The sequence below is a fragment of the Streptomyces sp. NPDC021100 genome, assembly GCF_044333095.1.
Taxonomy (GTDB): domain Bacteria; phylum Actinomycetota; class Actinomycetes; order Streptomycetales; family Streptomycetaceae; genus Streptomyces.
Genome location: NZ_JBIRQH010000012.1, coordinates 1 through 55139, shown reverse-complemented (window position 1 = coordinate 55139; position 55139 = coordinate 1). Strand labels below are relative to the sequence as shown.

50 protein-coding genes and 3 pseudogenes (1 of these 53 running past the window's edge) are annotated in these 55139 nt (G+C 74.2%); 26 read left to right on the top strand and 27 right to left on the bottom strand.

From position 1 onward, the window contains the following. Nucleotides 1–1442, bottom strand: the 5' end (the start) of a protein-coding gene (gene lysX, locus ACH4PU_RS21715) for a bifunctional lysylphosphatidylglycerol synthetase/lysine--tRNA ligase LysX (RefSeq protein WP_398274333.1). The gene continues 1924 nt to the left of window position 1, outside the view; only the first 1442 of its 3366 coding nucleotides appear in the window; the start codon lies at nucleotides 1440–1442; its stop codon lies beyond the left edge, outside the window. Nucleotides 1443–1652: 210 nt separating this feature from the next. Between lysX and ACH4PU_RS21710 the strand changes: the two genes are divergently transcribed. Next, on the top strand, nucleotides 1653–1847 hold the full coding sequence (locus ACH4PU_RS21710) for a hypothetical protein (RefSeq protein WP_004940230.1): 195 nt from the start codon (nucleotides 1653–1655) through the stop codon (nucleotides 1845–1847). A gap of 92 nt (nucleotides 1848–1939) precedes the next feature. Here ACH4PU_RS21710 and ACH4PU_RS21705 read toward each other — a convergent pair whose 3' ends face one another. Beyond that, nucleotides 1940–3190, bottom strand: coding sequence for a phosphodiester glycosidase family protein (locus tag ACH4PU_RS21705; RefSeq protein ID WP_398274330.1), 1251 nt, complete (start codon nucleotides 3188–3190; stop codon nucleotides 1940–1942). Between the two features lie 232 nt (nucleotides 3191–3422). Between ACH4PU_RS21705 and ACH4PU_RS21700 the strand changes: the two genes are divergently transcribed. Beyond that, nucleotides 3423–4307 (top strand): phosphatidylinositol-specific phospholipase C/glycerophosphodiester phosphodiesterase family protein, encoded by an 885-nt coding sequence (locus tag ACH4PU_RS21700; RefSeq protein ID WP_398274327.1) that lies wholly within the window; start codon nucleotides 3423–3425, stop codon nucleotides 4305–4307. Here the strand turns inward: ACH4PU_RS21700 and ACH4PU_RS21695 are convergent. Beyond that, nucleotides 4255–4749, bottom strand: coding sequence for a hypothetical protein (locus tag ACH4PU_RS21695; RefSeq protein WP_398274324.1), 495 nt, complete (start codon nucleotides 4747–4749; stop codon nucleotides 4255–4257). The genes ACH4PU_RS21700 and ACH4PU_RS21695 overlap by 53 nt on opposite strands. Nucleotides 4750–4904: 155 nt before the next feature. Here ACH4PU_RS21695 and ACH4PU_RS21690 point away from each other — a divergent pair, with 155 nt between their 5' ends. Together ACH4PU_RS21690 and ACH4PU_RS21685 are read left to right on the top strand one after the other, a co-directional pair. Further along, on the top strand, nucleotides 4905–5351 hold the full coding sequence (locus ACH4PU_RS21690; protein ID WP_398274321.1) for a hypothetical protein: 447 nt from the start codon (nucleotides 4905–4907) through the stop codon (nucleotides 5349–5351). Nucleotides 5352–5560: 209 nt separating this feature from the next. Then, a complete protein-coding gene (locus ACH4PU_RS21685) occupies nucleotides 5561–6076 on the top strand; it encodes an NUDIX hydrolase (protein WP_398274318.1) in 516 nt (171 codons plus the stop codon). Between the two features lie 24 nt (nucleotides 6077–6100). On the opposite strand, the gene ACH4PU_RS21680 is transcribed toward ACH4PU_RS21685, so the two are convergent. Further along, a complete protein-coding gene (locus tag ACH4PU_RS21680) occupies nucleotides 6101–9034 on the bottom strand; it encodes a DEAD/DEAH box helicase (protein WP_398274315.1) in 2934 nt (977 codons plus the stop codon). Between the two features lie 259 nt (nucleotides 9035–9293). On the opposite strand from ACH4PU_RS21680, the gene ACH4PU_RS21675 reads away from it, so the two are divergent. Further along, entirely contained in the window at nucleotides 9294–9476 is a 183-nt protein-coding gene (locus ACH4PU_RS21675; protein ID WP_398274312.1) for a hypothetical protein, read from the top strand. A gap of 424 nt (nucleotides 9477–9900) precedes the next feature. On the opposite strand, the gene ACH4PU_RS21670 is transcribed toward ACH4PU_RS21675, so the two are convergent. Then, entirely contained in the window at nucleotides 9901–10593 is a 693-nt protein-coding gene (locus ACH4PU_RS21670) for a type III effector protein (protein ID WP_398274309.1), read from the bottom strand. Between the two features lie 123 nt (nucleotides 10594–10716). On the opposite strand from ACH4PU_RS21670, the gene ACH4PU_RS21665 reads away from it, so the two are divergent. From ACH4PU_RS21665 to ACH4PU_RS21655, 3 genes are all read left to right on the top strand, one after another. After that, a complete protein-coding gene (locus ACH4PU_RS21665) occupies nucleotides 10717–11151 on the top strand; it encodes an Hsp20/alpha crystallin family protein (protein WP_398274306.1) in 435 nt (144 codons plus the stop codon). A 101-nt stretch (nucleotides 11152–11252) separates the two neighbouring features. Beyond that, nucleotides 11253–11642 (top strand): DUF2267 domain-containing protein, encoded by a 390-nt coding sequence (locus tag ACH4PU_RS21660; protein ID WP_398274705.1) that lies wholly within the window; start codon nucleotides 11253–11255, stop codon nucleotides 11640–11642. Nucleotides 11643–11764: 122 nt separating this feature from the next. Continuing rightward, on the top strand, nucleotides 11765–12160 hold the full coding sequence (locus tag ACH4PU_RS21655) for a DUF2267 domain-containing protein (protein WP_398274303.1): 396 nt from the start codon (nucleotides 11765–11767) through the stop codon (nucleotides 12158–12160). 46 nt (nucleotides 12161–12206) lie between these two features. Here the strand turns inward: ACH4PU_RS21655 and ACH4PU_RS21650 are convergent, their stop codons facing one another. The 4 genes from ACH4PU_RS21650 to ACH4PU_RS21635 all read right to left on the bottom strand — a co-directional run bounded on the left by ACH4PU_RS21650 (nucleotide 12207) and on the right by ACH4PU_RS21635 (nucleotide 15993). Further along, a complete protein-coding gene (locus ACH4PU_RS21650; RefSeq protein ID WP_398274300.1) occupies nucleotides 12207–13235 on the bottom strand; it encodes a TolB family protein in 1029 nt (342 codons plus the stop codon). Further along, nucleotides 13232–14539: an MFS transporter gene (locus ACH4PU_RS21645; protein ID WP_398274297.1), complete on the bottom strand. Its 1308-nt coding sequence runs from the start codon at nucleotides 14537–14539 to the stop codon at nucleotides 13232–13234. Before ACH4PU_RS21645 ends, ACH4PU_RS21650 begins: the two co-directional genes overlap by 4 nt. A gap of 2 nt (nucleotides 14540–14541) precedes the next feature. Then, the gene (locus ACH4PU_RS21640) at nucleotides 14542–15423 is read right to left on the bottom strand and encodes an alkaline phosphatase family protein (RefSeq protein WP_398274294.1); all 882 of its coding nucleotides are present in this window, start codon (nucleotides 15421–15423) and stop codon (nucleotides 14542–14544) included. Nucleotides 15424–15690: 267 nt separating this feature from the next. Further along, complete coding sequence (locus ACH4PU_RS21635; protein WP_185942933.1) at nucleotides 15691–15993, bottom strand: hypothetical protein; 303 nt, start codon at nucleotides 15991–15993, stop codon at nucleotides 15691–15693. A gap of 243 nt (nucleotides 15994–16236) precedes the next feature. Between ACH4PU_RS21635 and ACH4PU_RS21630 the strand changes: the two genes are divergently transcribed. The 3 genes from ACH4PU_RS21630 (at nucleotide 16237) to ACH4PU_RS21620 (ending at nucleotide 19207) form a co-directional block, all read left to right on the top strand. After that, nucleotides 16237–17070: an alpha/beta fold hydrolase gene (locus ACH4PU_RS21630; RefSeq protein ID WP_398274702.1), complete on the top strand. Its 834-nt coding sequence runs from the start codon at nucleotides 16237–16239 to the stop codon at nucleotides 17068–17070. Between the two features lie 108 nt (nucleotides 17071–17178). Further along, on the top strand, nucleotides 17179–17652 hold the full coding sequence (locus tag ACH4PU_RS21625; RefSeq protein WP_398274291.1) for a roadblock/LC7 domain-containing protein: 474 nt from the start codon (nucleotides 17179–17181) through the stop codon (nucleotides 17650–17652). Nucleotides 17653–17896: 244 nt separating this feature from the next. Then, complete coding sequence (locus ACH4PU_RS21620) at nucleotides 17897–19207, top strand: DUF6397 family protein (RefSeq protein ID WP_398274287.1); 1311 nt, start codon at nucleotides 17897–17899, stop codon at nucleotides 19205–19207. Here ACH4PU_RS21620 and ACH4PU_RS21615 read toward each other — a convergent pair. Together ACH4PU_RS21615 and ACH4PU_RS21610 are read right to left on the bottom strand one after the other, a co-directional pair. Next, entirely contained in the window at nucleotides 19191–19553 is a 363-nt protein-coding gene (locus tag ACH4PU_RS21615) for a hypothetical protein (protein WP_398274284.1), read from the bottom strand. The two genes, ACH4PU_RS21620 and ACH4PU_RS21615, sit on opposite strands and share 17 nt — an antisense overlap. A gap of 193 nt (nucleotides 19554–19746) precedes the next feature. Beyond that, nucleotides 19747–22260 (bottom strand): DEAD/DEAH box helicase, encoded by a 2514-nt coding sequence (locus ACH4PU_RS21610; protein WP_398274281.1) that lies wholly within the window; start codon nucleotides 22258–22260, stop codon nucleotides 19747–19749. A 133-nt stretch (nucleotides 22261–22393) separates the two neighbouring features. Here ACH4PU_RS21610 and ACH4PU_RS21605 point away from each other — a divergent pair, with 133 nt between their 5' ends. The 3 genes from ACH4PU_RS21605 (at nucleotide 22394) to ACH4PU_RS21595 (ending at nucleotide 26313) form a co-directional block, all read left to right on the top strand. Continuing rightward, entirely contained in the window at nucleotides 22394–23179 is a 786-nt protein-coding gene (locus ACH4PU_RS21605; protein ID WP_398274278.1) for a metal-dependent hydrolase, read from the top strand. A gap of 87 nt (nucleotides 23180–23266) precedes the next feature. After that, nucleotides 23267–24571 (top strand): hypothetical protein, encoded by a 1305-nt coding sequence (locus ACH4PU_RS21600; protein WP_398274275.1) that lies wholly within the window; start codon nucleotides 23267–23269, stop codon nucleotides 24569–24571. A gap of 161 nt (nucleotides 24572–24732) precedes the next feature. Beyond that, complete coding sequence (locus ACH4PU_RS21595; RefSeq protein WP_398274272.1) at nucleotides 24733–26313, top strand: FAD-dependent monooxygenase; 1581 nt, start codon at nucleotides 24733–24735, stop codon at nucleotides 26311–26313. Between the two features lie 24 nt (nucleotides 26314–26337). Here ACH4PU_RS21595 and ACH4PU_RS21590 read toward each other — a convergent pair whose 3' ends face one another. Continuing rightward, the gene (locus ACH4PU_RS21590) at nucleotides 26338–28116 is read right to left on the bottom strand and encodes an ABC transporter ATP-binding protein (RefSeq protein WP_398274269.1); all 1779 of its coding nucleotides are present in this window, start codon (nucleotides 28114–28116) and stop codon (nucleotides 26338–26340) included. Continuing rightward, nucleotides 28113–29930, bottom strand: coding sequence for an ABC transporter transmembrane domain-containing protein (locus ACH4PU_RS21585; protein WP_398274266.1), 1818 nt, complete (start codon nucleotides 29928–29930; stop codon nucleotides 28113–28115). The genes ACH4PU_RS21590 and ACH4PU_RS21585 overlap by 4 nt, the downstream gene beginning before the upstream one ends. Before the next feature lie 174 nt (nucleotides 29931–30104). On the opposite strand from ACH4PU_RS21585, the gene ACH4PU_RS21580 reads away from it, so the two are divergent. Further along, nucleotides 30105–31730 carry a peptide-N4-asparagine amidase gene (locus tag ACH4PU_RS21580; RefSeq protein WP_398274263.1) on the top strand — a complete coding sequence of 542 codons (1626 nt, stop codon included), beginning with the start codon at nucleotides 30105–30107 and terminating at the stop codon, nucleotides 31728–31730. A gap of 6 nt (nucleotides 31731–31736) precedes the next feature. Here ACH4PU_RS21580 and ACH4PU_RS21575 read toward each other — a convergent pair whose 3' ends face one another. After that, nucleotides 31737–32186 (bottom strand): MarR family transcriptional regulator, encoded by a 450-nt coding sequence (locus ACH4PU_RS21575; protein WP_398274260.1) that lies wholly within the window; start codon nucleotides 32184–32186, stop codon nucleotides 31737–31739. Between the two features lie 271 nt (nucleotides 32187–32457). On the opposite strand from ACH4PU_RS21575, the gene ACH4PU_RS21570 reads away from it, so the two are divergent. Then, nucleotides 32458–34263, top strand: a complete 1806-nt coding sequence (locus ACH4PU_RS21570; RefSeq protein ID WP_398274257.1) for an ABC transporter ATP-binding protein — start codon at nucleotides 32458–32460, stop codon at nucleotides 34261–34263. Nucleotides 34264–34423: 160 nt separating this feature from the next. Here the strand turns inward: ACH4PU_RS21570 and ACH4PU_RS21565 are convergent, their stop codons facing one another. From ACH4PU_RS21565 to ACH4PU_RS21540, 6 genes and pseudogenes are all read right to left on the bottom strand, one after another. Further along, on the bottom strand, nucleotides 34424–35665 hold the full coding sequence (locus tag ACH4PU_RS21565) for an SGNH/GDSL hydrolase family protein (RefSeq protein WP_398274254.1): 1242 nt from the start codon (nucleotides 35663–35665) through the stop codon (nucleotides 34424–34426). A gap of 116 nt (nucleotides 35666–35781) precedes the next feature. Then, a complete protein-coding gene (locus ACH4PU_RS21560; protein WP_398274250.1) occupies nucleotides 35782–36468 on the bottom strand; it encodes a lactate utilization protein C in 687 nt (228 codons plus the stop codon). After that, complete coding sequence (locus tag ACH4PU_RS21555; RefSeq protein ID WP_398274246.1) at nucleotides 36465–37961, bottom strand: lactate utilization protein B; 1497 nt, start codon at nucleotides 37959–37961, stop codon at nucleotides 36465–36467. The genes ACH4PU_RS21560 and ACH4PU_RS21555 overlap by 4 nt, the downstream gene beginning before the upstream one ends. A gap of 182 nt (nucleotides 37962–38143) precedes the next feature. Next, nucleotides 38144–38845: pseudogene (locus ACH4PU_RS21550) on the bottom strand ((Fe-S)-binding protein); the annotation flags it as partial. A gap of 213 nt (nucleotides 38846–39058) precedes the next feature. Further along, on the bottom strand, nucleotides 39059–40168 hold the full coding sequence (locus ACH4PU_RS21545; RefSeq protein WP_398274242.1) for an NAD(P)-binding domain-containing protein: 1110 nt from the start codon (nucleotides 40166–40168) through the stop codon (nucleotides 39059–39061). A gap of 45 nt (nucleotides 40169–40213) precedes the next feature. Beyond that, nucleotides 40214–40804: a TetR/AcrR family transcriptional regulator gene (locus ACH4PU_RS21540; protein WP_398274239.1), complete on the bottom strand. Its 591-nt coding sequence runs from the start codon at nucleotides 40802–40804 to the stop codon at nucleotides 40214–40216. 48 nt (nucleotides 40805–40852) lie between these two features. Between ACH4PU_RS21540 and ACH4PU_RS21535 the strand changes: the two genes are divergently transcribed. Together ACH4PU_RS21535 and ACH4PU_RS21530 are read left to right on the top strand one after the other, a co-directional pair. Next, a complete protein-coding gene (locus ACH4PU_RS21535) occupies nucleotides 40853–41404 on the top strand; it encodes a GNAT family N-acetyltransferase (protein WP_398274699.1) in 552 nt (183 codons plus the stop codon). A gap of 68 nt (nucleotides 41405–41472) precedes the next feature. Next, the gene (locus ACH4PU_RS21530) at nucleotides 41473–41895 is read left to right on the top strand and encodes a YjbQ family protein (RefSeq protein WP_398274236.1); all 423 of its coding nucleotides are present in this window, start codon (nucleotides 41473–41475) and stop codon (nucleotides 41893–41895) included. Between the two features lie 114 nt (nucleotides 41896–42009). On the opposite strand, the gene ACH4PU_RS21525 is transcribed toward ACH4PU_RS21530, so the two are convergent. From ACH4PU_RS21525 to ACH4PU_RS21515, 3 genes are all read right to left on the bottom strand, one after another. Further along, nucleotides 42010–42936: a D-alanyl-D-alanine carboxypeptidase family protein gene (locus ACH4PU_RS21525; protein WP_398274231.1), complete on the bottom strand. Its 927-nt coding sequence runs from the start codon at nucleotides 42934–42936 to the stop codon at nucleotides 42010–42012. A 190-nt stretch (nucleotides 42937–43126) separates the two neighbouring features. Continuing rightward, the gene (locus tag ACH4PU_RS21520; protein ID WP_398274228.1) at nucleotides 43127–43660 is read right to left on the bottom strand and encodes an Lrp/AsnC family transcriptional regulator; all 534 of its coding nucleotides are present in this window, start codon (nucleotides 43658–43660) and stop codon (nucleotides 43127–43129) included. Between the two features lie 304 nt (nucleotides 43661–43964). Beyond that, nucleotides 43965–45467: an FUSC family protein gene (locus tag ACH4PU_RS21515; protein WP_398274696.1), complete on the bottom strand. Its 1503-nt coding sequence runs from the start codon at nucleotides 45465–45467 to the stop codon at nucleotides 43965–43967. A 286-nt stretch (nucleotides 45468–45753) separates the two neighbouring features. Here ACH4PU_RS21515 and ACH4PU_RS21510 point away from each other — a divergent pair, with 286 nt between their 5' ends. Further along, entirely contained in the window at nucleotides 45754–46806 is a 1053-nt protein-coding gene (locus ACH4PU_RS21510; RefSeq protein ID WP_398274224.1) for a lactonase family protein, read from the top strand. Nucleotides 46807–46930: 124 nt separating this feature from the next. On the opposite strand, the gene ACH4PU_RS21505 is transcribed toward ACH4PU_RS21510, so the two are convergent. The 3 genes and pseudogenes from ACH4PU_RS21505 to ACH4PU_RS21495 form a co-directional block, all read right to left on the bottom strand. Then, nucleotides 46931–47857, bottom strand: coding sequence for a sirohydrochlorin chelatase (locus ACH4PU_RS21505; RefSeq protein WP_398274221.1), 927 nt, complete (start codon nucleotides 47855–47857; stop codon nucleotides 46931–46933). A 91-nt stretch (nucleotides 47858–47948) separates the two neighbouring features. After that, nucleotides 47949–49103, bottom strand: coding sequence for an N-acetylglucosamine kinase (locus tag ACH4PU_RS21500; RefSeq protein WP_398274217.1), 1155 nt, complete (start codon nucleotides 49101–49103; stop codon nucleotides 47949–47951). 64 nt (nucleotides 49104–49167) lie between these two features. Continuing rightward, nucleotides 49168–49650 (bottom strand): annotated as a pseudogene (locus ACH4PU_RS21495) (uracil-DNA glycosylase); the annotation flags it as partial. A 268-nt stretch (nucleotides 49651–49918) separates the two neighbouring features. On the opposite strand from ACH4PU_RS21495, the gene ACH4PU_RS21490 reads away from it, so the two are divergent. The 6 genes and pseudogenes from ACH4PU_RS21490 to ACH4PU_RS21465 all read left to right on the top strand — a co-directional run bounded on the left by ACH4PU_RS21490 (nucleotide 49919) and on the right by ACH4PU_RS21465 (nucleotide 53508). Then, nucleotides 49919–50596 carry a uracil-DNA glycosylase gene (locus tag ACH4PU_RS21490; RefSeq protein ID WP_398274214.1) on the top strand — a complete coding sequence of 226 codons (678 nt, stop codon included), beginning with the start codon at nucleotides 49919–49921 and terminating at the stop codon, nucleotides 50594–50596. Nucleotides 50597–50853: 257 nt separating this feature from the next. Then, nucleotides 50854–51129 carry a hypothetical protein gene (locus ACH4PU_RS21485; RefSeq protein WP_398274211.1) on the top strand — a complete coding sequence of 92 codons (276 nt, stop codon included), beginning with the start codon at nucleotides 50854–50856 and terminating at the stop codon, nucleotides 51127–51129. A 43-nt stretch (nucleotides 51130–51172) separates the two neighbouring features. Next, nucleotides 51173–51355, top strand: a pseudogene (locus tag ACH4PU_RS21480) (transposase); the annotation flags it as partial. A 438-nt stretch (nucleotides 51356–51793) separates the two neighbouring features. Then, nucleotides 51794–52210: a winged helix-turn-helix transcriptional regulator gene (locus ACH4PU_RS21475; protein ID WP_398274209.1), complete on the top strand. Its 417-nt coding sequence runs from the start codon at nucleotides 51794–51796 to the stop codon at nucleotides 52208–52210. A gap of 360 nt (nucleotides 52211–52570) precedes the next feature. After that, on the top strand, nucleotides 52571–52981 hold the full coding sequence (locus ACH4PU_RS21470; RefSeq protein WP_398274206.1) for a luciferase family protein: 411 nt from the start codon (nucleotides 52571–52573) through the stop codon (nucleotides 52979–52981). A gap of 74 nt (nucleotides 52982–53055) precedes the next feature. Continuing rightward, complete coding sequence (locus ACH4PU_RS21465) at nucleotides 53056–53508, top strand: cupin domain-containing protein (RefSeq protein ID WP_398274203.1); 453 nt, start codon at nucleotides 53056–53058, stop codon at nucleotides 53506–53508. 535 nt (nucleotides 53509–54043) lie between these two features. Here ACH4PU_RS21465 and ACH4PU_RS21460 read toward each other — a convergent pair. Next, entirely contained in the window at nucleotides 54044–54826 is a 783-nt protein-coding gene (locus ACH4PU_RS21460; RefSeq protein ID WP_398274200.1) for a DnaB-like helicase C-terminal domain-containing protein, read from the bottom strand. Between ACH4PU_RS21460 and ACH4PU_RS21455 the strand changes: the two genes are divergently transcribed. Further along, nucleotides 54728–55033, top strand: coding sequence for a hypothetical protein (locus tag ACH4PU_RS21455; RefSeq protein WP_398274738.1), 306 nt, complete (start codon nucleotides 54728–54730; stop codon nucleotides 55031–55033). The two genes, ACH4PU_RS21460 and ACH4PU_RS21455, sit on opposite strands and share 99 nt — an antisense overlap. Nucleotides 55034–55139: the final 106 nt, after the last annotated feature.

Here is a 55139-nt window from a genome sequence, read left to right as displayed (position 1 = left end):
ACGCCGTTGGGCGCCGCCCGGTCGCGCCGCATCACGTCGAGGGAGACCCCGTCCCGCCCCCAGGGCACGAAGGACAGCAGGGCGATCATCCGCCCCTCGCTGTCGAACGCCTCGACCAGCAGGCAGTCCCCGTCCGCCGGGTCGCCCAGCCGCCCCAGGGCCATCGAGAAGCCGCGCTCGGTCTCGGTGTCCCGCCAGGCGTCCGCGCGCCGGATGACCTCGCGCATCTCCTCGTCGGAGAGCGTGGCGTGCCGCCGTACGCGGACGGACGCGCCGGTGCGCTCCACCCGGTTGACGGCCTGCCGGGTCACCCGCATCTCCCGGCCCTCCAGGTCGAACGAGGCCACTTGGAGGATCGCCTCGTCGCCGAGCTGGAGGGCGCCCAGGCCGGAGCGGGCGTACGCCTGGGCGCCCTCCTCCCCGGCGCCCATCACCGCCGGCTGCCACCCGTACCGTCCGGCCAGCTCCAGCCAGGCGTCGATGGCCGGAGTCCACGCCTCCGGATCGCCCAGCGGGTCGCCGGAGGCCAGGCAGACGCCCGCCTCCACCCGGTAGGTGACGGCGGCCTTGCCGCTGGGGGAGAAGACGACGGCCTTGTCCCGGCGCGTCGCGAAGTAGCCCAGCGAGTCCCGGCCGCCGTACCGGGCGAGCAGGGCGCGGATGCGCGGCTCCTCGTCGCCGTGCAGCGCGGCCTCGAGGCGCTGCGAGCGGAACAGCGTCATCGTCGCGTTGAGCAGCGCCAGCGCGCCGAACAGGCCGAGCAGGAAGTACACCGGGTGCGGCGGGTGCCCGGCGAAGTGCCGGTTGCTGACCAGCCCGCCGCACACCTTGTTGGCCACGAACAGCAGCCGGTTCCCGCCGCCGCGCTCCAGCGACCCGGGGAACAGCTCCACCAGCCCCCAGCCCACCAGCGTGCCCACCGCGAGCCCGGCCACCAGCACCAGCAAGGCCCGGACGAACGCGCCCCGGCGCACCTGCGCGTAGAACTCGCGGCGCGCCAGGACGAGCAGGGCCATCGCGGCCAGCGACAGGACCAGCGACGGGACCGTGTCCCAGTAGCCGACGGCGAGCAGCAGCGCGTCCGCCAGCACCAGCAGCGTCAGATAGGCGAGGACGAACCAGAGCGCGGGCCGCTTGCGGGCGGCCGTCGCGGTGGCGAGCAGCAGCAGGAACACCGCGTACGCCAGGTTGGGCGCCGTGGGCACGGTGAGGGTGTCCAGGGCGTTCGTCAGCGGGTGCGCCGCGCGCCGCAGCGGGGGGATCAGCGAGGTGAGCGCGCAGAACACGCCGAGCAGGCCGAAGAAGAGGGCGAAGCCGCCCGGCACCCGGCGCAGCGGGTGGCCGGGAGCCGGTCCGGCTTCCTCCGCGCCCCGCCCGCCGGCGTCGCGCGCCGGTTCCTGCTCCACCGCGGTGCGCCCGCGCTCCCGGACTGTGCGGCTCATTCCGTCAGCCTAGGCAGGCCCGGGGCCGCACGCCCGTCGAACACCCCTGGAACGTAGACACGGGACGTCACCCGTCCCGTGGCGTGGCTCGGACCACCCACTGACCCGATCGGGAGTTTGTCACCCGAAGGGAGGACATGTGCCATGCCAGGGCACATGGCGCGATACGCGAGACTTGCGGACGACCGAAGCTCCGCCGAGGAGGCAACCATGGCCGTTTCCATCTCCGTGATCCTGCTTCTCGTGATTCTGGCCGTGGTGTTCCTGCGCAACGGGGGCCTGCGGGCGTCCCACGCGCTGGTGTGCGTCCTGCTCGGGTTCATGCTGGCGAGCACCAGCATCGCCCCGACGATCTCGCACGGCATCACCGCGACCGCCGACCTGGTCGCCAGCGTGCGGCCCTGACTCCGGGTGGCGGGGCAGCGTCGCATCGGCGCTGCACCGCGGTACCGAGGCGCCGTCCGGTGTGGACGGCGCCTCGGTGCTGCTCCGGGGGCTTATCCGACGAAGACACCGATCCCGTTCGGCACCGCCCGCTCCGCCCCGCCCGACGGGTGGTTGCGCACCGCCGCGCGCCCCCCGGAGCCCCGGGTGACCAGGGTGCTCGACCCGCCGCCGTCCAGGTTGAACGCGTCGACCGCGCCCAGCTTCCGCAGGGCGGCCGCCAGCTCGGCCAGGGTCAGCCCGGCGCGGTACTCGGCCCGGCCGTCCAGCGCCAGCAGATAGAGGCGCCGGCCGTGGTCGGCCACCCCCGCCGCCGTGCGCACCGCGGCCGTCGTGGCGTCCAGCCCGCCGGGCGCGCGGCCGTCCCGCAGGATCGGGAAGCCGCCCAGCGCGAAGCGCACCGCCCCGGACTCCCGTGAGCGCAGCCGCTTCGACACCTCCACCCGGTCGCCGACCTCCAGCCGGTTCAGGTCCCGGGCCCCGCCGTCCCGGCCCAGCAACACCACGGAACCCCGGGGGACCGCGCCCTTGCCGGGCCGGTGGGAGACCGCCGCCACCCGGCCGTTCCGGACCGTGACCTCCGTCGTCGTCCGGCTGCACGGCGCGCCGCGGTCGGTGTCGGTGCCGCAGGTGGCGCGCAGCCGGGACGCCGGGCCCCAGTCCGGGGTGTACGCGCCGACGCCGCCGACCGGCAGCGCGTACTGGTTGAAGCCGCTCAGCTCCAGCTCGTCGCCCCCGGACCGGACCACCCCCTCGAACCGCAGCCGGTCCAGGCGCGCCACCCGGTCGGTGCCCACCGCGAGGACGTCCTCGGTGGTGACCCCGCGCGGCATCGCCGGGCCGAAGCGCTGGCCGTCCGGGACCGCGGACTTCAGCGCCCGGCCGCCGGCCACGGCGGGGCCCACGGGCGCGCCGGTCGCGTCGACTCCGGGATGCTGCTCCTCCGCGATGTTGAAGAAGTCCCCGTTCACCCCGCCGACGGCGCCCTGCCGGTCCGCCAGCCGGGAGACGCCGTCCCGCGCCCCGACCACCCCCGGGTAGAGCAGGTCGACGGAGACCCGCCTCTCCCGCAGGTCCACGGTCAGCAGGTGCCCGTGCGCGGGCCCGTGACTTCCCCTCAGCGAGAACTCCCGGTAGCCCACGCCGGGCGCCACCGCCGCCGGAGCGCCCAGCGACAGGGCGTCCGGCGCGCCGCTCCCTCCGTCAGGCCCGGCCCACGCGGTGGCCCCGCCGGCCCCCGCGACCAGGGACACCCATGCCACCAGCCCCGTCAGCACCGCGCGCACGCGGCATCCGCGTCTCATCACCGTCACCCCTGAAGACCCGTCGACTGCACCACACCACAAGGGGCCCTATCCCTGCCCCGGAAGAACGGCGGCGAAAGCACCGGCGTCGAACCCGGCAACTCTCGGCACGTCCCTGCCGAACAGCCCTTCGGGCCCCGATACTTCACTGACAGCAACACGCGCAGCACAGGCGTATCCCGCGCACGGTCCGCGTGCGCGTTCCCCGAACTCCCGCTCCCCTGGAGGGACCGTGACCCCGTCCGTCTCCGGCCGCCCCGGACCGTCGCGCCACACCCGCCGCGCCGTCGTCGTCACCCTGGGCGCCGCCCTCGCGGGCACCGTCGCCCCACCCGCCCTCGCCGGCACCGCGCGCGGCAGACACACCCCGCCGCCCCTGCGCCGCGCGCACGCCCACAACGACTACGAGCACCCGCACCCCCTCGCCGACGCCCTCTCCCACGGCTTCGGCAGCGTCGAGGCCGACATCTGGCTCGTCGGCGACAAGCTCCTCGTCGCCCACGACCCCGCCGGCCTCGACCCCCGCCGCACCCTCGCCGCGCTCTACCTCGACCCGCTGCTGCGCCGCGTCCGGGCCAACGGCGGGCGGGTGTACCGGGGTTACGACACGTCGCTGCAACTGCTGATCGACATCAAGTCCGCGGGCGACGCCACGTACCGCGCCCTGTCGCGGGAACTGCACCGCTACCGGGAGATGCTCGCCGGCTGCGCGGACGGCCGGGTGCGGCCCGGCGCGGTGACGGCCGTGGTCTCCGGCGACCGCGCGGCCCGCGGGCCGATGGAGGCGGAACGGGTGCGGTACGCCTTCTACGACGGGCGGTTGACGGACCTCGGTACCGCGGCGCCCGCCTCGTTCCTCCCGCTCGTCAGCGACAACTGGGGGCAGAACTTCCGCTGGCAGGGGGTGGGGCCGATGCCCGCCGAGGAACGGGCGACGCTGCGGAGGATCGTCCGGCGGGCGCACGCCGAGCATCGGCGGGTGCGGTTCTGGGCGACGCCCGACCTGCCCGGTCCGGCGCGGGAAGCGGTGTGGCGGGAGCTGCTGGCGGCCGGCGTCGACCACCTCAACACGGACGATCTGGCGGGTCTGGAGGCGTTCCTCCGCGCAGCTCGCTGAGCACGTGGCGGAACGCCTCCGCCGGCACCCGGGGCAGCAGCAGGGCCACGGCGTGGAGGAGCTTGCCGAGCAGGAACGTGGTGTCGGGCGTGGTCCGGACGAGCTCGCGGACCGCGTCCGGGTCCTCCCGCCACACCGATTCCAGCAGCAACGCGACATCGGGCGCCGCCTCCTCGTCCGTCCGGACCCAGCCGGGCTCGTCCGGCGACCGGCCGGCGAGGTGCCGCAGCACCCGGTCGGCGACGCCGGGCTGGTACACCTTGCGGACCGCCTCGTTGGCGATCCAGACGAGGGCCGCGACGAGGTACCGGGCCTCGTCCGCCGCCATGTCGCCGGGCAGGCCGTCGTCGAAGGCGCGCTGGTTGCCGTGCCGGAAGGCCAGCAGGAGGCGGGCGGCCCGCGCCTTCGCCGCTGAGACATTCTGGTGCATATCGACCGTCATCCGGAAAATCGTACGGTCGGATCGTCGGTACGGTGGGCTCCGCCACGCGGGCCCGGGCCTGCGCCGTATGACGGAATGTCATGCTCCCGCGCGGACCGTGTGACAGTCCTGTCACCCCCGGGTGGCGGTGGCGCCCGGCGGAGGACGCTGGACGCATGACCACCCCGCCCCAGCCGCCCCGCGACCGCCCGCCTCCCGGTGCGTTCGGCCCCGCGCCGCCGGGGTGGCCGCCGTCGGGGCCGGGGGGCGGCGAGGGCGGCGGCCCGCGCCGGCGGTGGCTCGTCGTCGGCGTGCTCGTCGGACTGCTGGTGGGCGGCGTCGGCCTCACGGTCGCCCTGGTCTCGAAGGACGACCGCGACCACCCCGCACCGGACGCCACCCCGACGGCCCGCGCCTCCGCGCTCCCCTCCCTGCCCGGGGACCTCCCGACCGCCCTCCCGAGCCGGCTGCCCACGAGCCTCCCGTCCGGCCTGCTGCCCTCGGGCTTCCCCACGGAACTCCCCACCGCCTTCCCGACCCGGCTCCCTCGCCTGCCCACCGCGCTCCCGACGGCCCTGCCGACCGGGCTGCCCGGCGGGGTGTCGGCGGTGGGCGTCCGCTGAGCCCGCCGCTCCCGGCCGCTCGGGGGCACACGGAGCGGCGCGCGCCCCGCCGGCCGTCGGCGGCGCATCACACACACCGGTCCCTGCGAACGGCCGCGCCCCTCGCCGTCCGCCGTTACCGTGGGCGCGGACCCGGTCCGCCGGCCGCCCCGACCGGGACGGAGACGAGGGCGACGGAACCGTGACCGGACGACGGGAGGGGCGGACGGATGGGAACGGCGGAACGCACCGGGGGGCCGGCGGCCGGCCCGGACTACAGGGCGCGGTTCGGGGCCGGCGCATGGGGGGTGATCCGCCGGGACGACGGCCGTGTGCTCCTGCTGCTCCACGCCCGCGCGGGCGTGTGGACCCTGCCCGGCGGCCGCGTGGAGCCGGGGGAGACGCCCAAGGAGGCGGCGGTGCGGGAAGTGTGGGAGGAGACGGGTCTCCGTGGTACGGCCGGACGGTTGCTGCTCGTCCGGCACGCGCGGCCCGGCACCTGGTTCGGCCCGCTGCGGCGGACCTCCGACGCCCTCCACTTCGTGTTCGCCATGGACGTGCCCGCCGAGCGGCTCGCCGGCCTCCGCCTGCAGGAGGACGAGGCCCTGGACGCCCTGTGGTGGGCTCCGGGCGAGCCGGTGGACGGTACGGGGACGCCGGTCCCCGCACTCGTCACGGCCGCCGTCGAGGCGGCGGCCCTGCGGCCGGAGGGCGCCGTGTACCTGGAGGACGACGAGGTCAGATGACGGCTCCGGGGCCCTGAAGGCGCGTCAGGGGTGCCGGCTCCGCAGGCTCACCAGGTCCGCCAGTTCCGCGTCGGTCAGTTCCGTCAGCGGGGTCACCCCGTCGGCTCCGGCCGTCAGTACGGCGTCGGCCAGGGCCTGTTTGCGGCGCAGCAGTTCCGCGATGCGGTCCTCGACGGTGCCTTCGGTGACCAGCCGGTGCACGCGGACGGGACGGGTCTGGCCGATGCGGTGGGCGCGGTCGGTGGCCTGGGCCTCGACGGCGGGGTTCCACCAGCGGTCGAAGTGCACGACGTGCTCGGCGCGGGTGAGGTTCAGACCCGTGCCGGCGGCCCGCAACGACAGGAGCAGTACCGGTAGTTCGCCGCTCTGGAAGCGCCGGACGAGCTCGTCCCGGCCGGCCACGGGAGTGCCGCCGTGCAGAAGGCGCGCGGGCACGCCGCGGTCGGCGAGATGCCGTTCGAGGAGGCGGGCCATCCGTACGTACTGGGTGAAGACCAGGACGCTCGCGCCGTCGGCGAGGGCGGAGTCGAGCAGGCCGTCCAGCAGCTCCAGCTTGCCCGAGCGGCCCGCGAGGCGCGGTGCTGCGTACTCTTCGTCCCCTTCGTTCTCGTTGTCCTCCTTGAGGAACTGGGCCGGGTGGTTGCAGATCTGCTTCAGGCTCGTCAGGAGCCTGACGACCAGCCCGCGCCGCCGGAGGCCGTCCGCCTCCGTGATCTCGGCGAGCCGTTCGCGCACCACGGCCTCGTACAGCCCGGCCTGTTCGGGCGTCAGCGGTGCGACGCGGTCGGTCTCCGCCTTGGGCGGGAGCTCGGGCGCGATGCCCGGGTCGGACTTGCGGCGGCGCAGCAGGAACGGGCGGACGAGCGCGGCGAGGCGCCGGGCCGCGTCCGGGTCGGTGCCGGACTCGACGGCCCGGGCGTGGCGCCGGCGGAACGCGTCCAGCGGGCCGAGGAGGCCCGGCGTCGTCCAGTCGAGGATGGCCCAGAGCTCGGTGAGGTCGTTCTCCACGGGCGTGCCGGTGAGCGCGACGCGCGCCTGCCCGGGGACGGCGCGCAGCCGGCGGGCGGTGGCGGAGTGCGGGTTCTTGACGTGCTGGGCCTCGTCGGCGACCACCAGGCCCCACTCGGTGCCCTGGAGGTCGTCGCCCTTGAGGCCGTCGGCGGACCGCCGCACCGTGCCGTACGTCGTGAGCACGAACTCGTCGGCCGACAGACTGGCCAGGGAGCGGGACGTGCCGTGGAAGCGGCGGACGGGAATACCGGGGGCGAAACGTTCGATCTCCCGCTGCCAGTTGCCCAGGACGGAGGCCGGGCAGACGACGAGCGTCGGGCCCGCCGTCCCGGACCGGGCGCGGCGGCGCAGGTGCAGGGCGATGAGGGTGACGGTCTTGCCCAGCCCCATGTCGTCGGCCAGGCAGCAGCCGAGACCGAGCGAGGTCATGCGGTCCAGCCAGGCGAGGCCGTGGAGCTGGTGGTCGCGCAGGGTGGCGGCGAGGCCGGCGGGATGGGGCACCGGCTCCCGGACGGCGCCGGGGTCGGCGATCAGGTCCCGGAGGGCCGCCAGCCTGCCCACCGGGCGGACCTCCACCGTCTCGTCGGGGTCCTCTCCGGCCGCGGCCCGGCCGGTGAGGGCGATGCCCAGGGCCTCGACCGGGGTGACCGTGCGCGAGCGCCGCTCGCGGGCGCGGCGGACGGCGGCCGGGTCGACCAGCACCCACCCTTCCCGCAGCCGCACCACCGGGCGGCGGGCCTCGGCGAGCCGGTCGAGGTCGGCGCGGCTCAGCTCCGCGCCGGCGAGGGCGTGACGCCAGCGGAACTCCAGCAGGGCGCCGGAGGAGAAGGCGGGCGGCCCGGCCGGGCGCCGGTCCGGGAGGGACGGTCCGGCGGTGCTCCCGGTTCTCCCGGTGTCCTTTGCGCTGCCGGTGACGCCGGTGACGCCGGTGGCGTCCTCGGGGTTCTCCGGGGGGCCGACGACGGCGTGCGCGGTGAGGGTGCGGGCGAGTTCGCGCGGCCAGTGCACCTCGACGCCGACGGCGTCCAGCGCCGTGGCGGCGGGGCCCAGGAGTTCGACGGTCTCCGCGTCGGTCAGGTCGAGGGCGTCGGGTGCGGCGGCCGAGAGCAGCGGCTTCAGGGCGGGCCAGGCGCGGGCGGCGCGGCGGAGGGCGAGCCGGGCGCCGGCCCGGGCGCCCGGGCCGTGCGGGGACGCGGCCGGAGGCGCGCCGGACCACACTTCGGCAGCGTCGGCGACCAGCGCCGGGTCGGCGAGGTCGTGCACCTGGAGGACGGCCCGGAGGCGCGGGCCGGAGTCGCGGTCACCGGTCGCCGTCAGGCCGTGGGCCTCGACGCGGAGGGAGAGCCGGACGGGCGTGGCGGCGGCCTCCGGCGCGGGCTCCTGCGCGGGCTCCTGCGCGGGCTCCGGGCTCGGTGGGCCGGAAGCCGGCCGGTGACGCGATGTGGGTACGGCGGCGGGGGAGCGGGGCAGGCCGTCGGCGACGGCGCCGAGGAAGGCGAGGACCAGCCGCTCCGGTTCGGGCGCGGGGAACGGGCCCGCGGCGGGCGGCATCGCGGCCGCCAGGTCGCGGACGCGCCGGAGGTCCTCGGGTGCGAGGGGCGCGGTGTCGCCCGTCCCCGGGAACAGGCGCCCGCGCGCCGCCAGTTGCAGGGCGAGGACGGCGGCGGCGCCCCAGAAGGCGGCTGCCCCGCCGGCGTCGGCCGCGCGGGCGCGGGTGAGGGCGGGCAGGGCGGCGCGCACGGGCAGGACCAGGGCGCTCACCTCCGCCGGGGCCGCACCGGCACCGACGGTGATCGCCTCCACGGGCCCGCGCGCCTCGGGCGCCGTCCCGTCCGGCCGCCAGAAGGCCACGCGGCCCGCGCCGGGCGGCTCGGCGGGCAGGAAGGCGGCAGAGCAGCGGGCGAGGAGGGCGGCCTCGGCGGCCGTCGGGGCGGGCGGTGGGGTCACGGAGCGGTGCGTTCCTCGGGGCTGGGCGTTGCGGTGCGGGCGGGGGCCGCCGAGGGTACAGGGCGGGCGGCCGGGCCCGTCGGCGCAGGCGCCGGATCGCCGGGCCGGGAGCACACTGGAGGCGGGAACCGGGCGCGGACGCCGGGCGTTGTGCGGGCGACGTGGAAAGACGTGGAAACCGGTCGGAGCGCGAGGCTGGAGCGTCGGTTCGGGGCACGGGTCCGAGAGCGTGGGTCCGAGAGCGCGAGGAGGCACGGAGATGAGCCGCAGGGCGAAGGTCGCCGCCGGTGGCGTGGCGGTGGGAGCGCTCCTCCTGCTGGTGCTGCCCTTCTGGCTGGCGGTACTGGTGATGGTGGGCGTGCCGGTCGGCGCGTACCTCCTGCTCGACCCCGCGCAGCGCAAGCGGCTGCGCCGGGTGTCGCGGAAGGAGCTGGGGCGCTAGCGGGGGCCGTCCGGCGGGTCTTCGGGGAGCGGCGAGCCGCGTCCGGCGGGTGCGATCGCGCGCGGAAGGCCGCCCCTGTACCGGGCGCCTCCGACCGCGCCTGACGAGGCGGTTGAGGATGCCGGCCCGCCGGGCGTTGGGACCCGCTGCCCGCTGCCCGCTGCCCGCTGCCCGCTGCCCGCTGCCCGCTGCCCGCCGGGCGTCGGGAGCCCGTGCCTGACGGGTGTGGGGGTCGGCGCCTGCCGGGCGTCGGGAGCCCGTGCCTGCCAGACGTGGGGAGTCGGGGCCTGCCAGGTGGTGGGAGCCCGCGGAGATCCGCCCAACGGGCCCCGGAGCCGGTGGGTCCGGTGGCTCTCCGAGCCGCCCGGCCAGGCGCGAGTGCTCACGCGCACGCCGGCCGCCGTCTCGGCGGTGACGAGCCCCGTCAGTCCGGCTGCCGGCGGCGTACATCGCTGTCCTGGCGCAGCCGGTTCGTGTGCCGGGCGACCGCGTCCACGCGCGCGGCGAGATCCGGGTGGTCCGCGCGCAGATGCGGACGGGTGTCGGCCAGGGGCCCGACGAGGTGGGCCGCGTCGTCCTGGGCCAGGGCGCGGGACAGGTGGTCTATGGGGGCGGCGGCCTCGGCGGGGAGGCCGGGCAGGGACGTGATCTGGCCGGCGAGCCGCCGCAGGTCGGCCGCGTTGTCACGGGCCCAGGCGGTGATGGTGCGCTCGGCCGCGCGGCGGTCGCGGGTGGCCTTCACCCGTTCCTCGCCGGTGGCCCCCGTGACGTCGGGGCGGAGCCGCAGATAGCGGCGCTCGGCCGCCTGGCGGCTGGTCACGCCGAGCGGGCGGGCGAGCTCGGCCCAGCTGGCGCCCGCGTCCCGGGCCGCTTCGATGAGGCCGGGCTCCCATTCGGCGAGCTGGTGGCGTACCTCGCGCAGTAGCAGGAGCGTGGCCAGGGCCTGTTCCACACGGGTCGCCCCGGCGGTCGGATCGTCCGCGCCCCCGTCCTCCCGCGCCGCCGCTCCGGCGCCGCGCACGGCCCGGTCGATGGTGCTGAGGGCCGCGGCGGCGGCCAGGAGCGAGGCCGGCCCGGGGGCCGGGGACGCTTCGGGGCGGTCGGCTGGTTCGGACACTGGGTCTCCCTCCGGATGTCACCCTTGCGACGACATCTCGGTTGTCATCGTTCCGATGACATGCTACAACGGAAACAGGTGAAGCGCATTGGCGAGTGCCCGAACCAGTGGAGGTGTTTCCCGATGTTGATGCGCACCGACCCGTTCCGCGAGCTCGACCGGCTCACCCAGCAGCTCCTGGGGACGTCCGGTACGTGGTCGAGGCCGTCCCCGATGCCGATGGACGCCTACCGCGAGGGCGACGACTACGTGATCGCGCTGGACCTCCCCGGCGTCTCCACGGACGCCATCGACATCGACGTCGAGCGGAACATGCTGACCGTCAAGGCCGAACGGCGGCCGGTAGTGAAGGCGGACTCCGTGCAGATGGAGCTCTCCGAGCGGCCGCTGGGCGTCTTCTCCCGCCAGCTGATGCTCGCCGACACGCTCGACACCGAGCGCATCAAGGCCGACTACGAGGCGGGCGTGCTGACCCTGCGCATTCCGATCGCCGAGCGCGCCAAGCCCCGCAAGATCACCATCTCCGGCGGGGAGCAGCCCAAGCAGATCAGCGGCTGAACGCGGATCAGCGGCTGAACCGGAAGCACCGCGTACAGCGCGCGGCGGGCGGGGCCGACCCGCCCGCCGGGCGCGCACCCGAGGAGGCGGCGGTGACGCACATGAGGAACGACGCGTTCCTGGAGGCGGTCCGGGAACGGGGCGCGTACGCGTCGCGGCAGGAGGCGGACCGGGCGGCCCGGGTCGTCCTCGCACTGCTCGGCGCGCACCTCGTGGGGGAGGAACGGAACCGGCTGGCCGCCAGGCTGCCCGAGACCTACGCCCTGATCCTCCTCAACCCGCTGCCGGCCGCCGAACCGCTGAGCGCGGAGCGGTTCGTCCGGGCGGCGGCGGCCTGGATCGAGGGGGCGACCGAGGAGACGGCCCTGTGGGACACCGGCGCCGTGCTCAGCGTGGTGGCCGAGGCCGTCGACGCCGATCTGATGCGGCGGGTCCTGCTACAGCTCCCGCCGGGTTACGACCTCCTCTTCGGCCGCCCGGGGGAGGTGTGACCGCCCGACCGCCGGACCGCCCGGGGTGGTGCCGCCACCGGGCCCCGATCGTGAGCAGGACCGTGAGCAGCACTGTGGACAGGACCGTGAACAGGACCGCGAGCAGGAAGGAATCGGAACGCATGACCTGGCACGACCTCGTGCGGCGGATACGCGCCGCCGGCCGGTACGCCACCGACGAGGAGGCGGAGGACGTCCTGCGGGCCGTCCTGGCCGTCCTGGGCGGGCACGTCACCGGTGAGGAACGCTGCGAACTCGCGGCGCTCCTGCCCCCCGAGGCCGGCGCGGTCCTGGCGGGCAGCATCCCGCTCACCCAGCCGCTGACCGCCCCCGGGTTCGTCGAGGCCGTCGCCGCCGCCCTCGACACCGCGCCGCCGTCCGCCCGGTGGGCCACCGGAACCGTCCTCACCGAACTCGCCGGGACGGCCGGGGAGGAGCTCACCGGCCGCATCCTCGCCCAACTGCCCCGGGGCTACGCCCTCCTCTTCGGCCGCGTCGAACTGGCGCCCGCGGCCTGAGCGTTGCCCGGAGGCCCGAAGAGGAGCGTCCCCTCCCGCGCCCGTGTCACCCCCGCGGCGCCGGCGTGAACGCCGGTGCCAGGGCCGCCTCCATCAGCGTCCGCGGCCGTCCGGACCCGTCGGCCGGCACCGTCCACAGGTCGGAGCCGTAGTCGCCGGGCAGCGAGTACACGAGGGTGTGCCCGTCCCGCCAGACGGCCTGATCGTCGATGTTCCGCCTTTCTGCCGTCGCGGTCTCCCGCAAGGTGCGCAGATCGAGTACGTAGAGCCGCCAGGGCGCGTCCGACGACGCACCCGCGACGCGCTTCTTGTAGGCGACGCGGGTGCCGTCGGGGGAGAGTGACGGGCACTCCACGTTGGTGTGCAGGGAGCGCAGGGTCTTCGCCGCGCGGTCGCCGCGGACGAGGTGGGTCCGGCCGCCGGTGGCGACCGTGGCGTAGAAGTGGTCGTCGTCGGCGAAGGTGACGCCCCAGACGTTGAGGTCGGCCGCCCGGTGCTCCCTGCCGTCCACGAGGAAACGGTACGTCTCCAGACTGCGGTCCAGGCTCCCCGACCGGAGGTCCAGGACCGACGTACGGGTCGAGAAGGAGCTGCCGGCGTACGAGTCGCCGCTGACGAAGACCGTCCACGCCACGACCCGCCCGCCGGGCGCCACCCGGGCCCGGCTGGGGACGCCCGCCAGGGCGTACCGCCGGACCTCCCGCAGGCGCGCGTCCAGCACGACGGCGCGGTAGCCGTCCCGGAGCGCCCCGCGCACCGCCTGGAGGCAGATGCCGGTGCCCGCGTCGGAGTGGAACCGCAGGCACCGCACGCCCGAGGCGGTGCGTGGACCGGACGGGTCCGCCTCGGCCACCGAGGTGAGCTCGTCCCGGTGCGGCCCCCACGCCATGTTCCGGAACACCGCGCGGCCCGGCGTCCCGAGGACCACCTCACCGGAGCGCACCTCGGGGCCGCCGGCCTGGACGCGGTCCTTCTCCGCGGCGCGGTCCGCCGCGTGCAGGGTCGCGCCGAGGGCCACACCGCCCAGGAGGAGAACCGCGACGAACAGCACGACGATCCGGTGTGCGCGCCTCAACGGACTCCCTCCCGCGTGCGATTGAGGCCGTCCGGCGCGCCGGCACGCAGCAGGCGCGCGCTCGCCAGCGCCGAGACGGCCAGCCCGACGGCCGCCAGGCCCAGCGCCGTACGGTCACCCCAGGCGGTCCAGGCCGCGCCGAACGCGATCGAGCAGACGAACCGGGCCCCCGCCTGACCGGTCTGCACCACGGCCAGACCGCTGCCGCGCACCGCCTCGGGCACGGCGTCGGCCGTCGCCGCCGCGAGGACACCGTCCGTGGCCGCGTAGAAGGAGCCGTGCAGCACGAGCACCGCCCCGGCGAGCGCGGGGGAGTCCCCGAGCGGCGCGACGAGCAGCACATACGCACCCAGCAGCGCCAGATGGCCGCAGAGGAAGCACAGCCGGCGACCGAATCGGTCGGCCAGGATGCCCACCGGAACCGCCAGCAGCAGGAAGGCCGCCGCCGTGCCCAGCGGCAGCAGCGGGAACCAGGACTCCGACAGGTCCAGACGGCGTTGCAGCGTCAGATAGAGGAACGAGTCGCTGACCGTCGTCAGCCCCAACAGCGCCGCGCACAACGCCAGTCGGCGGACCGCAGACCGTTGCAGCAGCGCACGCACCGGCGTGCGGGGTGCCCTGCGCGCCGTACGGTCGGACGCCCGCTCCGGCGTACCGGAGCGTCCCGGGACGAACAGCAGCAGGACGAGCACTCCGAGAGCCGCTGTGCACCCGCTCACGGTGAACACCGCGTCGTAACCGCCGGCCGCGACCCGGAGGATGAGGAACGCCGCCACCGGGCCGAGCAGCGCGCCGGCCGTGTCCATCGCCCGGTGCGCGCCGAACGCCCGCCCCCGCCCGGCCGGTTCGCAGGCCAGCGAGATCATGGCGTCGCGCGGCGCCGTGCGCAGCCCCTTGCCGGTACGGTCGGCGGCGAGGACCGCGCCGATCAGCGGCACGGTGTGCGCCACGAGCAGCAGGGGCTTGCAGAGCGCCGACAGGCCGTAGCCGGCGGCGGCCACGGCCTTGGGCCCCGCGCCCCGGTCGGCGAGGCCGCCGCCGAGGAGCCGGACGAGGGCGCTGACCCCGTTGTAGACGCCGTCCAGGAGGCCGAACCCGAGCGGGGAGAGCCCCAGTCCGGCCACGAGGTAGAGCGGCAGGACGGCGGTGACCATCTCCGAGGAGACGTCGGTGATCAGGCTGACGGTCCCCAGCACGAGCACCGTGCCGGGGACGGCGGCGTACCGCCGTCCCCGGCCGGGGCGTTCGGGCGGATCGGCGGACGCGGTGCTCGCCGGGGACGTACGGCTGTCCGCGAGGTACACGGTCAGCTGTTCCAGACGCCGGTGATGTCCTGGCCGCTCGCCGCGTTCCCGGCGTGCGCGGTTCCGTACATGTCCTCGATCGTGCGCAGCACGTCGTAGTGGTTGTACGTGGTCGCGGACGTGGAACCCGCCTTGACCGGCTGGCCGTAGAGGACGGTCGGGATCCGGTTGCCGCTCAGCCGGTTGTCCTCGTCGAACGTGACCAGCAGCAGGCTGTTGTGGGTCTTCGCCCAGTCCGCGTAGCTCTTGAGGTTCTTCTTGAGCCAGGTGTCACCGGTGGACACCGAGCAGTCGTGCATGTCGCTGCACATGTTCGGGACCACGAAGGACACCGTCGGCAGCTGGGTGTAGTCCTTCGGGAAGGCGTCGAAGGTGTGCGCGGTGCTGGTGGGCACGTTGCCGAAGCCGAACCACGGGTTGTGCTTCTGCCGGTACCGGCCGCTCGAGCAGGTGGTGGAGCCCTCGGCGGGCAGCGACTCGTTGTAACTGGCCCAGCTTCTGTCCTTGTCGGTCAGTTCGGTGGCCAGGTTGGGCGCGTCGCTGAAGCCGACGTCCACACAGCTGTCGTCGGTGACGCCCTGGGTGTCCCCGGAGAAGAGGGCGTAGTAGTTGGGCTGGCTGGGGTGGGTCTCGGCGTAGGAGGCGGTGAGATTGGCGCCGCCCGCCGCCAGGGAGCTGATGTAGGGGGCGGAGGAGGAGCCGATGACCTGGTCGTACGCGTGGTTCTCGAACACCACGACCACGACGTGGTCCGGTGTGGGGACCGCCGCCGTGGTGGACGCGGAGGAGGTGGACGACCAGAGGCCGAGGGAGCCGGCGGCCAGCCCGAGGGCGGCGGCGAGGGCGCCGAGGTGACGTCTGCGGGGGCGTGGGGGGAGGGGCACGGGGGCCTCCGGTGAGGGGGTGGGGAGCGCCGCGGTGGTGACGCGGGGAAGGGGGTGCGTCGGCAGCGTAGGGCGGGTCTGTGGCATGTACACGTCTTCCCGGTGACGCTCCGGGGAACGGTCGCCGGGGTGGGGGTGACGGCGTACGGCCGTCGGGTCGTCGGGGCGTCGGGCTGGGATCGCCGAAGGCCGTCGTGAACTGTCGGAACCTTCCGTGCCGTTCGAGGGTCGCCGGGCGTCGGGGAGGTGGCCGCCGGGCGTCGGGGATCAGGCGGCCGGGAGGCCGAGCAGGCTCCGCGCCACGTGCTGCGGCGACGTGCCGCGCTCCCGCGCGAGCGCGACGAGGGCGCGGCAGGCGAGCTCGTTCACTCCGAAGCTGAGCGCCTCGGGGGAGACCCAGCGCGCTGCCTCGGCGCTCCGGTCGGGATCGTTCTCGGCGCAGGCCGCGACGTAGACGGCCGCGGCCTCGAACAGATTGTGCTGCCGCTCCGGCGGGCGCGGCGGGGGCGCGCCCCCGTCCTGTCCTGCCGGCCGTAAGTGCCTGCGAAACCTTTCGAGCACGCGGATCACCTGCCCCCATGAGCGGCTCTTCCTGCGGTTGTGCAAGTGTGCCCGGTTCACGGGGTGTTGAACCCGTGGGCAGGGGAGGGGGATCCGCTGGGGCGCCGGGCGAGCGTTCACCGTCGCCCCGTGCGCCCGTCGGCGGAGGCGTAAGACGGATGCGAGATATGTCGAATCGATCTATTCTCTTGGCCGTCACCGCCGGACGGTGGCCATGGGACGACGACAAGGGGAGATGAGCGGGGCATGGCGATGCGGGAGACGGAGTTCACCTCCGGCGGGGCGCGGATCCGGTGGACCGAGGCGCGGGGGGACGGCGCGCCGCTGGTGTACGTCCACGGGCTCGGCGCCGCCTCCGCCGCGTACCACGCCCACATCGCCGCGCACCCGGCCCTCGGCGGCCGGCGCTCCCTCTTCGTCGACCTGCCCGGCCACGGGACGAGCGACCGGCCCGCCGACTTCGGCTACACCCTGGAGGAGCACGCCGACGCGCTTGGTGCCGTCCTGGACGTGGTGGGGGCCGGCGGTGCCGAACTCGTCGCGCACAGCATGGGCGGAGCGGTCGCCGTCGTCCTCGCCCACCGCCGGCCCGGCCTGGTCTCGCGCCTCGTCCTCGCCGAGGCCAACCTCGACCCGGACCCGCCCGCGACCGCCGGGAGCAGCGGCATCGCGCGCTACACCGAGGAAACGTTCGTGCGGGGCGGCGGTTTCGAGGAGACGCTGGACCGGGTGGGGAGCGCGTGGGCGGCGACGATGCGCCTGGCCGATCCGACGGCGCTGCACCGCAGCGCCACCTGGCTGGTCCGCGGCACGCGGCCGACGATGCGGGCGATGCTGACCGGTCTGCGGATCCCCCGGGTCTACCTGCAGGGTGAGTTGAGCGGTGAACTCGCGGGGCGGGAGGGGCTGGAGAGGGCCGGTGTGGTGGTGCGGACCGTTCCGGGCGCCGGTCACGTGATGATGTTCGACAATCCGGACGCCTTCGCGGCGGCGGTCGCCGGGGTTCCGGAGGCCGGACGCGGGGAGGCCGCCGGACGGTCGGCGGTGCTCGCGGGGGCCGCTGACCGGCGCCCCGACCGCGCATAGGTGGCCTCCGGCCGCCGAAATCCGCCCGGGACCGCGTGCTTGCCGACCGCCGACGGGTGAGCGAGGCTTGCACGACACTGCCGGGGAACGCGGAGCGGGAGGCGGCGCATGGGGCTCGGCGAGGGGTTCGGCAAGGGGTTCGAAGCGATACTCGACGACCTGACGCGGCGGGCCGAGGGCATACGGCATGCCCTGGTGCTGTCCAACGACGGTCTGGTGACGGGTGCCAGCGAAGGGCTGACCAGGGAGGACGCCGAGCATCTGGCCGCGGTCGCCTCGGGGCTGCACAGCCTGGCCCAGGGCACCGGGCGGCAGTTCCGGGCGGGCCGGGTGCGGCAGACGATGATCGAGTTCGATGGCGGCGTCCTCTTCGTGACGGCCGCCGGGGACGAGAACTGCCTGTGCGTGCTGGGGAGCGGGGCGGCGGACGTCGGGAGCATCGCCTACGAGATGACCGTGCTGGCCGACCGGGTGGCGGCGCGGGCCGCGGGAGCGGGCGGGGCGTCCGAGGGGCCGGGCAGGGGGCCCGGCCCGGGCGATCCACGGCACGACCCGGGGGAGGGCTGCGGTCGGCCCGGGTGACGGGAGCGAGTTGCGGACCGGTGGGTGCGGGTGAGCCGGGCCGATGGGTACGGAGAGTGAGCCGGCCCGGTGGGTGCGGGGTGGGCGGGCCCGGTGGGTACGGGGGTGAGCCGGCCTGGTGGGACGGGGCGAGCCGCCTTGCCGTGAGAGCGCGCCGACGTGACGGGAGCGACGCCTGAGGCGTTGTCAGACCCCTCCTCTACAGTCGTCACTGAGAGTAATCGACTAGTGGCGGGAAAGTGTCATGGCGGATCGGTACACGTCCGTAAGCGCGGCGGAGAGCGGCGTCCCCTTCGGGCGCGCGGCGCGGGAACTGGGGTTGAAGGTCGGCGAGTTGGACCTCGCCGTGCAGCTCGGCGAGGTGCGGACGGTCGCGTCCGGGCCGGAGGGTCCATGGCGGGTCCTCGGGGAGGACATCGAGCGGCACCGGTCGGCCGAAGGGTTCCCCGACGCCCTCCGGGCGCGGTTGCGGACGGTCGGCACGGCGGAGGGCGCCGAGCTGGCGGGCATCGCCCCGGCGCGCTTCACCCGGCTGGCCCGGGGCGGCCTCCTCGTCCCGGTGCGGTTCTGGATCAACCGCTACGGGGCGGTCGTCTGGCGGTACCTCGCGTCGGACGTCGTCGAGTTCGCCGAACGCCGGCCGGCCCTGCTGACCGGCAGACTCCCGGCCGACCTCCGCGCGGCGTCGGACGACGGTGGCGACCGGCGGGGCATGCGCTGGCGCGGCCTGCGCGTGGAACAGCTGGAGGCCCAGGCCGGGGATCCCTGGCGGCGGGCGGCGGCCGCCGCGGCCGTCCTCTCCCCGGACCGGCTGGTTCCCGCCGTCCCCGACCCGGTCGCCCGCGCCTGGCTCGGCGCCCACCGCCCGGCGCTGACCTCGGCACGGCCGTCGGCGCCCGCCGGACGCGCGGCGGTGGAGGGGCTGGTGTTCGCCGACGGGCCCGATGAGGTCGCGCACTACCAGGCGCGCGTGGCGGCCCTGACCGCCGAGGCCCGGGGCTGCGGAGCGCCGCCCGGGCCGGAGGGCGCCGGGCCGGGGGACGTCGGATACGGGGTGGGTACGGCCGTCGGCGGCGGGGCCCTTCTGTTCGTGCCGTCGCCGGGCGTGCCCCCGAGCGCGGAGTCCGCGGGCCGGGGGACCGTTGGTGCCGCCCCGGGCGATCGGGTGCCACCGCCCGCACCCGCACCGGCGGGTGAACCGGGTCCGGTCGAAGGGGAACGGGCGGCTGCGGGGGCCGGCGGCGCGGCGTCGGATCCGCGCCCGCCGAGCGGCACCCGCGTCCCGCGCGCGGGAAGCGACGTGCTCGGCGCCGGTGTCCCCGCTCAGCCGGCCGCCCCCGGTGGCATGCGCTCCGTGTGGCGGGCTCTCGACCGGCTCCTCGCGCGGGGCGGACGGCCCGGAGCGTCGGCCCGCCGGGAGCGTTCCGCCGGGTGGTCACGCACGGTGCCGGGACTTCCCCGGCGGCGGAGGGCCGGGCGGCCGGCGCGGTGGTGTCCCGAGGACGCGGGCGCGCGAAGGCGGTCTCCGTCCGGGCGGATCAGCGGACGACCTTGATGCTGGGGGGTGCCGAAACCGAGGGCGAAGCCGATGGCGGAGTGCATGTGGGCGCCCGCCGGCTGCTCCTCGGCCCGGACAGGGCGGCGACCGCGTCGTGGCCGTCGATGCCGTTGCCGACCGGCTCGGGCGCCCGCTCGGCGGCGTCGGCGAAGGTGTGCGGCTCGACGCCCGGGTGGCCGGCGAGCCAGGTGCCGAACGGCGGGGCGCCCATCATGTCGGGCTCGGTGCGGGCGAGCGTCGCCTCCGGGTCGCGCGTGCCGACGTACACCTCGTGCCCGAGCCCGGCGAGCCGGGCGATACGGGCCCGCGCGCCGCCGCTGATACCGAGGACAGCGATCTTCATGGGGGAATCATCCCGTTTGTTCCTTGGGCGATTCCCACGGTAGGAAGGATGTAGGACAGTGGGTGTCCTTTGCGGCAGGCAAAGTGAAGATCATCGCGAGCGGCGCGACCGGCCGCCCCCTCCTCCCGCGTGCCACCGCCGCCCGGGCCCGGCCCGTGTCGGGGCAGGGTCCGGGCGGCGGGAACGGCGGGCGTCAGAGCTGGCCCACGTCCATGACGCGGATCACCGCGCGGCCCTCCTCGTCCGACGCCGCGAGGTCCACCTCGGCCGAGATGCCCCAGTCGTGGTCGCCGTTCGGGTCCGCGAAAGTCTGGCGGACGCGCCAGAGGCCGTCCTCCGGCTTCTCCTCGATGCGCAGCAGCTTGGGTCCGCGCGCGTCCGGGCCCGTGCCCAGCTCCTCGTACTCGTCCCAGTAGGCGTCCATCGCGGCGCCCCAGCGCTCCTCGTCCCAGCCGGACTCGGCGTCCATCTCGCCGAGTTCGCCGACCCGGTCGAGGGCGGCCAGCTCGACGCGGCGGAACAGCGCGTTGCGGACCAGCACCCGGAAGGCACGGGCGTTGGCCGTGACCGGCTTGACCTGGTCGGCGCGGTCCTGCGCCTCCTCGGCCGTCTCCTCCTCCGGGTTCGCGAGCTGCTCCCACTCGTCCAGCAGGCTGGAGTCCACCTGCCGCACCATCTCGCCCAGCCAGGCGATCAGGTCCTCGAAGTCGTCCGACTTCAGGTCGTCCGGCACGGTGTGGTCCAGCGCCTTGTACGCGCTCGCCAGGTAGCGCAGCACGATCCCCTCGGTGCGCGCCAGGTCGTAGTGGGAGGTGAACTCCGTGAAGGTCATCGCCCGTTCGTACATGTCGCGGATGACGGACTTGGGCGACAGCGGGTGGTCGCCCACCCACGGGTGGCTCTTGCGGTAGACGTCGTAGGCGTGCGTCAGCAGCTCCTCCAGCGGCTTGGGGTAGCTGATGTCCATCAGCCGCTCCATCCGCTCCTCGTACTCGACGCCGTCGGCCTTCATCTCCGCGACCGCCTCGCCGCGGGCCTTGTTCTGCTGCGCGGCGAGGATCTGCCGGGGGTCGTCCAGCGTCGACTCCACGACCGACACCATGTCGAGCGCGTAGGACGGCGACTCCGGGTCCAGCAGCTCGAACGAGGCGAGGGCGAAGGTGGACAGCGGCTGGTTGAGGGCGAAGTCCGACTGGAGGTCCACCGTCAGCCGGACGATGCGGCCCTCGGCGTCGGGCTCGTCGAGCCGCTCCACCACGCCGCCGTCCAGCAGCGAGCGGTAGATGGCGATGGCCCGGCGGATGTGCCGCAGCTGGTTCCGCCGCGGCTCGTGGTTGTCCTCCAGGAGCCGGCGCATCGCCTCGAAGGCGTTGCCCGGCCGGGCGATGACCGCCAGCAGCATCGCGTGCGTGACCCGGAACCGGGAGGTGAGCTGCTCGGGCTCGGAGGCGATGAGCTTCTCGAAGGTGTTCTCGGTCCAGCCGACGAAGCCCTCCGGCGCCTTCTTGCGGACCACCTTGCGGCGCTTCTTCGGGTCGTCGCCCGCCTTCGCCAGCGCCTTCTCGTTCTCGATGACGTGGTCCGGGGCCTGGGCGACGACGAAGCCCGCCGTGTCGAAGCCGGCCCGCCCGGCGCGGCCCGCGATCTGGTGGAACTCCCGCGCCCGCAGCGTGCGCACCCGCTGCCCGTCGTACTTGGTCAGGGCGGTGAACAGCACCGTGCGGATGGGCACGTTGACGCCCACGCCCAGGGTGTCCGTACCGCAGATCACCTTCAGCAGCCCGGCCTGCGCCAGCCGCTCCACCAGCCGCCGGTACTTCGGCAGCATGCCCGCGTGGTGCACTCCGATGCCGTGCTTGACGAACCGGGAAAGGTTCCGGCCGAACTTGGTCGTGAACCGGAAGTTGCCGATCAGCTTGGCGATCTCGTCCTTCTCCTCGCGCGAGCACATGTTGATGCTCATCAGCGCCTGCGCCCGTTCGACGGCCGCCGCCTGCGTGAAGTGGACGATGTAGACCGGCGCCTGCCGGGTCTGGAGGAGTTCGGTGAGCGTCTCCGTCAGCGGCGTCGTGCGGTACTCGTACGACAGAGGGACGGGCCGGGTCGCCGAGCGCACCACCGCGGTGGGCCGGCCGGTGCGGCGGGTCAGGTCCTCCTCGAACCGGGAGACGTCGCCCAGCGTCGCCGACATCAGGACGAACTGCGCCTGGGGGAGCTCCAGCAGCGGGATCTGCCACGCCCAGCCGCGGTCCGGCTCCGCGTAGAAGTGGAACTCGTCCATCACGACCTGGCCGATGTCGGCGTCCTTGCCGTCGCGCAGGGCGATGGAGGCCAGTACCTCGGCCGTACAGCAGATCACCGGGGCGTCGGCGTTCACCGAGGCGTCGCCGGTGAGCATGCCGACGTTCTCGGTACCGAAGATCTTGCAGAGGTCGAAGAACTTCTCCGATACCAGCGCCTTGATCGGCGCGGTGTAGAAGGTCACCTGGTCGTTGGCGAGCGCCGTGAAGTGCGCCCCGGCCGCCACCAGGCTCTTGCCCGAGCCGGTCGGTGTGGAAAGGATCACGTTCGCCCCGGAGACCACCTCGATCAGCGCCTCCTCCTGGGCGGGGTACAGCGTGATGCCCCGCTCCTCGGCCCAGGTCGAGAAGGCCTCGAAGAGGGCATCGGGGTCGGCATGGCTCGGCATCTGATCGATAAGGGTCACACCCCCATACTGCCTGCCCCCTGCCCGGATCAGGGAACCGGCCGGTCGAACGATGATCATCAGGGCATTACGCTGAGTCGCCGACACGGCGTCAGAAAGGGAAAGGCGCCGGCGGTGAAGGGGCGGAACGACCATGATGGGACCGGCGCACTCGCTCTCCGGGGCCGCGGCCTGGCTGGGGGTGGGAGCCGCCGCCGCGGGCGCCGGACACCCGATGCCCTGGCCGGTGCTCGCCGTCGGCGCCCTGATCTGCGCCGGAGCCGCCCTGGCCCCGGACCTCGATCACAAGTCGGCCACGATATCGCGCTCCTTCGGCCCGATATCGCGAACCCTCTGCGGCGTCATCGACGCCCTCTCCCACAGCGTCTACAAGGCCACCCGCGGCAAGGGCGACCCACGGCGCAACGGAGGCCACCGCACCCTCACCCACACCGCGGTCTGGGCGGTGCTCATCGGCGCCGGCACCTCCCTGCTGGCCGTGGAGGGCGGCCGCTGGGCCGTGCTCGGCATCCTCTTCGTCCACCTGGTGCTGGCCGTCGAAGGACTGCTCTGGCGGATGGCCCGGACCTCCAGCGACGTCCTCGTCTGGCTGCTCGGAGCCACCAGCGCCTGGATCCTGGCCGGGGTGCTCGACCGGCCCGGCAACGGATCCGACTGGCTGTTCACCGACCACCCCTACCTCTGGCTCGGCCTGCCCATCGTGCTCGGCGCCCTCGTGCACGACATCGGGGACGCCCTGACCGTCTCCGGCTGCCCGATCCTCTGGCCGCTCCCCATCGCCCGCAAGCGCTGGTACCCCGTCGGACCGCCGAAGTCGATGCGCTTCCGGGCCGGCAGCCGAGTGGAGGTCAAGGTGCTCATGCCGCTCTTCATGCTGCTCGGCGGCATAGGGGGAATCGGCGCGCTGAACCTGCTCTGAGGCCCGGGCGCACCGGCCACCGGGCCGTCGTCCGGCACCTCGCGAGAAGCTTGACGACCTGTCGGACGCGCCCCCTACGGTGGCCCCATGCCTGCCGCCTCACCGATCCCCTCCCCGCTCTACTACGTGGACTCCTACGACCTGTTGAAGGAAGTCGCCACCCGGCTGCGCCTGACCACCGGTCCCCGCGACCCGCTCCCCGAGGGGCTGTGGCAGAAGAACCGCGCGATACGCCGGCACGCCCAGGAGGCGGCCGAGGACGAGAAGCGGACCGAGCGGCGCCGCGCGTCGTTCGAGGGGCTGATACGGGACCCCGACCAGGAGTGGGCACGCGCGACCACCGGCTTCCGGCCGGGCTCCCTGGCCGGGTTCTTCGCCCGCGCCGACCTGCCGCCCTTCCTGGCGGCCTGGCGCGACGGCGAGGCCGCCTGGCCCTTCGCCGACGCCCCCTTCCCCCGCGACTTCCTCCTCTCCTCTCACCCGCTGCTGCGGCTGCGCGCCCTCCTGCCCGACTGGCCCGAGCCGGGCTACGGACGCGACCGCGTCCACCTGGACGCCGAGGAGCAGACGGCGGCCGGGCTGCTGCTGGCCCGCGCCGGCCGGTACGACCTGCTCGGGCAGGTCGTGGCCACGGGCGCCCGGGCGCTCCTCGCCCCGGTCCGCCCGGCCTTCGAAACGTCCCTGCGCGAGCGGAGCGTACGGGCGCTGCGCACGGCCCTGGCCGCCGACCGGCGCCGCCGCGACCGCCTCTTCCGGCGTTTCGCCGCGGAGGCCGACCCGGAGCCCGACGAACGGTGGATCCCGGTCGACTGGGACGCCGTACGGCAAGCGGTGGTCGCCGACGGTCCACTCCTGCGCGAGCGGGCCCCCGAGATCGTGTCCCACCCCGAGTGCCCGCTGGACCTGCGCGTCCTGGTGGCCACCCGAGGGGCGGACCAATTCGTGTGGTCCCGGCTCCTCTCGGACCGCCCCACGGGCCTGCACCTGCTGCGCACCCTGCCGATGCGGCCGGACCGCTCCCTGGCGGTGCCCTTCTCGTACGCGGGCGAGGCCGGTGTCGGCGTCGGCGACCTCCTCGACCTCGCGCACCCCGCCGACCTCCTGCTGCGGGACGCGGCGGGGCTGCCCGGGATCGCGCGGTGGCACCCGATGAAGTGCGTGATCACGGAGGACGACGAACGGGGGCCGAGGCGCTTGGCCCGGGGCATCACGGAGGCGGCCGACCGCCGGCTCGGCGACGACCCCGGCGCCTGGACCATCGGCTGCCGCCTTGTGTCGGGCCGCCGCTTCACCGGCTCGGTGAACGAACTGTTCGCCCGGGCGACGGCAGGCCGGCCCCGCCCGAGGACCGGCCGTGACGACGACCGCGTATCGACGACGGGAGGCACCTGACCCCGGACGGAGCCCGGCACCGCGAGAACGCCGGCCACCGGACGGTCCACCGCCGACGCCCGGACATTGCGGCCGGCCGCCGGAGGCGGATGATGGGCCTCATGGCGGTGCGACCGTGGCCTGCGCCCCGTCGGCCCCTACGCGAGCGGGAGGACCGCGGCATGCCCGTACCGGACGCCGGGACCGAAACGGACGTGCTGATCGTCGGAGGCGGGCCGGTCGGGCTCACCGCCCGGGCCCTCCTGGAACGCTGGGGCGTGCGGGCGCTGCTGGTCGAGAAGCACCGCGCGCTGTCGCCCTTCCCGCGCTCCCGGCTGGTCAACGTGCGCTCGATGGAGATCTTCCGCGGGCTCGGGACGGCCGCCGGGATCACCGCCGCCGCGTTCGCGCCGGAGTACGGCCGCATCCGCTTCCGCGACACCATGGACGGCCCGGACTTCGCGTCCGCGGCGATGGCCGGGATCAACGCGCCGGTGCCCGAGAGCCCCGTACGAGGGGTGGTGACCTCACAGGACCGCCTGGAGCCCCTCCTGCTCGACGCGGCGGACGGCCCCGTCCGGTTCGGGACGGAGCTGACCGCCTTGACCGAGGACACCGACGGCGTCGAGGCCCTCCTCGTCGACCGCGACAGCGGTGCCGGGACTCGCGTCCGCGCCCGCCACGTCCTCGCCGCCGACGGCGCGCACTCCACCGTCCGGCGCCTGCTGGGCATCGGCACCACGGGCCCCGGCGCCCTGGGGGACATCACCACCGTCGTCTTCGACGCCGACCTCGGCCGCTGGAGCGCCGACCGGCCCGCCGGGGTCTACTTCACCGCGCACGGCTCCCTTCTCCCGCTCTACCCGGAGGGCGGCTGGTCCTGGTTCGCTCCCACCCCCGACGACCCCGAGCACGCCGACTGGGCCGGGATCGTCGCCCGTGCCCTCGGCCCCGGCGTACAGACGGAAATCGAGGTGCTGCGGGTGCAGCAGTGGGTGATGCACGCGTTCGTCGCCGAGGAATTCCGGCACGGCCGCGTCCTGCTGGCCGGGGACGCCGCGCACGCGATGCCCATCATCGGCGGCCTGGGCATGAACACCGGCGTCGCCGACGCGCACAACCTGTGCTGGAAACTGGCGGGGGTACTCCAGGGCTGGGCAGGATCACGCCTGTTGCACACCTACGCGGCGGAACGCCGGCCCGTCGCCCAGCGGACGCTCCGCCAAACGGTCGCCAACCCCCGCCTTCTCCACCAGGTGCAGCGGCACCGCCAGGAGCAGCTCCGAAGCGGCGACCCGGCACCGGAACAGATCGAACCGCCCTGGTCCGAGGAGTACTTCGCGCAACTCGGCCTCGTCCTCGGCGCCGTCTACCGCTCCGCCGCCGTCCTCACCGGCGACGGCACCCCATCCGAACCGCCCGACAGCGGAACGGACTACGTCCCCACGGCGGAGCCGGGCCACCGCCTGCCGCACCTCTGGCTCACCCCCGACCGCTCCACCCTCGACACCCTCGGCGCATGGTTCACCGTCCTCACCCCGGACCCCGCCCGCTGGGAGCGGCAGGCCGGGGCCGCCGCGCCCTGGCCGCTGCGCGTCGAGCCCCTCCCGTGCGAGCACCTCGGCGCCTGCCGCCTCGGCCCGCGCGGAGCGCTGCTCGTCCGCCCCGACGGCCACATCGCCGCCCGCTGGTCCGACGCGCCGCCCGGCGGCGACACCCTCCGCCACGCCCTCTCCGCGATGACCGGCTCGACGCCCCCTTGACGAGCCACGCGAGCCGAACCGGGCCTACCGCTGCCAGGACCGCCACAGCGCCGCGTACGTCCCGTCCGCCGCCACCAGCTCCTCGTGGCTGCCCAGCTCGCTGATCCGGCCGCCCTCCGCGACCGCGATCACGTCGGCGTCGTGGGCCGTGTGCAGCCGGTGGGCGATGGCCACGACCGTCCGGCCGTCCAGCACCCTGGCCAGGGAGCTCTCCAGGCGCCGGGCCGCCCGCGGGTCCAGCAAGGACGTCGCCTCGTCCAGCACCAGGGTGTGCGGGTCGGCCAGCACCAGCCGCGCCAGCGCGATCTGCTGGGCCTGGGCCGGGGTGAGGGCGAGCCCGCCGGAACCCACCTCGGTGTCCAGCCCGCTCTCCAGCGCCCGCGCCCACTCCTCGGCGTCCACCACCTTCAGCGCCGCCCACAGCTCCTCGTCGCCGGCGCCGGACCGGGCCAGCAGCAGGTTGTCGCGCAGCGAGCCGACGAAGACGTGGTGCTCCTGGTTGACCAGCGCCACATGCCGCCGCACCCGCTCGGTCGGCATCCGGGACAGTTCGGCGCCGCCCAGGGTCACGGTGCCGGAGCGGGGTGCGTAGATCCCCGCCAGCAGCCGGCCCAGCGTCGACTTGCCCGCGCCGGACGGGCCGACCAGCGCCACCCGCGTACCGGGCGGCACGTCCAGGGACACGTCGTGCAGCACGTCGTTCCCCGGGGCGTAGCCGAAGCGGACGGCGTCCGCCCGCACGGCCCGGCCCTCGGGCCGCACCGCCTCGTCGCCTCCGGCGGGCTCGATCTCGCGGACGCCCACCAGCCGGGCCAGTGACACCTGGGCGACCTGGAGCTCGTCGTACCAGCGCAGCACGATGCCGACCGGTTCGGTCAGCATCTGGGCGAACAGCGCGCCGGTCGTCAACTGGCCGACGGAGATCCACCCCTGGAGGACGAAGACCCCGCCGAGGAGCAGCACCGAGCCGATCACCAGCGCGTGCGTCATGTTGACCACGGGGTAGAACACCGTGCGCAGCCAGAGCGTGTAGCGCTCCCACCGCGTCCACTCGAGGATCCGGCGGTCGGACAGGGCCACCCGGCGCGCGCCCAGCCGGTGCGCCTCGATCGTGCGCCCGGCGTCCACCGTCTCGGCCAGGGAAGCGGCGACCGCGGCGTAGCCCGCCGCCTCCGAGCGGTAGGCGCGCGGGGCGCGCGGGAAGTACCAGCGGCAGCCGGCGATCAGCAGCGGCAGCGCCACCAGCACGGCCAGGGCGAGCGGCGGCGCCGTCACCGTCAGCGCGCCCAGCAGCAGCGCGCCCCACACGACCCCGATGGCCAGCTCGGGGACCGCCTCCCGCATGGCGTTCGCCAGGCGGTCGACGTCGGTGGTGATCCGGGACAGCAGGTCGCCGGTGCCCGCGCGTTCCAGGACGCCCGGCGGCAGCCGTACCGAGCGGACGAGGAAGTCCTCGCGCAGGTCCGCGAGCATCTCCTCGCCGAGCATCGCGCCGCGCACCCGCGTCATGCGGGTGAACAGCGTCTGCACGGCGAGGGCCACCGCGAACAGGGAGATCACCGGTCCCAGGCGGACGGCCGCGTCCTGTGACAGGTCCTCGACGAGGCCGCCGAGCAGGTACGGGCCCACCATCGAGGCCGTCACCGCGACGGCGTTGACCGCCACCAGCAGGGCCAGTGCCCGCCGGTGCCGGCGCGCCAGCTCCCGTACGCAGCGGCGGACGGTCGCCGGTCCGCCGACCGGCAGGGTGGTCGCCGACTCCGGCGCCGCCGGGTCGTAGGAGGGCGGTGCCACACCGATCATGCCGAGTCCCCGATCCGTCCGTTCGCCGACGCGCTCCCCGCCTCCGTGAGTACGGAGTCCGGGCCCGGACCGCCGTCCGCCGCGCGGGCGACCGCGGCGTGGTAGGCCCGATCCGTGCGCAGGAGTTCGTCGTGCCGTCCCGTGGCCACCACCCGTCCGTCCCGCACCATCACCACGCGGTCCGCGCGGTCGAGCAACAGCGGACTGGAGGTGAACACCACCGTCGTGCGCCCCTCGCGCAGGGCGCGCACGCCCTCGCCGACCCGGGCCTCGGTGTGCGCGTCCACGGCCGACGTCGGCTCGTCCAGCACCAGCACCTCCGGATCCGTCACCAGCGACCGGGCGAGCGCCAGCCGCTGCCGCTGGCCGCCCGACAACGACCGTCCCCGCTCGGTGATATAGGTGGCCATGGCCCCGGCCGACCGATCGGCTGATGAGCGTTCCAACGAGTCCAGGACGTCGTCGCAGCACGCCGCCACCAGAGCGGCCTCGGGCGACACCCGCCCGGACGACGGTACGTCCAGCAGCTCCGCCAGGGTTCCCGAGAGCAGCACCGGGTCCTTGTCCTGCACCAACACCGCCTCCCGCGCGGCCGCCAGCGGCACCTCGTCCAGGGCCACCCCGCCGAGCAGCACCGACGGCGTCCCCGCCGGCGCCTTGGGAGCGTGGCCGCCGAGCCGGTCGGCGAGCAGGCCGGCGGCGTCCGGGTCCCCGCACACCACCGCCGTCAACTCCCCGGCCCGGGCGCGCAGTCCCGTCACCGGGTCGTGGAGGTCACCACCGAGCGCGCGTCCGGCGTCCGCGCCGGCCGGCTCCGCCGTACGCCGCAGCGCCAGCAGCCGGGCGGCCCGCTCGGCCGAGGGCCGCGAGAAGGAGTAGGCCATGGCCGCCTCCTCGAACTGCCGCAGCGGAAAGAGGAGGAACGTGACCACGCCGTAGACGGTCACCAACTCGCCCACGCCGACCCGGCCGTCGCGGACCAGCCCCACCCCGATCCACACCACCGCGATCATCAACAGCCCCGGCAGCAACACCTGAACCGCCGCGATCAGCGCCCACATCCGCGCGCTGCGCACGGCGGCCTCCCGCACCTCCTGCGACGCCCGGCGGTACCGGGTGAGGAACAGCTCCTCGCCGCCGATGCCGCGCAGCACCCGCAGCCCCGCGACGGTGTCCGACGCCAGCTCGGTGGCATGGCCCGCCAACTCCCGCTGCTCGTCGGCCCGGCGCGTCGCCGGTGGCAGCAACGGCAGGACGGCTAGCACCAGCAGCGGTACCCCGACCGCCACCACCGTGCCGAGGACCGGCTGGTAGAGCACCAGGCCCGCGCAGACGGCGAGCGTGGTGACCGCCGCCGAGAGGAACCGCGACTCGGTCTCCACGAACCAGCCGATGTGCTCCACGTCCGCCGTCGAGACCGTGACGATCTCACCGGCGGCGACGCGCCGCGTCAGAGTGGAGCCCAACTCGGCCGCCTTCCGGGCCAGCAGCTGCTGCAAACGGGCCGCCGCGGTGATCCAGTTGGTGACGGACGCCCGGTGGAGCATCGTGTCACCGAGCGCCGTGAGCGCGCCCAGCAGCAGCATCAGGCCGCCCGCCGGCGCCAGCCGGGTCCCCGAGCGGTCGACCACGGCCTGCACCGCCATGCCCAGGGGTAACGGGAACAGGGCCACGGCGGCCATGTGCAGCACCCCCCACCCCAGGGCCGCCGACTGCCCGCCCAACTGGCGGCGGCTCAGCCACGCCAGGAGGCGGAGACCGGACCGGACGTCCGGCACTCCGGGGTCGGCATAGGGGAGATCGCGAATACGCATGACGTCCCAACGACGTGAAGGGGGAGGGGAGAAGGGGATCCGTGACAGCGTCGCCCTCCCGGCGCGCCGAGTTCAACCGAATTTCCGGCGCCCCGGCGGCCCGGCCACACCACGCGAGCATCAGGCCAAAGCTCTACTGGTGCGCCGCGCCACAACGCGCTTCACTCCTGCCGCATGAGACGACTGTTGCGCGCACTGTGCGCCGGGGCCGCCGCCCTGGCCCTGGGTGCCGGCCCCGCCCTGGCCGCGGGTTCGCCGGAACCGCCCACCGAGTTCGGCACCGACTGGCACGACCCCGTCACCGCCGCGCCCCCGGTGTCCGTACCGGACACCGCCTCCTGCACCGTGACCCTCGCGGACACCGAATTCCGCGACTACACGCCCTACAAGAGCACCTATACGCCCCCCAAGGGCTGCGGAACCCGCTGGAACAAGGTCGTCCTGCGCCTCGACGGATCGGTCGCCGGACGCCAGTACGACCGCCTCGGCTACCTGCGCGTCGGCGGCGTCGAGGTGCTGCGCACCTCCACCCCCGAGCCGTCGCCGGACGGCATAGCGTGGAAGGTCGAGAAGGACGTCACGCGGTACGCCGCCACCCTCCGCTCCCCGCAGCCCGTCGAGATGCTCATCGGCAATCTCGTCAACGAGACGTACACCGGCGTCATCAAGGTCAGGGCGACCCTCACCTTCTACGCGGCCGACGGCCGGCACCGCCCGGCCGCCGGCCCCGACCGGGTGCTCACGCTGGACGGCGCCCATGAGGCGGGCACGGCGTACGAGAGCACGGTGACCACGCCCCGCAACAGCGAACGGATCGTCGCCGAGGTCTACGCGACCGGCTCCGGCGGCGGCTGCGAGGAGTTCTGGTACCTCACGGTGCCGGACGCGGCGCCCTACTCCTGCAAGGCCGCCGACGGCCCGTACCGCGAGGTCCGGGTGGCCGTCGACGGCAGGACCGCGGGGATCGCCGCACCCCACCCGACCATCTGGACCGGCGGCTGGTCCAACCCCTTCCTCTGGTACGTGATCCCGGCCCCGCGCGCGTTCGACGTGCGTCCGCTGGAGTACGACCTCACCCCGTTCGCCGGGCTGCTGAACGACGGCCGGCCGCACCGGATCACCGTCTCCGTCGCCGGAGTCCCCGCCGGGCAGAGCGGCTGGAGCACCCCCACCAACATCCTCGTCTGGCAGGACGCCAAGGCGTCCCGCGTCACCGGCGCGCTCACCGCGCACACCGAGGGCACGCCGAGGAACTCCACGGCCTACACACCCGGCGCGACCCACCGGTTCACCGCGGAGGGCGGCCACTCCCTGACCGTCTCCGGATACCTCGACACCTCGCACGGCAGGGTGGCGACCACCGTGCGCCGCACGGTCGCCGCCTCCTCCGCGCACCACTGGACCGAGGGCGAGGCGACGGACGGGCTGCGCGCCCGGTGGACCGACGACGAGACGGTCACCGTGCGCGGGCGCGGCCCCGCCACGACCACCCGCACCCAGCGCGCGTACACCCTGGACGGCGAGATCACCGGAGCCACCGGGCCGCGCCTGCGGACGGTGCTGACGACGGGCGACCGGGCGGAGAGCGTCACCCTGCGCGGCGGCGTACGGACCGGCTGGTCGCGGCTGGACGACACGTACACCGGCGACGCCGCCTACAACCAGAACGTGCCGCGCGACCAGCGGCACGCGACCGGCGTCTCGCGCGAGCGCTACCGTCTGACCGGGCCCGGCCTCTGCCACGACCGGACGATCGCCACCGCCCAGGGCGCGCTCACGGAGGACCGGAACCGCTGCTGACGCGGGTCAGCGCGGCGGATGACGGGGGAGCTGCCCCCGCATGAGCTCGCCCAGCAGGCCGCCGAGCAGATCGCGCTGCTCGGCGGTCAGCGGGGACAGGATCTCCTCCACCGCCGCGCGCCGCGCCTCGCGCATCGCGCGCAGGGTCTCGCGGCCCTGCTCGGTGAGCTCGATCCTTATCACCCGGCGGTTGGAGGGGTCGGGGACGCGGCGCACCGCGCCGTTCGCCTCCAGGGCGTCGACGAGGGTGGTGACCGCCCGGGGCACCACCTCCAGCAGCTCGGCCAGGTCGGCCATGCGCGGCGGTTCCTCGCAGTGCGCGACGGACCGCAGCAGACGGGACTGGGCGGGCGTGATGCCGACCGGGTCCAGATAGCGCTTCTGGGCGCGGTTGAGCCTTCGGGTCAGCCGCAGGAGCTGCTCGGCGAGCTGTCCGGACGTGTCGGGGACGGTCATCGGGCCAGATTATCAAGAGCAAGTACATTGTGAGCATAGGTAACAGTGAGCTATGCTCTCTACGAGGGCCGGCGACCGCCCTCGGCCCACGAGGCCGTGCTGTGCCGCTCCGTGCCGCCACCCGCGGCACCGCCCTGTTCGTTCGTCGCCCACCTTGCGCTGTTCCGTTCGTCTTTCGCTCGTCACCGCCCATCCGCACCGCCCGTCCGCACCGACCGCCGGACCGTCCCCACCGGACGTCCCACCGGATCGCCAGCGCCGAAGGAGCCCTTTGCGTCCCCACGAACCCGAATGGACCCCACCACCCCCCGACCCCGAACACCCCGCCCAAGTCCGGCGCATCCTGCGCCTGTTCCGCCCCTACCGCGGCCGCCTCGCCTTCGTGGGGCTGCTCGTCGCCGCGTCCTCCCTGGTCACCGTGGCCTCGCCCTTCCTGCTGCGGGAGATCCTGGACGTCGCCATCCCGCGGGGCCGCACCGGGCTGCTCACCCTGCTCGTCCTCGGCATGATCGCCGCCGCGGTCGTCACCAGCGTCTTCGGCGTGCTCCAGACCCTCGTGTCCACCACGGTGGGCCAGCGGGTCATGCACGACCTGCGGACGGCCGTCTACGCCCGGCTGCAGAGCATGCCCCTCGCCTTCTTCACCCGGACCCGCACCGGAGAAGTGCAGTCCCGGATCGCCAACGACATCGGCGGCATGCAGGCCACGGTCACCTCCACGGCCACCTCACTGGTCTCCAACCTCACCAGCGTGGTCGCCTCGGTCGCCGCCATGCTGGCCCTCGACTGGCGGCTCACCGCCGTCTCGCTGCTCCTGCTGCCGCTGTTCGTATGGATCAGCCACCGCGTGGGCCGGGAGCGCAAGAAGGTCGCCTCGCAGCGGCAGAAGCAGATGGCCGCCATGGCCGCCATGGTCACCGAGTCGCTCTCCGTCAGCGGCATCCTCCTGGGCCGGACCATGGGCCGGGCCGACTCGCTCACCGCCGCCTTCGGCAAGGAGTCCGAGCGGCTGGTCGGCCTGGAGGTCAGGGCCAACATGGCCGGCCGCTGGCGGATGTCCACCATCGGCATCGTCATGGCGGCCATGCCCGCCCTCCTCTACTGGGCGGCCGGCATATCCCTGGAAACCGGCGGCCCCGCCCTGTCGATCGGCACGCTCGTCGCCTTCGTCTCCCTCCAGCAGGGCCTGCTGCGCCCGACCGTCGCCCTGCTGTCCACGGGCGTCCAGGTGCAGACCTCGCTCGCTCTCTTCCAGCGCATCTTCGAGTACCTCGACCTCCCGGTGGAGATCACCGAACCCGAGCGCCCGGTACGCCTGGAGAAGATCCGCGGAGAGGTCCGCTTCGAGGACGTCGGCTTCTCCTACGACGGGCCGGGCGCCACGCGGTCCACCCTCACCGGCATCGACCTCGTCGTCCCCGCGGGCGGCAGCCTCGCCGTCGTCGGCCCGACCGGCTCCGGCAAGAGCACCCTCGGCCATCTGGTGCCCCGGCTCTACGACGTCACCGGCGGCCGGGTGCTCATCGACGGGGTGGACGTCCGCGACCTCGACTTCGACACCCTCAGCCGGGCCGTGGGCATCGTCTCCCAGGAGACGTACCTGTTCCACGCCTCCGTCGCCGACAACCTGCGGTTCGCCAAACCGGACGCCGACGACGACGAGATCCGCGCCGCCGCCGAGGCCGCCCAGATCCACGACCACATCGCCTCCCTGCCCGACGGCTACGACACCCTCGTCGGCGAACGCGGACACCGCTTCTCCGGCGGCGAGCAGCAGCGGCTGGCCATCGCCCGCACCATCCTGCGCGACCCTCCCGTCCTCATCCTGGACGAGGCCACGTCCGCCCTGGACACCCGCACCGAACAGGCCGTGCAGAAGGCCATCGACGCGCTCTCCGAAGGCCGTACCACCATCACCATCGCGCACCGCCTCTCCACCGTCCGCGACGCGGACCAGATCGTGGTCCTCGACGGCGGACGCATAGCCGAGCGGGGGACGCACCGCGAACTCCTCGCCGCCGACGGCCGGTACGCGGCGCTGGTGCGCGGCGACGCCCGCCTCGCGGTGCCGGTCTGAGCGGTCTGCGCTGTACGGGCCGCGCTGGTCGGACGGGTTGATCGGACGGGCTGATCGGACGCGCCGGACGTACGGGTACGGGCTGGATGACCGCGGGCCGCGGGGCCGTTCGACACGGCCCCGCCCGTCGGCGCGCCACGCGGCAGCCCGGAGTGTGCCGTCAGAGTGCGGTCAGGTCCACCGCCTCCGCCATCACCCGGTACCCCGCATCGCCCGGGTGCTTGCGGTCGCCCGAGTCGTAGACGGGCGACAGGACTTCCGGGTCCTCGGCCGAGGCCAGGACGGCGGCGAAGTCCGCCACCGCGTCGAACTCACCCGAGCCGCGGATCCACTCGTTGACCGCCACCCGTTTCGCCTCCGCCCGGGGCGTGTGGTACTCGGAGCCCTTGAAGGGAAGGATGGTTCCACCGATCACTTTCAGACCGCGTTCACGCGTCCGCCGGATCACCTCGCGGTACCCCGCGATCAGTTCCCCGGCCGACACCTCGGCCGACGGCTCGTACATCGGCAGATCGACCTCGCTGAAACCGAGGTCGTTGAGACCGACGTGCACGATCACCGCGCGGACCCCGGGCTTGTCCAGCACGTCCCGTTCCAGCCGCGCGGAAGGCCGCTCGCCGAACCACGGCGAGTCGTGGAGCAGCAGATTGCCGCCGATCCCCGCGTTGAGGACGGCCCACGGCCGGCCCGCCGCCGCCAGCCGCTCGGCGAGGGCGTCCGGGTAGCGCCCGTTCGCCCCCGCGGAGGAGCCGAAGCCGTCCGTGATCGAGTCGCCCAGCGTCACGACCGCCCCTTCGGCCGCACCCTCCCCGGACAGCTCGATGTCGGACAGCAGGTACCAGGAGTGCGTGACCTCGTCGAACCCGGTGCCGGAGGTGTCCTCCGTCCGGTCGCCCGTGGCGCGGTAACTGTCGGCCCACGCCTGCGAGTGGAAGGTGACGGGCCCCGTCGGACCGTCGAAGTACAGCGTCAGCGCCAGGGAGTCGAACGTCGCGACCCGCAGCTCCACGGGATCGCTCACCACCTCCCCGCCGGCCGGTATCCGCACCGACGCCGCGCCGCCGAAGGTGACGGGCCGCCGCGACTCCGGCCGGACCGCGGCCCCGCCCGTGCTCAGGGCCAGGGCGGCGCCGTCGACGGTCAGCGGCCCGGTGCCGTAGCGGTGCGACAGCCGGACGCGCACCGACGTACCGCCGCTGGTCACCCGGACGACCTGGCGCACGGACTGCCGGGCGAACCCCGACTCGGACCAGTTCTTCCCGAAGCCGGCGCTCGGCCGCTGCACCGCCGCCGCCCACCCGGCCGCCCAAGCGGCCCGTGCCGCACCGCCGACGGGCGCCGCCGTCCCCGCGTGCTCCGCTTCCCGTACCGCCATGGCCTTCGACGTCATGGTCTTCCGCATGGTCTTCCGCTCCTCGTTCGCGTGATCTCCGCTGACGAGGAAGAGCCTGCCGGTCCGACGGCGGACCACCCAGCCCCCGCCGCTTCGTACGCGGGCCGTGCGTACCACCGCCAGGGTCACCCTCGTGGCGGCTCCCCGGGAACGGCGCGGTCACCGGCGACCAGGACGACGTCCAGCACCCGCGGCCCGTGGACGCCCTCCACCCGGTCCAGCTCGATGTCGCTCGTCGCCGACGGGCCCGAGATCCACGTCAACGGCCGCAGCGGATCGAGGCGTTCGAGGGCCTGCGGGACGGAGTCCACGAGCTGGTCCGCGATCCGCACCACGCACACATGGTGGTCGGGGACCAGGGTGATCCGACGCCGCCCCTGCCCGGGGCCCCCGTCGAGGACGACCGTCCCGGTCTCCGCGACCGCCAGCGCGCACCCCGTGACCACGCTGTCCACGGCGTCCAGTGCACGGACCGTCAGCCCGGGGGAGTCGGCGACCACCTCCAGGTCCGCCCCGGCCAGCCAGCCCTCCGGCAGCCCGGCCGGAACGACCACCCGGCGGGCGCCCCGGTCGGCCAGCACCTCCCGGAGCAGGGCCGGCAGCCCGTCCGCGCCGGTGCGGTGCACCGTGGCGCGGTAGTCGGCCAGATGCGCGGCCAGCAGCGCCGCCGACTCGGCGGGCGTCCGCCGGCCGTGAACCCGCAGGTAGTCGCGGGGGACGGGGTGGTCGCGCGGCCGCTCGTACGCCGGGACGTCGGCGAGCGCGCGCCGCACCCGCCCGAGGATCCGCGCCCGGCTCGCGTCACCGCTCATGGGGTGCCTCCACTCGGGGACTCCTGTGTTCGCGTCCGCGCCCACCAGTCGCGGAACGACTCCTCGGGGATCTCGGGCAAGGCCCGGCCGTCCGTCCACGCCCGGCCCGGGCCCGGCAGCCGCCGCGGTGCGAACCGGGCCGCCCGGCCCACCAGCCGCCGGCCGCGGCGCAGCAGCTCCGGCCGGTCCAGGGCCCAGGCCGCGCCCGCCACCACCTGGCGTTCCAGGGCCCGCCGCCGGGCCGGACGCACCACCGCCCGGGTGCCGCGGACGGTCGCCTCGCCGCCCTCGGCCACCCGTTCCCGCAGGTGGACCAGGACCTCAGGGATGTCGATGGCCACCGGACACACCTCGTAGCAGGCACCGCACAGCGAGGAGGCGAAGGGCAGCGACTCCTCCAGCGGGGAGGCGGTGCCGCGGAGTTGCGGGGCGAGGATCGCCCCGATGGGTCCGGAGTAGGGGGAGCCGTAGGCGTGTCCGCCGGCCCGTTCGTACACCGGGCAGACGTTGAGACACGCCGAGCAGCGGATGCAGCGGAGCGCCTGGCGGCCGACGGTGTCGGCGAGCGTGTCGGTCCGGCCGTTGTCGAGCAGCACCAGGTGGAAGGCGCGCGGCCCGTCGCCGTCCGTGGTGCCCGTCCACATCGAGGTGTAGGGGTTCATGCGCTCGGCGGTGGAGGAGCGGGGGAGCAACTGGAGGTAGATCTCCAGGTCTCGCCAGGTGGGCACCACCTTCTCGATGCCCACGACGGAGATCAGCGTCTCCGGCAGGGTCAGGCACATCCGTCCGTTGCCCTCGGACTCGACGACCACCATCGTCCCGGTCTCCGCGACCATGAAGTTGGCGCCGCTCACGGCCACCTTCGCGCGCAGGAACTTCTCCCGCAGGTGCAGCCGGGCCGCCTCGGCGAGGTCGGCCGGACGGTCGGTCAGCCCCTCGGGCGCCGGCCGCCCCCAGTCGGCCATCCGCTCGCGGAAGATGTCCCGGATCTCGCCCCGGCTCCGGTGGATGGCGGGGACGAGGAGGTGGGACGGCAGGTCGTCCCCCAACTGCACGATGAGCTCCGCGAGATCGGTCTCGTACGCCCGGATGCCGGCCGCCTCGAGGGCCTCGTTGAGACCGATCTCCTGCGTGACCATGGACTTGACCTTGACGACCTCCCGTTCGCCGGTGGCCCGTACGAGCTCGGTGACGATCCGGTCGGCCTCCGCCGCGTCGGCCGCCCAGTGCACGGTCCCGCCGGCGGCGGTGACGCGCTCCTCCAGACGTACGAGGTAGTGGTCGAGGTGGCGGAGGGTGCGGTCCTTGACGGCCGCGGCGGCGGCGCGCAGCTGCCGCCAGTCGTCGAGCTCGGCCACGGCCGCCGCGCGCCGGGCCCGGATGGTGCCGGTGGCGTGCCGCAGGTTGGCGCGCAGCCGCGTGTCCCGGGTGGAGACGGCGGCGGCGCGGGGGAAGGAGGGCATGCCGAGGGCGACTCGGTCGGGGCGGGTCATGGGGCGGCTCCTTCCGGGCCGGGCTGCGGCGACGATGGTCCGGGATCCGGCGGTGACGCGGCTTCCGTCGGGGACTCGACGGCCGGTCCCGGCCTGGCCGCCGTTCCCGGCTCGACGGCCGATCCCGGCCCGGCTGCCATTCCCCGCCCGGCGGCCGTCCCCTGCCCGGCGGCCGTCCCCGGCTCCGTCGACGCCAGGATCTCCGCGATGTGCACCGGCCGTACCGCCGCTCCCCGCCGGGTGAGGATGCCCCCGATGTGCGCCAGGCACGAGTTGTCCGCCGCGCAGAGCGCCCGCGCGCCCGTGGCGACGACGGCGCGGGCCTTGTCGGTGCCCATCGCGACCGAGACGGCGGCGTTCTTGACGGCGAACGTCCCGCCGAAGCCGCAGCACTCCTCCGCGCCCGCCAACTCCCGCAGTTCCAGCCCCTTCACCCGTTCCAGCAGCCGCCGCGGCCGGTCGCCCAGGCCGAGCGCGCGCAGTCCGTGACAGGTGGGGTGGTAGGTGACGGTGTGGGGGTAGGAGGCGCCGACGTCCGTCACCCCCAGGACGTCCACCAGATACTCCGTCAGTTCGTAGGTGCGGGGCACGACCCCGGCCACCGCCTCCGCCAGCCCGTCGTCCCGGCCCTCGGCCGCCGCCCGGGCCGCGATCCGCGGATACTGCTCCCGGACCATGGCCGCGCAGGAGGCGGACGGTGTGACGATGTGGTCGTACCCGCGGAAGGTGGTGGCGTAGCGGCGGACCAGCGGTTCCGTCGGCCGCCGGTAGCCGGTGTTGAAGAACGGCTGGCCGCAGCAGCTCTGTTCCATCGGGAAGTCGACGCGCACCCCCAGCCGCTCCAGCAGGGTGACCACGGCCCGCCCGGTGTCCGGATACACCATGTCGTTGACGCAGGTCAGGAAGAGACCGACCACCGGCGCCCCCGGCTCCGCGGGGGAATCGGGCGAGCGGCCGGGAGCGCGAGAACCACGGGAGCGTCGCAGCATGAGACGCATGCTACGGACCGGACCGCGAAACGGGCACGGCCCATGGCATCTTTCCGCTCGGTCGCGCGGGACCGCCGGTCACAGGAGGAGCACGGAAGGAGCACCGCCTCACCCCACCGGAGCCGCCACCCGTGCGGACACCCCGTCCGCCCCGGCGAGCAGCTCCCGTACCTCCCGTACCGCGCTCCGCCCCGCCCGGCCGGCGCCGATGGTGCTCGCCGACGGCCCGTACCCGACGAGGTGGATCCGCGGGTCGCGGACCACCCGGGTGCCGTCGAGGCGGATGCCGCCGCCGGGCTCGCGCAGCCGCAGCGGCGCCAGGTGGTCGAGCGCGGCCCGGAACCCGGTGGCCCACAGGATGACGTCGGCGGAAACGGTCCTGCCGTCCGCCCAGGCGACACCGTCGGGAGTGACGCGGTCGAACATCGGCAGCCGGTCGAGGACGCCCGCCTCCCTCGCCCGTTCCATGGCGGCCGTCATCGGCAGCCCGGTGACCGACACCACGCTGCGCGGCGGCAGCCCCCGGCGGACGCGTTCCTCCACCAGCGCCACGGCCTCCCGGCCGCGCGTCTCGTCGAACGGCCCCTCCCGGAACAGCGGCGGGCGCCGCGTGACCCACGTCGTGGCGGACGCCACCTCGGCGATCTCCAGCAGGTGCTGGACGGCGGACGTGCCGCCCCCGACGACGACCACCCGCAGGCCCGTGAACGCCTCGGGGCCCGGGTAGCGGGCGGTGTGCAGCTGACGGCCGCGGAACAGCTCCTGCCCGGGGTAGCGGGGCAGGAACGGCCGGTCCCAGGTGCCGGTGACGTTGATCAGCGCCCGCGCCGACCACACCCCCTCCGACGTCTCGACGAGCAGCCGCCCGGCACCGTCGTCGCGCACGGCACGCACGGTGACGGGCCTCCGCACCCGCAGGTCGAACTCGGCCTCGTACGCCGCGAAGTAGCCGCCGATCACCTCCGACGACGGCCGGGCGTCGTCCGCGCCCGTCAGCGGCATCCCGGGCAGCGCGTGCATCCCGTGGACCTTGCCGTACGTCAGCGTGGGCCACCGGTGCTGCCAGGCGCCCCCGGGCCGCGGCGCGTGGTCCAGCACGACGAAGTCCCGGTCCGGCTCGCAGCCGGCGCGTCGCAGGTGGTAGGCGGCGGAGAGGCCCGCCTGCCCCGCGCCCACGACCACGACGTCCACCGTCCGCACCACCGCCATGTCGTTCATGTTTCCACTAACGGACGGGCCGGTGGATCTCTTCCCCCGAGGGCGTCAGGGCCGGGAAGCCAGCGCGGCCAGGTAGTCGTCCAGCAGCTCGGTCTGGCGCTCGGGCGGGAACGCCGCCGGGTCGAACAGGGCCTGCACCACCAGGCCGAGCGCGAAGCCCTGGGCGCCGGCCGCGATCCGGTCCGGGTCTCCGGGAGGGAGTTCGCCGAGCTCCTGGGCCGCCGCGACGAGCTCGCTCAGCCGGTCGCGGCCGCGCGCGTACCGCCGCGCGTGGCCCTCGCTCAGCGCGGGGTCGGCGAGCGCGGTGTCCCAGGAGGACACCCAGATGCGGTTGCCGTCGGTGGCGGCCGGGGTCAGCGGCAGGATGTCGAGCAGTGCGGCCCGCACGGCGGGCAGGCCGCGCGGTGCCACGCGCCGCGGCCGGGCCGCGCTCCGCCGGTCGAGCAGGTCGAGGGCGTGCGCCAGCAGATCCCGCTTGGCGGGGAAGTAGTGGGTGAGCAGGCCGGTGGTCGCGCCCAGCTCGGCGGCGACCGCGCGCAGGGTCAGCCCGTCGAAGCCGTGCGCGGCCAGCACCCGCCAGACCGCCTCCGAGACCTCGCGGCGCCGGGCTTCGTGATCACCCTTGGTTCGTGGCATGCTGCCACCGTACATAACCGTAACGCTTGTTGTGTGAATGGGGTCATCATGTTCTCCCTCCCGCTGCGGGACGACGCCCTCCTCCGCCCGCTGGAGATCTGGCACGCCGAGGAGTTCGCCGCCCATCTGGACCGGGCCCGCGAGCACATCCGGCCGTGGGTCGGGCCCGCGTTCGTCACCGACGACCTCGACGGCGCACGCGCCACCCTGCGCCGCTACGCCGAGCGCCGGGCCACGGACCAGGCCGGCCTCTTCGGCATCTGGCGGGACGGCACCCTGGTCGGCGGTGTGATGTACGTGGACTTCAACACCGCCCTGGGCTCCTGCGAGATCGGCTGCTGGCTGGAGCCGGCGGGCGAGGGCCACGGCCTCATCACCGCGGCCTGCGCCACGCTGCTGGACTGGGCCCTCACCACCCGCGGTCTGCACCGCGCCGAGTGGCGCTGCCGCGCCGACAACGCCCGCAGCTCCGCGGTGGCCGAGCGGCTCGGCATGACCCTGGAGGGCGTCCAGCGCGAGTACTGGCCGTACGGCGGCGCCCGTTACGACAAGCAGTACTGGGCGATCCTGGCCCCCGAATGGCAGGCCCGCCGCGCGTGACCCAGGGACACGGCGGTCGACGGTGCCCGGCTTGCCGATCTCCGGTCGGTGCGGGTAAGGGGTGGTGCATGACCGACACCTTCACCACCCGCACGGTGGACATCACGACCGGCTCGACCGAGACCGTGTACGACCTCACAAACCACTGCACCCACTTCTTGCGGGAGGTGGCGGCAGGCCGGGACGGCCTGCTCAATGTCTTCACTCCGCACGCCACCGCCGGCCTCGCGGTGATCGAGACGGGATCGGGCAGCGACGACGACCTGCTGGCCGCGCTCCGCGACCTGCTGCCGAAGGACGACCGCTGGCGGCACCGGCACGGCAGCCCGGGGCACGGCCGCGACCACGTCCTGCCCGCCTTCGTCCCGCCGCACGCCACGCTGCCGGTGATCGGCGGGGAGCTGGAGCTGGGGACGTGGCAGAGCGTCGTCCTCGTCGACACGAATGTCGACAATCCGCGGCGCACGGTACGGCTCTCGTTCCTCGGTTGAGGCGAATCCGCGAGAGCCGGAGCGGAGCCGGCGCCGGGCCCGCGGCCGGGGCGGTTCGCGGTGGTGGTCCGCCGTGGACCGCCGTGTGCGAACCGGCCGGCCGGGGGCGCTGGCTCAGTCCTTCTGGGCCAGGCTGGGCAGCTGACGCAGCTTCACCTTCGAGGACGTGTTGAACGACCAGTCCAGCATCTGCACCGCGTCGGGGTAGCGCTTGGTCGGGTCGTTGAGGATCACGCCCACGACCGTCCGCTTGCCGCGCTGCGCGGCGAACACCAGGCACGGACCGGCGGCCGTGCCGGTGCCGGTCTTGATGCCGATGGCGCCCTTGTAGGACCCCAGCAGCTTGTTGGTGTTGTACCAGGTGTACGTGCGGTTGACGTTCGTCGCCTTCTGGCGGGTGCTGGCCGCCTTGACGACCGTGGTGAACGTGCTGTTGCCCATCGCGTGCCGCGCGAGCTTGGCGATGTCGCGCGGGGTGGAGTGGTTCGTCCCCGCCTGCGATATGCCGTCGAACGAGTCGTACTTGGTGTTCTTCATGCCGAGCGCGGCGGCCTTCTTGTTCATCTGGGCGATGAACGACGTGGTGCGCGCGGCCTCGGTCTTGCCGGTGCCGAAGGTGTCGGCGAGCGCGTACGCCGCGTCGCACCCGGAGGGCAGCATCAGGCCGTAGAGGAGCTGCCGGACCGTCAGCTTGTCACCGACGCGCAGGTCGGCGGTGCTCGCGCCGTTCTTCACGACGTAGTCGCGGTACGACTTCTTTATCGTGATCTGCTTGTTCAGGTTGACGCCCCGCGTGTCCAGGACCACGGCGGCCGTCATGATCTTGGTGGTGCTGGCCATCTGCCGCTTGGTGTCGGCGTCCTTCGCCCACAACTGCTTGTTGGGGCCGCTGTCGAGCAGGAACGCGCCCTTGGCGGCGATGCCCGCCGGGCCGGTCGCCGCCTCCGCCGTGGCCGCGGGAACGGCGACCGCGAACGCGGCGGTCGACGCGGTGACCGCGACTCCCCACCGGCGGGCCCGTCTTCCCCCAGATTGCTGCATATTACGTCTCATTCCTCACGAGTTGTCCCGGGTGTCTCATGGCCGGGTGGAACCAGCAGATCCTCCCACCCTTCCGCGGCACGGACGAAACCCGGGCGCCACCCGCGCGGTGGCCGGTCGGACGGGAGCGGGAAACGGCGCCCGCGAAGAAACGTGAGGGACGGTCAGGCGTCCGGAGCCGGCGCGGGCCTCATGCGTCGCCGTCGGCCGCCGGGGCGGTGGAACGGCCCCGGGAACGGCCCTTGTCCTTCCGCCGGACGTCCTGCTCCACGGCGCGCAGCAGCCCCGTCATCCGGTAGGGGACGCGCTCCCGCAGCGCCATCTCGGTACGGGTGCGCACCACGCCCGGGAGCTGCACCAGCCGCTGGATGACGTCCTCCAGATGAGCGGCGTCGCGGGCGACGACCCGCGCCATCAGATCGCCGCCGCCGGTGATGGAGAACGCCTCTATGATCTCCGGCACCTCCGCCAGCGCGTCCGCCACCGGATCCAGGTGGCCCTGGGTGACCTCGATGTGCACGAAGGCCAGGACGGGATGGCCGAGCGCGGCGGGGGAGAGCCGGGGGCCGGTCCCCGTGATCACGCCGTCCCGCTCCAGCCGGTCGAGACGGGCCTGGAGGGTGCCGCGCGCGATGCCCAGCAGGCGCGCGTACTCCCGCGCACTGGTCCGCGGCTGCTCCAGCAGGAGGCGCAGGATCCTGGTGTCCAGGGCGTCTACGGCCATCGGCTGACGCTCCCTCGTACTCGGGTGCCGGGCCGTCACTGTACCAATGGCCCAGTCCGCGGCCCATGGCCGGGCGCGGCACGGCGCGCGGGTCGGCCATCCGGCCCGGTAGGCCGTGTCCGGCGGGCGTTTGTCCGGCACACGTCGGTCCGGCCAACGTCGGTCCGGTCGACATCTGTCCGGAGGGCGCTTGACCGGCAGGCGGGCGATCGGAAGGCGGTGGGCACCCGTAGACGCCGCGTCCGCTGTCATACGGGTGCCATGTGGATGTCATGTGGGCCCGACTGACGCCGGACCGCCCGGCTCAGCCCTCCGGCAGCGGCGACCGCGGGCTGCTCAGGACCGGGCCCGCGAGGTTCGCGACCGCCCGCTCCAGATCGTGCAGATGAGCCAGCGCCCGCTCCGCGCCCGGGTGGTGCTGCGGGGCGGTGAGGCCCAGTCCGGCGGCCGACGCCGGCGCCTCCGCCGCGGGCAGCAGGGCGCGCAGGGCCGCCTCGACGCGCTGGCAGGCGGCGGTCAGCCGGGCGTCGTGCGAGGCGTCCGGGTCGGCGGCCACCTCGGCCAGACCGCGGGCCTGCCGGACGCAGTCGTCCAGATGCGCCGTCACCTGCCGGGCGCGCTCCTTGCGCGCCCGCAGCGGGCTGAGCGGATGCAGCAGCGGCGCGAGCGAGATCCGGACCCGGGCGAGGAGGAGCTCCAGCTCCGCGACGTACGGCGCCGGATCGGCGGACGCCTCTCCGGCCAGCCGCCGCGCCGACTCGGCGGTGCAGTGGCGGACGGCCAGCATCGCCCGGCGAATCCAGGCGTCGGTGGCGGCGTGCGTCGTGACGGGCAGCACCAGCGCGACCGCGAGGGCCGAGGCCGCCGCGCCCACCAGCGTCTGCTCGAAGCGCAGGAGCAGCAGCCCCGGGTGCAGCACGCCCAGCAGCCCGTACAGCAGGGACGCCATGACGGTCACGAAGAACATCATCCAGCTGTAGGAGGGAGCGGCCGTGTAGAAGATGCCGAAGACGCAGAGCGCGACGAGGGCGGCGGTCGGTGCCGGTGCGCCGTGCAGCGGCACCGCGACGATCAGGCCGACGGCGATGCCCGCCACCGTGCCCACCACCCGGCGGAAGCCCCGGACCAGCGTCTCCCCGCGCGAGGCGGTGTTCACGAAGATCCACCACGCGGTGCCGACGGCCCAGTACCAGCGGTCGTCCGAGACCAGGTGGCCGACGCCCAGGGCCAGGGCGCACGCGAACGTGTTCTGGAACGCCTGCCGGGTCGTCGGGCGGTCCAGGCCGCGCGCCGCGGAGGGCGCGGGGGCGAGGACCGGCGGCAGCCGCCGCTCCCAGCACCACAGCCCGAAGCGGACCAGCGACGACGCGGCGAGGGCCAGCGCCATGGCCGCGTACAGCTCCGTCAGACCGTCCGGCACGGCGTGCAGGAACTGTGCCATGAAGAACATCATGAAGCCGAAGATGCCCAGGGCCTGGCCCCGGGGGCCCCAGCGCCGCGCGTACACCCCGGCGAAGACGACGCCGAGGAACGCCGCGTCCCGCGCCAGGGGAAGGCCGTGCAGCACCGTCGCGAGCGCCAGCACCGGGACGCCCACGGCGGGCAGCCACGCCGTGGTGACCGCCTGGTCGCGCACCCGGGCGTCGGTGACGGTGAAGAGGGCCAGCAGCGCGGTGAGGCCACCGGCGACCGTGGCACCCATCGAACCGGTCGCCAGGTGCGAGACCGCCACCGCGAGCCCCACGCCCAGGACGGCCCGTGCCGCGTTCCGCAGCCGGACACGGCCCGGATCCGGAGCCGCGAACATCTTCTTCAGCTTCACCGACCCTCTTCCGATCGCGCGCACAAAAGAGGCGCCGCGGAATCCCGCAGCGCCATTGACGGGTTCATCAAAACATCCGGAGGCCATATGGCTCAAGAGAAGCCCGAAAATATGAGCCAATGGCCCGCTTTTACCGCACGGTAACCCACTGTGAGCAGGGCCAACGGACCAGCTCAGGCGGCGGCCAGGCCAGGGCGGTACCGGCCGTTGTCAGTGCCGGCCTGTAGCGTCGGGACCGTCGACGTGACGGCACGCGAAGGGGAGGGACACGATGACGGTCAGCGGGCGGCGCGAACGGCGCGCCTACATCGGCTCGTTCACCAGCGCGGGGGGCCCGGGGATCACCGTGGCGCGGGTGGACGGCGAGACGGGCGCGCTGACCCCCGTCCACTCCACCGCCGTCGCGGCGGACCCCTCGTTCCTGGCCCTCTCGGCCGACGGAAGCGTGCTGTACGCGGTCGGGGAGACGGAACCGGGCACGGCCACGGCGTTCTCGCTCGCCGACCCGGACCGGCCGGAGCCGCTCGGCCCGGCCGTGCCCGTCGAGGGCGACGCGCCCACCCATCTCGCGCTCGTCGAGTCCTGGCTGTTCACCGCCAACTACCGCTCCGGAAGCGTCAGCGCCCTGCCCGTCGCCGGGGACGGCACCCTCGGCAAGCCCCCGGTGGTGCTGCGGCACCGGGGCAGCGGTCCGGTGGCCGCGCGGCAGGCCGGCCCGCACGCCCACGCCGTGGCGCCCGACCCCACGGGCCGCTGGCTGCTCGCCGCGGACCTCGGCACCGACTCCGTGTACGTCTCCGCGCTCGACCCCGGCACGGGCGAGCCGGTGCCCCACGGCGAGACGCGCCTCCGGCCGGGCAGCGGTCCCCGGATGCTCGTCTTCCACCCGGACGGCCGCCGGGTGTACGTCCTCAACGAGCTCGACGCGACCGTGACCGTCTGTCGCTGGGACGCCGGCCCGGGCGAGCTGGAGCCGCTGGAGACGACGCCCGTCGTGACCGCCGGGGCGGCCGATCCCACCTACCCCTCGACGCCCGTGCTCTCCCCGGACGGCCGGTTCCTGTGGGCGGCCAACCGCGGCGACGACACCCTCGCCACCCTCGCCCTCGGCCCCTCCGGGGACGCGCCCCGGCTGCGCTCCACCGTGAGCTGCGGCGGGCACTGGCCGCGCCACCTCGCCGCGCATCCGGACGGGGGGCTGCTGTACGCGGCGAACGAGCGGTCGGGCGACGTCACCTGGTTCACGGTCGATCCCGGCACGGGCATACCCGTCCGGGCCGGGTCGGTCGAGGCACCGGCCGCCTCATGCGTGGTCTTCCGCTGAGCCCTGCCGTGATGCGGGGGCCGCGCGGGCGGGGCGCCCGGACGTGAAAACGCGGGAAGGGCCTCGTCAAGAGGCCCTTCCCGGCGGTCACGCGGTGGTGCGGTCGTGCGATGTCCGGCGGCGCTCAGCGCATCGGCGCGGGCTGCGCGACGATGCCCAGCAGCTCCGTGTACTTGGCGAGGACGAGCTTGCCGACCGCCGGGTAGGCGCCCAGCGGCTCCGCCGCCGCGCAGCCCGCCTCCTTCGCGGCCATGGACGGCAGCGCCTCGTCGGCCTCCGGGCCGATCAGGCACGGCGCGAGGGCGAGGTTGCGCGAGCCGGAGGAGCGGAGCTCGTCGGCGGCGCGGGCGACGGCGCCCTCCTCGTCCAGGCCCGCGGCCAGCACCGGCACGGCCAGGCGCGCCGACAGCAGCATGCCGGTGATGCCAGCCGCCTGCACCGCCTCGGGACCGCCGACCGTGGCCAGGACGATCCCGTCGGCCGCGGTTGCGACGGTGAACAGCCGGGCGCGGTCGGCGCGGGCCAGGCCCGCCTCCGAGAGGCGCACGTGCAGGGCCTCGGCGAGCAGCGGGTGCGGGCCGAGCGTGTCCGTCAGCTCGAAGGCCGAGCCGCTGCTCACGACCGACTGGCGTATGCGGCGCAGCACGGCCGTGTCGGGGCCCGCCAGCAGCGGCACCACGACGGCGGCGGGCCCGCGGGCCCAGGCGGCGGCCTCCTCGTCCGAGGCGGCCTGCGCTTCGCTCGTGCGAGCGGTGTGCTGGGCGGCGGCGTAGCCCAGGACGGAGTCCAGGGCGGGGTACCCGCCGGCGTCGCCCTCGGTGTCCACGTAGCCGATGCGCGCGTCGAGACCGGGCAGCTCGGAACGGGCGATGCTCAGGGTCTCCTCGGCCAGCCGGCGCGCGGCCGGGCCGGGGGCGCCGGGCACCGCGAGCACGAGTGGGGGCGCGGCCGTCGGCGCGGTCACGGGCTCCGGCCTCCGGTGGCGTCCGGACTGGCGGGGTCGTGGCATTCGTACAGGCAGGCCGGACGTGGGCCCTGTGGGGGAGCTCATGGCGCCGCATGTTATCCGGTCGGGAACGGGCCTGTTTGGGTGGGGGGCGTTTGTACCGCCTCTGTCCTGATTTATTCGGTGGCTGATCCGATCACCCGAAGGTGTGTCCGGGTGACGCGGCCGACGGCGCGCCGGACGCGACGTCCAGCAGCGATCCGTCCACGGGCAGCAGCAGACGGCCCGTCACCAGGGCGGCGGCGATACGGGACGCGCCGTCCAGGGGCGTCCCCGCCGCGGTCACCTGACGGACAGCCGGAAGTTGCTTTCGCAACTCCTGACGGAGTGGCAGCAGCAGCGGGGGGCCGATTCCCGCCAGCCCTCCGGTGAGCGCCATGACGGGGGCGCGCGGCCCTGGCCCATCCGCCCGTCCGCCCCGGCCGTCCGGGCCGTGGGAGGCACCCGCCCCGACCGTCCCGGCGCCCCCGGCGTCCCCGCCATCCGTCCGCCCGTCCCCGCCCGCCGGAGGGCAGGCCGCGGCGGCGGCCTCGGCGATGTGCCGGGCCGCCGTCCGCAGGATCTCCGCCGCCACCGGGCACACCGCCGCGCACCGGCCGACCTCCGGCGCGAAGGAGGCCAGCACGGCCGCCCGGTCCGGCCGCGGATAGAGCACCCCCGGCAGGTCCGGCGCCGGACCGAACACGGCCTCCAGCCGGCCGAGCAGCGGCGCCGAACCGCCGGCCCGCCCGTCGTACGCCCGGAGCGCCGCCTCCAGCCCGGCCCGGCCGATCCAGGCGCCGCCCCCGCAGTCGCCGAGCAGGTGGCCCCAGCCGTCCGAGCGCCGCCAGCCGCCGTCCGGGGTGAGCCCGGTGCCGAGCGCGACCAGCCCCGTCCCGGCGGCCACGACCACGCCCGGACGCTGGCCGAGGGCCCCGGCGTATGCCGTCACGGAATCGGAGGCCAGCGCGAGCCGCCGTACGCCGAGTTCGGCGCGGAGCGCGCCCGGCAGTACGGCCCGCAGGCCGGTGCCGAGCGTCACCATGCCCGCCGCGCCCACGCAGCAGGCCGCGAAGCGCTCGGCCCCGGCCCGGCACAGCAACTCCCGGGCGGCCGGCAGGATCCGGTCGAGCAGGACCCGCGCGTCGATCCCCCGGTCGCCGACGGGCACCGGCTCCGGGGAGGACCAGGTGAGCGCCGGCCCGTCGCCGTACGTGGGGGAGACGGCGATCCGGACGCCCGAGCCCCCGGAGTCGACCGCCAGCACGGGTGCGGGGCCCCGCATCGGGCGCCGACGCGACGTCAGTTCCATGGCGCCGCACGGACGACCGTGTGAACCGTCATGGCCGGCACCCTACTCCCGGCAGCGCCCCCGGTCAGGGCAGTCGCCAGTCCACCGGCGCCGAACCCTGCCCGGCCGGCAGGTCGTTGGCCCTGCTGAAGGGCCGCGAACCGAAGAAGCCCCGGTCCGCCGACATGGGCGACGGGTGCGCCGACTCCACGCACGGCACGCCGACCAGCAGCGGGCGCAGATCGCGCGCGTCCCGCCCCCAGAGGATCGCCACCAGGGGCCGGCCGCGGGCGACCGGCGCGCGGATCGCCTGCTCCGTGACCTCCTCCCAGCCCTTGCCCCGGTGGGCGGCGGGCTTGCGCGGCGCGGTCGTCAGGGCCCTGTTGATCAGCAGGACGCCCTGCCGCGTCCACGGCGTGAGGTCGCCGTTGGACGGCCTGGGCAGCCCGAGGCCCTGGTGGAGCTCGCGGTATATGTTCTCCAGGCTTCCGGGCAGCGGGCGCACCTCGGGCGCCACGGAGAAACTGAGGCCCACGGCGTGGCCGATGGGTTGGGGAAGTGGTTTCTCTGGCGAGAGGCCTGACCTGCGGTGATGACGGAAGCCGAATGGCTTGATCACTGGAAGCAACGTGCGCCCGTGCTTCCGGACGAGAGCTTGCGTGACCTCATGGATCGACTTCAGGATGAGGAGGAGTGAGGGTACGGTCGGCCCCGCGCCTCGTCTGGCCGGCCTGGCGTGACTCCGTTGCCTACTGGTCAGGTGAGCCGGCTGGTGGCAGAGCCCCGTGGTGCGACGATTGGAGAGTCCCCTCTTCGCGCCAGTAGAGTAACGCGTTGTGGCAGCACGACCGTTGAGTGAACTTGTTGAGCCCGGGTGGGCAGAGGCGCTGGCTCCTGTGGCCGGACGCGTCGCCGCGATGGGAGACTTCCTGCGCGCGGAGATCGCTGCCGGGCGCACATACCTTCCTGCCGGGAAGCATGTTCTGCGCGCTTTCCAGCAGCCCTTCGAGGACGTGCGTGTCCTTATTGTGGGCCAGGACCCCTATCCGACTCCCGGGATGGCTATCGGGCACAGTTTCGCGGTGGCGCCTGACGTGCGCCGACTGCCCGGCAGTCTGGAGAACATCTACCGTGAACTGACCACCGATCTGGGGTTGCCCAGGCCGTCCAACGGCGACCTGACGCCGTGGACGCGGCAGGGCGTCTTGCTGCTCAACCGAGCTCTGACCACCGCACCAGGCAAGCCCGCCGCTCACCGGGGGAAGGGCTGGGAAGAAGTCACCGAGCAGGCCATCCGGGCGCTGGTGGCACGAGGCAAGCCGCTGGTGGCGATCCTCTGGGGGCGGGATGCCCGTAACCTGCGGCCGCTGCTCGGTGATTTTCCGGCGGTCGAGTCGGCGCATCCCTCACCGATGTCGGCGGACCGAGGCTTCTTCGGGTCGCGCCCGTTCAGCCGGGCCAACGAGTTGTTGACGAGGCAGGGTGCACAGCTGGTGGACTGGCGCCTACCGTAGCGCGTGACCCTCGCCGCAGCGAAGTCAACTATCAGCCGCTTCTTTGTCTGCTGGTGGTACGGGGTAGGCGTGTGCCTGACCAGCGAGAAGTGTGGTCTGCCGCGTCATTGTCGGGGCAGTGGACCGCGTACGGTCCGGAACAAGCCGCGCCTCGACCGCTAGGAAGTGTTTGAGATGTGCTCGTAGAGGCTGATGGGGTGTGGCTCGCCGCCCGCCCCACGCGGGCGGTCATCGGGTGTGGCGGTTACCGTTCCCTCGTGGCAGAGGAACCAATAACCATCAAGTTCACGCGCGATCAGGCTCTTGTGCTGTCGGACTGGCTCTATCGGGCGATGCACCAGTCCGACGTACTGGATGACCTGTTGAAGACGGACCGTGCAGTCTGGTCCCCGATCTCCACGATCTCCGGGGCTCTGGAAACGACGCTCGCTGAGATCTTCATGCCGGACTACGACGAGCGCCTCAAGACGGCGCGTCAGCGTCTGATGGTCGAGATGTACGGCTCGGATGAGGAAGCAGAGACAGCGTCCTGACACGGGATTGAGGCGTCGATCAAGCTCGTGGAACGATCTTGGTGTGACGCGTGGTGACCTAACGGACGAGCAGTGGGAACGGCTGGAGCCGCTGCTGCCGCCGATACCGAAGATGGGGCGGCCGCCGAGGAGCCGGCGACAGGTCTTCGACGGGATCTGGTGGCGGGCAAGGACCGGCTCGCCATGGCGGGACGTCCCCGAGCGGTACGGGCCGTGGGAAACCGCCTCGTCCCCTTCGCGGGGGCGGGGGTTCACCCGGCCGCGCCGGTCGAGTGGCGGCTGACGGCGGGACGAGTGGGGCCGTCGCGGGTGGCGCGATCCTGCGCCGGGCCACCTTGCCGGTCAGGCGACAGGCCCGCAGCCCGAAGAAGCGCGCAGGTCGTGGCACCGACGTGGTGACGCAACCGAGCCGGGCGGGCGGCGCGGGGCCGAGGCGCGGGCTCGGCGGGCGGCGCTCTCCAACGCTACTAGCGTCAGGAAAGTGGTTTCCTGGAGGAAAGCGCGGCTTCGGGCGGTGTGACACTGCACGAGGCCGACCCGCCACCGCACAGGCCCGCCCACCCGCGTCTGCCGCCGGCCGGCCCTGGGCGCCACCCGCCCTGGGATGCACCCGGGCCCCCGGCCGCCCGGACCCCCGACCCTGACCTTTTTCGGAGTCGCTCTCATGCCGCCTCGCCACACCCCTGCTCCCGACGATCAGCTGAGCGAGGCGGTGGTCGCCTGCCCCGTCAGCCCGGTCGGTGACATCATCTTCAGCCGCTGGACCACCCCGATCCTGTGGACCCTCGGCCACCACGGCACCCTGCGTTTCAACGCCCTGCAACGCCTGATCCCCGAGATCACCCCGAAGATCCTCACCAGCCGCCTACGGCAGCTCGAACGCGACGGCCTGATCACCCGCACCTACCACCCCGACATCCCCCCGCGCGTCGAGTACAGCCTCAGCGGCCTCGGACGCACCCTCACCCCCGTCTTCCAGACCCTCACCGCCTGGGGCGAGGCCCACCTCGAACACGTGGAAGACGCCCGCCGCGCGTACGACGCCGCACGCGCCGAGGAAGAAGTCTGGGCCGAAGGCTGACCCGGCCCGGGGGCGTCTCAGACCTCCGGGCGCGTCCGCCACGGGCGTCGAAGAGGTCCGGAGGAGGCCGGAAGCTTCTTCCCTGCTTTGACCTGCCGTTTTCCCTCCGCGCTCCCCGCTTTCGTCAGGGAAACCACTATCCGCGGGCTACTAGCGTGGAGTCACCGGCCCTGCCATGGGAGCCCGCCTGTGCCTGCCTGCCGTGGGCCCGGGCCACGAGCCCGCTGCCAGGGCACTGGGTCGTCTGTTCCCTCTCCCTCCTCCCTCAAGGAGCCCGACCATGCCCTGCCACCCCTTCCCCCGCGCACCGGCGAGCGCCCGCGCACCGGATCGTTCATCCCGCACCTCCAGCTTTCCCAGGTGAGCCCGCCGAGCGTCCGGCAGGCACTGCAGAGCTGGATGGCCGCCACACTCACCGGCACCCGTCCGGGACGCTCGGGCATCTCCGTGCCCGACAGCTGGGCACTGCACCTGACCGACCCCGCCCGCCCGGGCGCGGTGCTGATGCCACCCGACGGCGCGGAATTCGCCCACCTGCACGCCGACGGCAGCCTTCACCTGTCCCTGGACGCAGCCGACCAAGAAGCGGTGCTGGAGGCCGGCTGGGGCGAGCGCCACCCGCTCTATCACCCCCAGCGCGCCAACGCGATCATGCTCTACGCACCCCGCGACGAGGCAGAGCTCGCCGTCGCCCGGCAGGCCGTCGCCGCGTCCTACGCCTACGCCACCGGCCGCACCCCGCAGCCGAACCCGCTCCCGACTGCGCCCTAAAGCGCGCGAACCCTCTCCGGCCAGCACACACTGTGCGTGTCCGGTCTCACCGCGTACGAAAGAGGTCCTCGGCCATGACCATCAACCTCGTCACCCAGAACGACGGCGACCTCCTCGACATGGGATCCACCCGGGTACGGATCCTGGAGGACGGCTCCCGCACCAACAAGCGTCTCGGCATCGCCGAACTCTGGCTCGCGCCCGGCTTCTCCGGCCCGCCCCAGCACCTGCACCGCAAGCACGAGGAGACCTTCTTCGTCCTCTCCGGCACCGTCGACTTCACCTCCGGCCGCGATACCCACCGCGTCGGTCCCGGACAACTGGTCACCGCTCCCATCGGCACCCCGCACACCTTCAACAACCCCGACACCGACCAGGACGCCACCATCCTCTTCACCTCCACCCCCGACCTGTACATCGAGTACTTCCGCGACCTGCAACGCCTCAAGCCCGGCCCCGAGGGCCTCAATCCGGCCGACATCGCCGAAGTGATGAAGAAGTACGCCACCGAAACCTGGCAGCCCTGAAGTACGGCGCCCGCGCCCGCGCGCCGTCCCGGCCCAACGAGGTGGGAGCCGGGAGCGGTTGCTTTGTCGGGCGTGAGGCGTTGCCCGAAGGCGAGGTGCCGGGCCGATGCGACTGGCCCGCGATCCCGCGCTGGGGCCCGGCGGTAGGGGAACGGTCCCTGTGAGTGCGTCCCGCGAGGTTGCGTTCAGGTCACCAAAGGGGGCGGCTCCCTGCGGTGCGGCAGGGCGGCTTGCCCTGTTCAGCGGGCCGGGGCGCGTCGTGAACGGGGGTTACCAGATGACGATGGCGAAGCCGTTGCCGCCCCGGCTGGCCTTGCCTCCATCATCGCCGTCCGCTCCGCGCCGTCCCGACGACTGGTCGGTCCCCCCGGCACCAGGGTTTCCTGTGAGCACAGTGGCTGCTCGCCGCCTCCCAAGCGCGCCAGAAGGCTGAAGGCACAGATCAGTTCGAAGAAGGCGCCTGCTGTTCCATACCATCGAAAAGACGGCTGACCGCAGTGATCCGACCCGGGATCAGCACGTCATGACCCGGTCCTCACGCACTCCCCAGCGACAACGGCACGGTGCATGTCGCCCTTGCGTCGGAGGGCCGGAGGGGCGTCTTACGCCGGGTGGTGAGGGCTCGAAGCCCGCCCGCCGAGCTCCTTGGAACCGGTAGTGCCGGGACCACCCTGCTGAACCTCCCCGGGCCCCTCCACCCAACTGGCGCCGCAGCCGACGCCGCCGTTCTGCCCATAGCATTCGCTTCGGTAGGCAGAATCCGCCCCCCAGCCGCCGCGGCCTGCTTGGGCTCCTGTGCCTCCATGGCCGGCGTCGCCTGGATGTGCTCCGCGGGTCCGGTCGTCGGCTGCGCCGGAGGGAATCGCTGTCGACTGACATCCGGTGATCCCGCTCCGCAGACCGCCCGGACGTCATCCCAAACAGGCGCCCGAGGTATCGGAGGAGTGAATTCGGCGGTCTCCTGCAACCATCGGACGGTCTCGATGGTCCGCACACACTCGTCGGAGTGAGGCCGGTCCATCGAACGTGCGCGGAGCTGCAGGTCGTCGACGGCGATGAGTCGGAGGCCGTGCTGGCGGTGGAAGCGGCGGCAGTGGGCTTGCAGCTCGGTGAAGTGGCCGTAGGGATGGTCTTGCAGGTGCAGGGGTGCGCCGGCGACGTCGGGGAGGCGTTTGGCCAGGCGCTGCCATGCGTCTTCGGGCATGCGGCCGGAGCGTAGGTGGTGCAGGGCGACGCGGGCCTCGGCGCTCAACAGGCGCAGGGCGATGTCGGTCCGGCGGGATTCCAGCGTGAACAGGGCCTCGGGGCACCAGGACACGCGGTGCTGTCAGCCGTGCTACGGGCCTCGACGCGTATCGTCTCGCCGCTCGTATCGACCGACGTGGCCAACACGTCGGCGAGCGACTTGAACAGCATCTCCGGCAAGCAGGGCGGCACCTCGTTCACGGCCACGTACCTGCACCGTGAAGGGCATCAAGTCCCACTGTTTTCGGGGAACGTCACGTTCGACTCGCCGAGGCTCTGACATCACGGTCAGTGAGCACCTTTCATCCCGGCCCTTGAGGATGAAAGGGCTGATCAGAGGGATGGGTGACGTGGCAGGGCCCCTCGTCGTTGGCGTGGTGATTCCA

What these genes read in the sequence shown, in the direction of transcription:
- ACH4PU_RS21665 (WP_398274306.1), top strand. Translation starts at nt 10,717, where the DNA reads ATGTTGATGCGCACCGACCCGTTCCGCGAGCTCGACCGGCTCACCCAG.
- ACH4PU_RS21465 (WP_398274203.1), top strand. Translation starts at nt 53,056, where the DNA reads ATGACCATCAACCTCGTCACCCAGAACGACGGCGACCTCCTCGACATG.
- ACH4PU_RS21705 (WP_398274330.1), bottom strand. Translation starts at nt 3,190, where the DNA reads ATGAGACGCGGATGCCGCGTGCGCGCGGTGCTGACGGGGCTGGTGGCA.
- ACH4PU_RS21575 (WP_398274260.1), bottom strand. Translation starts at nt 32,186, where the DNA reads ATGACCGTCCCCGACACGTCCGGACAGCTCGCCGAGCAGCTCCTGCGG.
- ACH4PU_RS21710 (WP_004940230.1), top strand. Translation starts at nt 1,653, where the DNA reads ATGGCCGTTTCCATCTCCGTGATCCTGCTTCTCGTGATTCTGGCCGTG.
- ACH4PU_RS21555 (WP_398274246.1), bottom strand. Translation starts at nt 37,961, where the DNA reads ATGACCCGCCCCGACCGAGTCGCCCTCGGCATGCCCTCCTTCCCCCGC.
- ACH4PU_RS21505 (WP_398274221.1), bottom strand. Translation starts at nt 47,857, where the DNA reads ATGAGCTCCCCCACAGGGCCCACGTCCGGCCTGCCTGTACGAATGCCA.
- ACH4PU_RS21675 (WP_398274312.1), top strand. Translation starts at nt 9,294, where the DNA reads ATGAGCCGCAGGGCGAAGGTCGCCGCCGGTGGCGTGGCGGTGGGAGCG.
- ACH4PU_RS21535 (WP_398274699.1), top strand. Translation starts at nt 40,853, where the DNA reads ATGTTCTCCCTCCCGCTGCGGGACGACGCCCTCCTCCGCCCGCTGGAG.
- ACH4PU_RS21560 (WP_398274250.1), bottom strand. Translation starts at nt 36,468, where the DNA reads ATGAGCGGTGACGCGAGCCGGGCGCGGATCCTCGGGCGGGTGCGGCGC.
- ACH4PU_RS21695 (WP_398274324.1), bottom strand. Translation starts at nt 4,749, where the DNA reads ATGACGGTCGATATGCACCAGAATGTCTCAGCGGCGAAGGCGCGGGCC.
- ACH4PU_RS21500 (WP_398274217.1), bottom strand. Translation starts at nt 49,103, where the DNA reads ATGGAACTGACGTCGCGTCGGCGCCCGATGCGGGGCCCCGCACCCGTG.
- ACH4PU_RS21510 (WP_398274224.1), top strand. Translation starts at nt 45,754, where the DNA reads ATGACGGTCAGCGGGCGGCGCGAACGGCGCGCCTACATCGGCTCGTTC.
- ACH4PU_RS21565 (WP_398274254.1), bottom strand. Translation starts at nt 35,665, where the DNA reads ATGCGGAAGACCATGACGTCGAAGGCCATGGCGGTACGGGAAGCGGAG.
- ACH4PU_RS21595 (WP_398274272.1), top strand. Translation starts at nt 24,733, where the DNA reads ATGCCCGTACCGGACGCCGGGACCGAAACGGACGTGCTGATCGTCGGA.
- ACH4PU_RS21625 (WP_398274291.1), top strand. Translation starts at nt 17,179, where the DNA reads ATGGGGCTCGGCGAGGGGTTCGGCAAGGGGTTCGAAGCGATACTCGAC.
- ACH4PU_RS21515 (WP_398274696.1), bottom strand. Translation starts at nt 45,467, where the DNA reads ATGTTCGCGGCTCCGGATCCGGGCCGTGTCCGGCTGCGGAACGCGGCA.
- ACH4PU_RS21620 (WP_398274287.1), top strand. Translation starts at nt 17,897, where the DNA reads ATGGCGGATCGGTACACGTCCGTAAGCGCGGCGGAGAGCGGCGTCCCC.
- ACH4PU_RS21475 (WP_398274209.1), top strand. Translation starts at nt 51,794, where the DNA reads ATGCCGCCTCGCCACACCCCTGCTCCCGACGATCAGCTGAGCGAGGCG.
- ACH4PU_RS21685 (WP_398274318.1), top strand. Translation starts at nt 5,561, where the DNA reads ATGGGAACGGCGGAACGCACCGGGGGGCCGGCGGCCGGCCCGGACTAC.
- ACH4PU_RS21585 (WP_398274266.1), bottom strand. Translation starts at nt 29,930, where the DNA reads ATGCGTATTCGCGATCTCCCCTATGCCGACCCCGGAGTGCCGGACGTC.
- ACH4PU_RS21540 (WP_398274239.1), bottom strand. Translation starts at nt 40,804, where the DNA reads ATGCCACGAACCAAGGGTGATCACGAAGCCCGGCGCCGCGAGGTCTCG.
- ACH4PU_RS21605 (WP_398274278.1), top strand. Translation starts at nt 22,394, where the DNA reads ATGATGGGACCGGCGCACTCGCTCTCCGGGGCCGCGGCCTGGCTGGGG.
- ACH4PU_RS21590 (WP_398274269.1), bottom strand. Translation starts at nt 28,116, where the DNA reads ATGATCGGTGTGGCACCGCCCTCCTACGACCCGGCGGCGCCGGAGTCG.
- ACH4PU_RS21530 (WP_398274236.1), top strand. Translation starts at nt 41,473, where the DNA reads ATGACCGACACCTTCACCACCCGCACGGTGGACATCACGACCGGCTCG.
- ACH4PU_RS21545 (WP_398274242.1), bottom strand. Translation starts at nt 40,168, where the DNA reads ATGAACGACATGGCGGTGGTGCGGACGGTGGACGTCGTGGTCGTGGGC.
- ACH4PU_RS21660 (WP_398274705.1), top strand. Translation starts at nt 11,253, where the DNA reads ATGAGGAACGACGCGTTCCTGGAGGCGGTCCGGGAACGGGGCGCGTAC.
- ACH4PU_RS21520 (WP_398274228.1), bottom strand. Translation starts at nt 43,660, where the DNA reads ATGGCCGTAGACGCCCTGGACACCAGGATCCTGCGCCTCCTGCTGGAG.
- ACH4PU_RS21580 (WP_398274263.1), top strand. Translation starts at nt 30,105, where the DNA reads ATGAGACGACTGTTGCGCGCACTGTGCGCCGGGGCCGCCGCCCTGGCC.
- ACH4PU_RS21630 (WP_398274702.1), top strand. Translation starts at nt 16,237, where the DNA reads ATGCGGGAGACGGAGTTCACCTCCGGCGGGGCGCGGATCCGGTGGACC.
- ACH4PU_RS21600 (WP_398274275.1), top strand. Translation starts at nt 23,267, where the DNA reads ATGCCTGCCGCCTCACCGATCCCCTCCCCGCTCTACTACGTGGACTCC.
- ACH4PU_RS21690 (WP_398274321.1), top strand. Translation starts at nt 4,905, where the DNA reads ATGACCACCCCGCCCCAGCCGCCCCGCGACCGCCCGCCTCCCGGTGCG.
- ACH4PU_RS21525 (WP_398274231.1), bottom strand. Translation starts at nt 42,936, where the DNA reads ATGCAGCAATCTGGGGGAAGACGGGCCCGCCGGTGGGGAGTCGCGGTC.
- ACH4PU_RS21655 (WP_398274303.1), top strand. Translation starts at nt 11,765, where the DNA reads ATGACCTGGCACGACCTCGTGCGGCGGATACGCGCCGCCGGCCGGTAC.
- ACH4PU_RS21615 (WP_398274284.1), bottom strand. Translation starts at nt 19,553, where the DNA reads ATGAAGATCGCTGTCCTCGGTATCAGCGGCGGCGCGCGGGCCCGTATC.